This is a genomic window from Raoultibacter phocaeensis (assembly GCF_901411515.1).
In the GTDB taxonomy this organism is placed as follows: Bacteria; Actinomycetota; Coriobacteriia; order Coriobacteriales; family Eggerthellaceae; genus Raoultibacter; species Raoultibacter phocaeensis.
The window spans coordinates 576714-634384 of the sequence record NZ_CABDUX010000001.1 but is presented as its reverse complement, the minus strand read 5'-3'; the positions used below and the strand labels follow the sequence as shown (position 1 = coordinate 634384).

General features: G+C 59.0%; 46 protein-coding genes (2 of these 46 cut by a window edge). 24 read left to right on the top strand and 22 right to left on the bottom strand.

The genetic code is table 11. The annotated features are described in order from the left end of the window. From FJE54_RS02525 to FJE54_RS02515, 3 genes are all read left to right on the top strand, one after another. Positions 1-213 carry the 3' portion of an amino acid permease gene (locus FJE54_RS02525; RefSeq protein ID WP_255467181.1) on the top strand. It extends 1476 nt beyond the left edge of the window, so the window shows 213 of its 1689 coding nt (coding positions 1477-1689); the start codon falls outside the window, past its left edge; it ends in the stop codon at positions 211-213. Positions 214-285: 72 nt separating this feature from the next. After that, complete coding sequence (gene gad / locus FJE54_RS02520) at positions 286-1767, top strand: glutamate decarboxylase (RefSeq protein WP_139651187.1); 1482 nt, start codon at positions 286-288, stop codon at positions 1765-1767. Positions 1768-2378: 611 nt separating this feature from the next. Further along, on the top strand, positions 2379-3587 hold the full coding sequence (locus tag FJE54_RS02515; protein WP_139651186.1) for an ATP-binding protein: 1209 nt from the start codon (positions 2379-2381) through the stop codon (positions 3585-3587). Between the two features lie 66 nt (positions 3588-3653). On the opposite strand, the gene FJE54_RS02510 is transcribed toward FJE54_RS02515, so the two are convergent. Further along, positions 3654-5096: a helix-turn-helix transcriptional regulator gene (locus FJE54_RS02510; RefSeq protein WP_139651185.1), complete on the bottom strand. Its 1443-nt coding sequence runs from the start codon at positions 5094-5096 to the stop codon at positions 3654-3656. A 301-nt stretch (positions 5097-5397) separates the two neighbouring features. Between FJE54_RS02510 and FJE54_RS02505 the strand changes: the two genes are divergently transcribed. After that, the gene (locus FJE54_RS02505; RefSeq protein WP_139651184.1) at positions 5398-7290 is read left to right on the top strand and encodes an FAD-binding protein; all 1893 of its coding nucleotides are present in this window, start codon (positions 5398-5400) and stop codon (positions 7288-7290) included. A gap of 83 nt (positions 7291-7373) precedes the next feature. Here FJE54_RS02505 and FJE54_RS02500 read toward each other — a convergent pair whose 3' ends face one another. From FJE54_RS02500 to FJE54_RS02485, 4 genes are all read right to left on the bottom strand, one after another. Next, positions 7374-9035 (bottom strand): BCCT family transporter, encoded by a 1662-nt coding sequence (locus FJE54_RS02500; protein WP_139651183.1) that lies wholly within the window; start codon positions 9033-9035, stop codon positions 7374-7376. Beyond that, complete coding sequence (locus FJE54_RS02495) at positions 9022-9798, bottom strand: creatininase (protein WP_139651182.1); 777 nt, start codon at positions 9796-9798, stop codon at positions 9022-9024. Before FJE54_RS02495 ends, FJE54_RS02500 begins: the two co-directional genes overlap by 14 nt. Before the next feature lie 3 nt (positions 9799-9801). Continuing rightward, positions 9802-11058, bottom strand: coding sequence for a DMT family transporter (locus FJE54_RS02490; protein ID WP_139651181.1), 1257 nt, complete (start codon positions 11056-11058; stop codon positions 9802-9804). Positions 11059-11261: 203 nt separating this feature from the next. Further along, the gene (locus FJE54_RS02485) at positions 11262-12410 is read right to left on the bottom strand and encodes a serine/threonine protein kinase (RefSeq protein ID WP_139651180.1); all 1149 of its coding nucleotides are present in this window, start codon (positions 12408-12410) and stop codon (positions 11262-11264) included. A gap of 355 nt (positions 12411-12765) precedes the next feature. On the opposite strand from FJE54_RS02485, the gene FJE54_RS02480 reads away from it, so the two are divergent. Next, positions 12766-13377 carry a TetR/AcrR family transcriptional regulator gene (locus FJE54_RS02480; protein ID WP_255467180.1) on the top strand — a complete coding sequence of 204 codons (612 nt, stop codon included), beginning with the start codon at positions 12766-12768 and terminating at the stop codon, positions 13375-13377. A 141-nt stretch (positions 13378-13518) separates the two neighbouring features. On the opposite strand, the gene FJE54_RS15945 is transcribed toward FJE54_RS02480, so the two are convergent. The 3 genes from FJE54_RS15945 to FJE54_RS02465 form a co-directional block, all read right to left on the bottom strand. Further along, positions 13519-14085 carry a helix-turn-helix transcriptional regulator gene (locus FJE54_RS15945; protein WP_180326513.1) on the bottom strand — a complete coding sequence of 189 codons (567 nt, stop codon included), beginning with the start codon at positions 14083-14085 and terminating at the stop codon, positions 13519-13521. 227 nt (positions 14086-14312) lie between these two features. After that, on the bottom strand, positions 14313-14513 hold the full coding sequence (locus FJE54_RS02470; protein ID WP_139651178.1) for a DUF6440 family protein: 201 nt from the start codon (positions 14511-14513) through the stop codon (positions 14313-14315). 242 nt (positions 14514-14755) lie between these two features. Then, positions 14756-16006, bottom strand: coding sequence for an Nramp family divalent metal transporter (locus FJE54_RS02465; protein WP_139651177.1), 1251 nt, complete (start codon positions 16004-16006; stop codon positions 14756-14758). 366 nt (positions 16007-16372) lie between these two features. On the opposite strand from FJE54_RS02465, the gene recQ reads away from it, so the two are divergent. Together recQ and FJE54_RS02455 are read left to right on the top strand one after the other, a co-directional pair. Beyond that, on the top strand, positions 16373-18244 hold the full coding sequence (gene recQ / locus FJE54_RS02460) for a DNA helicase RecQ (RefSeq protein ID WP_139651176.1): 1872 nt from the start codon (positions 16373-16375) through the stop codon (positions 18242-18244). Positions 18245-18342: 98 nt separating this feature from the next. Further along, complete coding sequence (locus FJE54_RS02455; protein WP_139651175.1) at positions 18343-19686, top strand: helix-turn-helix domain-containing protein; 1344 nt, start codon at positions 18343-18345, stop codon at positions 19684-19686. 28 nt (positions 19687-19714) lie between these two features. Here FJE54_RS02455 and FJE54_RS02450 read toward each other — a convergent pair whose 3' ends face one another. The 6 genes from FJE54_RS02450 to pxpB form a co-directional block, all read right to left on the bottom strand. Continuing rightward, on the bottom strand, positions 19715-20479 hold the full coding sequence (locus tag FJE54_RS02450; protein WP_139651174.1) for a LamB/YcsF family protein: 765 nt from the start codon (positions 20477-20479) through the stop codon (positions 19715-19717). Positions 20480-20588: 109 nt separating this feature from the next. Then, positions 20589-21422: a putative hydro-lyase gene (locus FJE54_RS02445; RefSeq protein ID WP_139651173.1), complete on the bottom strand. Its 834-nt coding sequence runs from the start codon at positions 21420-21422 to the stop codon at positions 20589-20591. A gap of 92 nt (positions 21423-21514) precedes the next feature. Further along, entirely contained in the window at positions 21515-22864 is a 1350-nt protein-coding gene (gene accC, locus FJE54_RS02440) for an acetyl-CoA carboxylase biotin carboxylase subunit (protein ID WP_139651172.1), read from the bottom strand. Positions 22865-22882: 18 nt separating this feature from the next. Continuing rightward, positions 22883-23356, bottom strand: coding sequence for an acetyl-CoA carboxylase biotin carboxyl carrier protein (gene accB / locus FJE54_RS02435; RefSeq protein WP_139651171.1), 474 nt, complete (start codon positions 23354-23356; stop codon positions 22883-22885). Between the two features lie 67 nt (positions 23357-23423). Continuing rightward, complete coding sequence (locus FJE54_RS02430) at positions 23424-24497, bottom strand: 5-oxoprolinase subunit C family protein (protein ID WP_139651170.1); 1074 nt, start codon at positions 24495-24497, stop codon at positions 23424-23426. Next, positions 24498-25226, bottom strand: coding sequence for a 5-oxoprolinase subunit PxpB (gene pxpB, locus FJE54_RS02425; protein ID WP_139651169.1), 729 nt, complete (start codon positions 25224-25226; stop codon positions 24498-24500). It lies immediately after the preceding gene. A 173-nt stretch (positions 25227-25399) separates the two neighbouring features. Between pxpB and FJE54_RS02420 the strand changes: the two genes are divergently transcribed. Beyond that, a complete protein-coding gene (locus FJE54_RS02420) occupies positions 25400-26113 on the top strand; it encodes a sulfite exporter TauE/SafE family protein (RefSeq protein ID WP_139651168.1) in 714 nt (237 codons plus the stop codon). Positions 26114-26196: 83 nt separating this feature from the next. On the opposite strand, the gene FJE54_RS02415 is transcribed toward FJE54_RS02420, so the two are convergent. After that, positions 26197-27648, bottom strand: a complete 1452-nt coding sequence (locus FJE54_RS02415; protein ID WP_180326512.1) for a response regulator transcription factor — start codon at positions 27646-27648, stop codon at positions 26197-26199. Positions 27649-27862: 214 nt separating this feature from the next. Between FJE54_RS02415 and FJE54_RS02410 the strand changes: the two genes are divergently transcribed. From FJE54_RS02410 to FJE54_RS02395, 4 genes are all read left to right on the top strand, one after another. After that, the gene (locus FJE54_RS02410) at positions 27863-29623 is read left to right on the top strand and encodes an FAD-dependent oxidoreductase (RefSeq protein ID WP_139651165.1); all 1761 of its coding nucleotides are present in this window, start codon (positions 27863-27865) and stop codon (positions 29621-29623) included. A 30-nt stretch (positions 29624-29653) separates the two neighbouring features. Next, on the top strand, positions 29654-30163 hold the full coding sequence (locus FJE54_RS02405; RefSeq protein WP_139651163.1) for a cytochrome c3 family protein: 510 nt from the start codon (positions 29654-29656) through the stop codon (positions 30161-30163). Between the two features lie 190 nt (positions 30164-30353). After that, complete coding sequence (gene relB, locus FJE54_RS02400; protein WP_139651161.1) at positions 30354-30584, top strand: type II toxin-antitoxin system RelB family antitoxin; 231 nt, start codon at positions 30354-30356, stop codon at positions 30582-30584. Next, a complete protein-coding gene (locus tag FJE54_RS02395) occupies positions 30585-30860 on the top strand; it encodes a type II toxin-antitoxin system RelE family toxin (RefSeq protein ID WP_255467178.1) in 276 nt (91 codons plus the stop codon). Positions 30861-31022: 162 nt separating this feature from the next. Here the strand turns inward: FJE54_RS02395 and FJE54_RS02390 are convergent, their stop codons facing one another. Then, positions 31023-32801, bottom strand: a complete 1779-nt coding sequence (locus FJE54_RS02390) for an FAD-dependent oxidoreductase (protein ID WP_139651159.1) — start codon at positions 32799-32801, stop codon at positions 31023-31025. 226 nt (positions 32802-33027) lie between these two features. On the opposite strand from FJE54_RS02390, the gene FJE54_RS02385 reads away from it, so the two are divergent. After that, positions 33028-34608 (top strand): response regulator transcription factor, encoded by a 1581-nt coding sequence (locus FJE54_RS02385; protein ID WP_255467177.1) that lies wholly within the window; start codon positions 33028-33030, stop codon positions 34606-34608. 574 nt (positions 34609-35182) lie between these two features. On the opposite strand, the gene FJE54_RS02380 is transcribed toward FJE54_RS02385, so the two are convergent. From FJE54_RS02380 to FJE54_RS02370, 3 genes are all read right to left on the bottom strand, one after another. Continuing rightward, complete coding sequence (locus FJE54_RS02380) at positions 35183-35626, bottom strand: universal stress protein (protein ID WP_139651157.1); 444 nt, start codon at positions 35624-35626, stop codon at positions 35183-35185. Between the two features lie 126 nt (positions 35627-35752). Next, positions 35753-37285, bottom strand: coding sequence for a LuxR C-terminal-related transcriptional regulator (locus FJE54_RS02375; protein ID WP_139651155.1), 1533 nt, complete (start codon positions 37283-37285; stop codon positions 35753-35755). Continuing rightward, complete coding sequence (locus tag FJE54_RS02370; protein ID WP_180326511.1) at positions 37282-38919, bottom strand: helix-turn-helix transcriptional regulator; 1638 nt, start codon at positions 38917-38919, stop codon at positions 37282-37284. The genes FJE54_RS02375 and FJE54_RS02370 overlap by 4 nt, the downstream gene beginning before the upstream one ends. A 305-nt stretch (positions 38920-39224) precedes the next feature. Here FJE54_RS02370 and FJE54_RS02365 point away from each other — a divergent pair, with 305 nt between their 5' ends. From FJE54_RS02365 to FJE54_RS02345, 5 genes are all read left to right on the top strand, one after another. Continuing rightward, positions 39225-40979 carry an FAD-dependent oxidoreductase gene (locus FJE54_RS02365; RefSeq protein WP_139651151.1) on the top strand — a complete coding sequence of 585 codons (1755 nt, stop codon included), beginning with the start codon at positions 39225-39227 and terminating at the stop codon, positions 40977-40979. 296 nt (positions 40980-41275) lie between these two features. Continuing rightward, the gene (tnpA, locus tag FJE54_RS02360) at positions 41276-41734 is read left to right on the top strand and encodes an IS200/IS605 family transposase (RefSeq protein WP_139650811.1); all 459 of its coding nucleotides are present in this window, start codon (positions 41276-41278) and stop codon (positions 41732-41734) included. A 341-nt stretch (positions 41735-42075) separates the two neighbouring features. Then, positions 42076-42978, top strand: coding sequence for an acetamidase/formamidase family protein (locus FJE54_RS02355; RefSeq protein ID WP_139651149.1), 903 nt, complete (start codon positions 42076-42078; stop codon positions 42976-42978). A 22-nt stretch (positions 42979-43000) separates the two neighbouring features. Next, positions 43001-44398, top strand: a complete 1398-nt coding sequence (locus tag FJE54_RS02350) for an APC family permease (protein WP_139651147.1) — start codon at positions 43001-43003, stop codon at positions 44396-44398. A gap of 371 nt (positions 44399-44769) precedes the next feature. Beyond that, a complete protein-coding gene (locus FJE54_RS02345) occupies positions 44770-45954 on the top strand; it encodes a pyridoxal phosphate-dependent aminotransferase (RefSeq protein WP_139651145.1) in 1185 nt (394 codons plus the stop codon). 35 nt (positions 45955-45989) lie between these two features. On the opposite strand, the gene FJE54_RS02340 is transcribed toward FJE54_RS02345, so the two are convergent. Together FJE54_RS02340 and FJE54_RS02335 are read right to left on the bottom strand one after the other, a co-directional pair. Next, the gene (locus FJE54_RS02340) at positions 45990-47015 is read right to left on the bottom strand and encodes a threonine aldolase family protein (RefSeq protein ID WP_139651143.1); all 1026 of its coding nucleotides are present in this window, start codon (positions 47013-47015) and stop codon (positions 45990-45992) included. Positions 47016-47119: 104 nt separating this feature from the next. Beyond that, positions 47120-48664, bottom strand: coding sequence for a helix-turn-helix transcriptional regulator (locus FJE54_RS02335; RefSeq protein ID WP_255467176.1), 1545 nt, complete (start codon positions 48662-48664; stop codon positions 47120-47122). Positions 48665-48924: 260 nt separating this feature from the next. Here FJE54_RS02335 and FJE54_RS02330 point away from each other — a divergent pair, with 260 nt between their 5' ends. The 3 genes from FJE54_RS02330 to FJE54_RS02320 all read left to right on the top strand — a co-directional run bounded on the left by FJE54_RS02330 (position 48925) and on the right by FJE54_RS02320 (position 51972). Beyond that, positions 48925-49503, top strand: a complete 579-nt coding sequence (locus tag FJE54_RS02330; RefSeq protein WP_255467175.1) for an iron-sulfur cluster assembly scaffold protein — start codon at positions 48925-48927, stop codon at positions 49501-49503. A gap of 7 nt (positions 49504-49510) precedes the next feature. Continuing rightward, complete coding sequence (locus tag FJE54_RS02325; RefSeq protein ID WP_139651138.1) at positions 49511-50596, top strand: YdhW C-terminal domain-containing protein; 1086 nt, start codon at positions 49511-49513, stop codon at positions 50594-50596. Positions 50597-51141: 545 nt separating this feature from the next. Beyond that, positions 51142-51972, top strand: a complete 831-nt coding sequence (locus tag FJE54_RS02320; protein WP_139651136.1) for an ADP-ribosylglycohydrolase family protein — start codon at positions 51142-51144, stop codon at positions 51970-51972. Between the two features lie 170 nt (positions 51973-52142). Here FJE54_RS02320 and FJE54_RS02315 read toward each other — a convergent pair whose 3' ends face one another. Next, positions 52143-54272, bottom strand: a complete 2130-nt coding sequence (locus tag FJE54_RS02315; RefSeq protein WP_139651134.1) for an aldehyde ferredoxin oxidoreductase — start codon at positions 54270-54272, stop codon at positions 52143-52145. Positions 54273-54581: 309 nt separating this feature from the next. Here FJE54_RS02315 and FJE54_RS02310 point away from each other — a divergent pair, with 309 nt between their 5' ends. The 3 genes in view from FJE54_RS02310 to FJE54_RS02300 are tightly spaced (at most 44 nt apart) and all read left to right on the top strand, a layout consistent with a single transcriptional unit that may run on beyond the window. Next, positions 54582-55310, top strand: coding sequence for a ferredoxin-like protein (locus tag FJE54_RS02310; protein WP_139651132.1), 729 nt, complete (start codon positions 54582-54584; stop codon positions 55308-55310). 44 nt (positions 55311-55354) lie between these two features. Beyond that, on the top strand, positions 55355-56086 hold the full coding sequence (locus tag FJE54_RS02305; RefSeq protein WP_255467174.1) for a molecular chaperone TorD family protein: 732 nt from the start codon (positions 55355-55357) through the stop codon (positions 56084-56086). Then, positions 56068-57671, top strand: the 5' portion of a protein-coding gene (locus FJE54_RS02300; protein WP_139651130.1) for a molybdopterin-containing oxidoreductase family protein. 598 nt of this gene lie beyond the right edge of the window; the window shows 1604 of its 2202 coding nt (coding positions 1-1604); it begins with the start codon at positions 56068-56070; its stop codon lies off the right edge, out of view. Before FJE54_RS02305 ends, FJE54_RS02300 begins: the two co-directional genes overlap by 19 nt.

The window sequence follows — 57671 nt, the reverse complement described above, 5'->3', positions numbered from 1 at the left end:
CATCGTTGGGCTCAGCCGCCCACGCCGCCGATGGGCGGAGGTGCGGCGCCCGTGGGCACGGTTACCGATGGGGGCACAGCAGCTGCGGTACCCCTTGAACCGAGCGCGCAGTCACCCGCGACTAGAGCTGCTGCGCCTGTCGGCGAGGCGTCTTTTACACCATCGGCGTCCGATCCAGGAGCAGGGCAGGCACCGCCTGCATCCGTCAAGTAATCCCGCTCGTTAAGCGAGCACCCAATATTCAGGTAACAACAGAAGTGTTACAGATACAGGAGGTAAAGAGCAATGGAAACCGAGAGCAAGATTTTGAAGGACATGGACGAGAAGACGAAGTACCTCACCCCGATCTTCGGCTCCGAGGCGAGCGATACCCAGATGCCGCTCGACAAGATGAACGATGAACCGGTCGAGCCGCGTCTGGCCTACGAGATGATCAAGGAGTATCTCTCGATCGAGGGCAACGCCACGCAGAACCTCACGACGTTCTGCCAGACCTACATGGAGCCCATGGCCACCAAGATCATGGCCGAAACCATGGAGAAGAACGCCATCGACAAGGACGAGTATCCGATGACGGCCGATCTCGAGAACCGCTGCGTCGCCATGATCGGCGATCTGTGGAACGCCGATCCGTCAGAGGAGCCTATGGGTACCTCGACCGTCGGTTCGTCCGAGGCGTGCATGCTCGGCGGTTTGGGCATGCTGTTCCGCTGGAAGAAGCTCGCGAAGGCCGCCGGCGTGGACATCTATTCCGAGACGCGTCCGAACCTCGTGATCTCCTCGGGCTATCAGGTGTGCTGGGAGAAGTTCTGCCGCTATTGGGACATCGAAATGCGCCTCGTGCCGCTTGAGAAAGATCATCTGTCGCTCAACATGGATACCGTCATGGATTACGTCGACGAGTACACCATCGGTATCACGGCTATCCTCGGCATCACCTACACAGGCAAGTTCGACGACGTCGAGAAGCTCGACGAACTCGTTGAGGCGTACAACCAGGAGCACAAGGACCTGCCGATCCGCATCCACGTTGACGGTGCTTCGGGCGCTATGGTGGCTCCGTTCGTCGACCCCGATCTCAAGTGGGACTTCCGCTTGAAGAACGTCTGGTCCATCAATACGTCGGGCCACAAATACGGCCTCGTGTACCCCGGCATTGGCTGGGTCATCTGGCGCAGCAAGGAAGCGCTGCCCGAGGATCTGATCTTCTGGGTAAGCTACCTCGGCGGCGAAGAGGCCACCATGGCCATCAACTTCTCCCGCTCCGCGTCGCAAATCGTCGGCCAGTACTACGTGCTCATGCGCAACGGCTTCAACGGCTACAAAGAGATTCAGCAGCGTACGCTCGACGTGGCGCGCTATCTCGCCGCTGAGATCAAGGATATGGGCATCTTCGAGATCTACGAGGACGCATCGAACATTCCGATCGTCTGCTGGGGCCTCAAAGACGATGCCGACGTGTCCTGGTCGCTGTACGATCTGTCAGACCGCCTGCGTATGAGCGGTTGGCTCGTGCCGGCATACCCGATGCCGAAGGACATGGAGAACACCACGGTGCAGCGCGTCGTCGCCCGCCAGGATTTCTCCATGCAGCTTGCCATCAAGCTCGTCGAGGACATGAAGAAGGAAATCAACACTCTGAAGAATGCCAAGTTCGTTACCGGCAACACCCAGGGCGTCATCAACACCGGCTTCAACCACGGCGGACGTGCTGCGGTCGATAAGGCTGCCGACGTCCAGTCGAGCCAGGTGAAGGACGCGAAGTAGCCGATACCCTTCGGAAGCACGCGTCGCTAAGGAAAGCCGATAGTACAGACGGCGAAGATAGGAGGCCGCGCCCGCATGCGAGCGCGGCCTTTTCTATGGGTCATGCGCTTTGTCGAACTCTTGAACACCCGCTGTTAGACCAATGTTGACACGGCTCCCATGGAGCACCTGGTGGCGATCTGATGCATCAGCTGCGCGGCCGCCGCAGCCGTGCGGCCGCGCAGCTCCGGGCGGGCGCATGCTGGTCCTGGCTTAACAGCGAATTGAGCACCCGCTGTCCGCCAACCTTCGTTAAACGACATTTCTTATATTTATACTATGAATAAAGTCTGGTCGGATATTTTTTCAAGAGAAAAAAGCCTGGAAAAATGTCGTTTAGCGAAGGTTGGCGGACAAAAGGTCGACCAAGAGCCGCAAGAATCGGCTTGCACCTTTGAGATTGGACATCCGTTTCTTTGGCGAGGCTCTATTCTCGCGGGTTATGCCATCTACTGAATCAGAGAGTGTGGCACAACTCATACTTTTACTACCATACTATAAAAAATTTAAAACGATGTATACTTTTAGTAGTATGATAGTAAAAGTATCATCACGACAAAGGAGGATGATGGATGAAGCTCAAAGAGCGCCCCATCTACATCGACAAGCTTATTGCGGCTCGAGACAATGGTCTCGTCAAAGTGGTTGTCGGTATGCGTCGATGCGGAAAATCCTCCTTGCTCGAATTGTTTGCGCAGCATTTGCGCAAAAGCGGCATGCCTGAAGCCAACATCGTTTTTCTTAAGCTCGAATCATCTGCTTGCTTTGACATACTCGATCATCGTGATCTCGTCGATGCGGTGAAGATGCGCGTAGAAGGAAGAGGACGGTGCTGCGTTTTGTTGGACGAGGTGCAGCTTGTCGAAGCATGGGAGCGAGCAGTGAATGCGCTCTGCGTTGATTTCGATGTCGATGTGTATCTTACGGGTTCGAACGCATATCTCCTGTCGAGTCAGTTGGCTACCTTGCTATCCGGACGATATATCGAGATTCAGATGTATCCGTTGTCATTCAGAGAATTCGTTGATTTCACGGGAGAGCAGAACCACGAACGAGCGCTTGAGCGTTATCTCAAGCACGGTGGGCTTCCGCCAGTTGTCGAGCAGGGGGAGGACGGGGCGCTCGCCCAAACGGTTTTGTCCGGAATATACAACACGGTGTTCGTGAAAGACATCGCGCAGCATGTTCAGATTCGCAACCCCCTTGTGTTCAACGACGTAGCCTGCTTTTTGGCGGATACGGCGGGTTCGAGCGTTTCGATCACTAATATCGGAAATAGGTTGAAGAGCGCTCGCAGGCAGACCGCTACCGATACGATCGAGCGGTACCTCCAGGCGCTTGTCGATGCGTTTTTGTTTTATCGGACGAAGCGCTTCGACATGAGAGGCGGTACCATCTTGCAAGGGCTCGACAAGTACTATCCTTCCGATTTGGGAATTAAGAACATGTTGCTAGGATTTCCGAAACGGGATTATGGGTTTTCGTTCGAGACCATCGTGCACAACGAGCTTAAGGTGCGCGGGTATGAAGTGCGCATCGGAAAAGCGGATGCGTGCGAAATCGACTTTATCGCAACGCGATTCGACGAAGTGCTGTACGTGCAGGTGAGTGCAAGTATTCTGGACGAGGGTACGCGACGGCGCGAGTTCGAAGCATTCAGGGCGGTCCCGTGGGGAGCGGGGCACATGCTGCTCATCACAGCCGACAAGATCGGGCTTGGACGGACTGATGGCGTCGAAGTGGTGAACCTTGTCGATTGGCTGCTTAAGCCTGGACGCTAGTTCTGCAATATTCGGTAGCATGAATGTACAGCGTTGCCCGTGGGCAAACCGCAGCTGCGCGAGCGATTACGCAACGGTGCTGTCGATGAGAGCGAGCAGCTCTTCGCGCGACGAGACTTCGACTTTGCGGTAGATGTTGCGGATGTGGGTGCGCACGGTGCTCACCGAGAGCACGAGCGTTTTGGCGATGAACACGGGGTTGTGGCCTCGCCCCATGTAGAGCAGAATTTCCGCCTCGCGAGGCGACAGGGCGCTTTCGCGGGCGATTTCCTCGCAGCGCAGCTTCAAGAACTCCTCGACGGGAACGGCGGCGACGGTCGAGGCTTGCTGCTCGTCGCGCGAGCGGGAAAGCGAGACGAGCGCTGCAAGAATGAGCCCCACGAAATACAGGGTGCTGATAACGAGGAGCGCAGGCCCCAGAATATCCTCTGCGACGGCTTGGCCGACCTGGATGCCTATAAGTGATACGGCCGAGAACGCCGCAAGCGTGCCGCCGAATACGAGCGTAGGGGGAAACTCGCGGGCGTGGGCGACGGCGCACAGCGCTGCGAGCGCAAGCAGCCCCAGCATGGCGAAGAACACGTAGACTGTCGCCGCGCCGATCCACTGCGGCACCGTGTCGAGCGGAAAGCTGTTGAACACGATGAGCGCAAGCGCGCATACGGGAAGAAGCATCTGGTAGATGAACGAGAAGAAGGGGCGTTTGATGCGTGCGAAGCAGAAGGGGATGACGATCAAGGGGGCGATCATTCCTGCAAAGACCTCGATATCGTAGACGCCGAACAGGTTGAATTTCCGGGCTGACATCGTGAAGGCGAACACGATGAACCCGATAAACGGCGCGGCGGCCACCGAGGCGAGCCGTCTGAACGTCTGCACGACGGTTTCGCTTCCCTGTTTGGCGGGGAGCTCCTCTTCTTCTGCTTCGGTATCCGGGTCGGAGCCTATTGATTTCGCGCACGTTTTGACGATCGGAACCGCTACTCCGATGACGAGCATGAGGCCATACGAAACGAGCAGCGCGAAGCCGCTCAACGACGACAGCATGAACGCGACGATCGATCCGATGCCGCAGAACACGGCGAGGTGGAAAAGCGCTCGGCGTATGTCCATCGAGGCGAACAAAGCGCCCCACGCGATGCAGAGAGGAATAAGGCCGATGCCGCATGCAACGCCGGCGGCAATTTCGAGCGAAGCGAGTAAGGGAGGCGAGCCAAGCGCATCAAATGCCATGAGCGCAAACCCGCAAAGATACAGTGCTGTCGAGCCGACGATCGACGGGAGTGAGAAGAGGCGCTTTTCCAGGGGGCGATTCAGCGAGAGCAGCGCGAGAGCGGCTCCCGTAACAAGGGCGCTAAAGAGTAGGGGGTTTACGAACCATCCGATCGACTCCGAAGGAACGTCGAGCGAGCTTGTGAACGTGACGACGTTGGGGGAGTAGATCGGAATGGTTGCGAAGAATGCGGCAAAAGCAGCAAGCTTTGCTTTGAATCGGATTTTGAATCGCATGTGCCTCCCTCGCTCCTTGCACCATGATACCGCCAAAGTCGTGTTCGCGTGCCGCGAAACGGTTTGCGAACCGCTCCGTTGCCTGTTTACCTCAAAAGCGTGATGCCGAAACGACGCTTTCCTACCATTTTACCGAAATAGTGCGATTTTTCATCTGCCTGCGGTTTTCAACAATAAGCCTGTGCAATGAGGGGGTGTCCGCCTGAAAGCCGGTTCGCTTCCCATCCTCCCTCATCCCTTATATCGGCTTTCAGGCGGATGCCTCCTCAGAAACCGTTGATACCCATAGGAGGGAATCGCCATGAGTGAAAAAACCATGCACAACGAAACGTTCGAAACGAGGAAATCCGGGTTATCCCGCCGCGCCTTCCTTGGGCTCGGGGCCGCCGCGGTCGTTGCGGGGGCGGGGCTTGCCGGGTGCAGCCCGTCTACGCCGGCCGATGCCGAGGCCGCATCGTCGAAAGGCGGATCGGGATCGTCCGCAAGCGGATCGTCGTCTGCCGCAGCGTGGCGCACGGCACCCGCTGCGCCAAGCGAGGTTGCCGAAGAGGCCGAGTGCGACGTGCTTGTTATAGGGCTGGGCCATGCGGGAAGCTGCGCTGCCCGTGCGGCTGCAGAGGGCGGTGCAACCGTGTGTGCTTTCGAGAAGCAGGAGCTCGACGCGCGTTCGTACATGTCGGGCGGCCAGGTCGGCCACATCAACTCCGAGCTTTTGGCAAGCCAAGGGGTGCCCGAGGTCGACGAGCTCGTGTTCATGAACGATTGGATGCTGCGCCACAACAACCGTCCGAACCCCGGCCTCATCCGTCGCTACGCCGCTAACTCGGGCGCATGTTTCGACTGGCTGTTCGGCGAGTACATCGACGATCCTGCGAGTGTGGTCATTCGGCAGTGGCCCGCAAACGACGCGTATCAGGAGCAGATAGGCGGCCTGCGCGGGTTCATCGGATGCGCCCATACCGGTGATTTCATGACCGCAGCGCTCGATCATTGCGCCGAAGTCGTCGAGCAGAGTGGCGGTACGGTGTACTACGGCACGAGCGGATATTTGCTCATCACCGATGATGCGGGGGCGGTTACGGGTGCGTACGGAGAAAAATCCGACGGCACGTACGTCAAGGTTACGGCGATGAAGGGTGTTATCTTGGCGGGGGGCGGTTTCGGCGGCAATGCCGACATGCTCACCGATCTGTATGCCGAAAGCCTCGGGCTCAAGGCGGAGGGCGAAACGCTTTCCCCAGGCATGGATCAAGATGGATCGGGCGTGGCGCTCGGCTATTGGGCGGGCGGCAAGCTCGACCCGTGCATGAGCGGCATGGGCGGCAACTACTTCTATCCGTGCGACTCGCCGAGCGACCCTGCGGGTACCGCTCCGGTGCTCTGGCTCAACAGCTTGGGCGAGCGGTACTGCAACGAGGGCTTCGGCTCGATCGAGCTTGCCGCCATCCCCGGTGCGAAAGAACCTTCGGGCATCATCGCTACCGTGTTCGGAAGCAACGTCGACGACTACGTGTACGCGCAGGTTCCTTCCCATATGGCGATCGACTATGCTCATGAGGCGAGCCAGCCGAGCATGTCGGGACTGCACGAAGCGATGGAAAAGGCCCTTGCGGGTGGAGCTGCGGGCTCGGCCGGTGCCGACGATGCTTCGGGTGACGCTGCCGCGGCGGGTCCCACTGCCGATGCAGGCGGAGAAGGCGAGGCTCCTGCAGGCGGCGGGGAAAGTGGCGGCGCACCTGCAGGCGGCGGCGCTCCCGGAGGACCTGGCGGCAGCACGACCGTGTACTGCTCGGACGATCTTGCGACCCTTGCAGGCTATCTCGGCTACACCGGCGAAGCGGTCGATACGTTCGTCGCATCGGTCGAGCGCTACAACGAGCTGTGCGATCAGGGGCGCGACGAGGACTTCGGAAAAGACGCCCATCTCATGATCAAAATGGAAGCACCTTATTACGCGTACTGCGCGGAAAAAGAAATCGGTGCACCCATGGTAACTACGTCGGGCCTGCTCGTAAACCAGGACAGCCAGGTGCTCGACCAGAACTGCAATCCTCTCCCCGGCTTGTACGCCGCCGGCAACAACTCCGGCAGCCGCTTTGGATACCAGTACACGACATCCATTTCGGGCGTGAGCCTCGGTATCGCCCAGACGCAAGGGTACATGGTCGGCAAGCTCGTAGCCGATGCTCAGTAGGTTTCAGCGGTTTCTGATCGGTAGAACCAAGCGGGTCGAAAGAGTGCCTTTCGACCCGCTTTCAAGCGAAATTACTTTGTGTATCACTGATCGTGCAGTGTGGTGCTGCATTGGCCTTCGGGTAGCGCATAGTTTTCTTCTGCCTGCGGTTCACCGCCTTCCAAAACAGAAACGCATGTGCTGATTTGCGGATCCTTTCGTACAGCCCGTATAAAGTTAGCGACCATGATAACGACGATGAGCGTGAAGGGAAGCGCACCGACGATGGTGCCCGTTTGGATGGTGTCGAGCACCCCGTCGCCGCCAAGGAGCAAGAGCACGAGCGTGACGACTGCGATCAGGGCGACGAGAACGGCCTTAAACGGAGGACTCGGTTTGGCGACGGTCGAGACGAAGCCCGAAAGCGCATGAACGCCCGAATCGATCGATGTTATGAAGTACGTGCCGACAAGTACGGTGGATATCGCTACGACGAGCAGCCCGACATAAGGTATCGCTTGGCCCATCGCAAACAAGCCCGACGAGGTATCCTGCATGACTGCAGCAGTGATGGCTCCGCCGAGGGCATCATCGTAATTCAGCGCCGTTCCGCCTATGATGCCGATCCACACGACTACGACGATCGATGGGATGCCGATGATGCCCAAGACGAACTCGCGCAGCGTTCGGCCCCGAGAAATCGAGGCGATGAACGAAGCGACGAACGGGGAGAAGGCAAAGCACCAACAGAATATGAATACCGACCATGCCCCGTTCCAGCTATCGGACCAGGTTCCCAATCCTCCTGCTGTCGACGTTTCCATAAATGTGCTCATGGGCACGAACGTCTGAATATAGGTCCCGATGCTTTCAGGTATGAGATGCAGAAGAAACAACGTGGGCCCGAACACGAAGACGAGCACGAGTAAGACGATCGAAAGAACGGAATTCGCCTTGCTGATGCGCTGCATTCCCTTCTGCACGCCGACGAACACCGATAGGGCGGTGATAAGTCCGATGACCACGATAACGCCGACCTTGAGCACGAGATTCGAGTCGATGCCGAAAAGAGAACTCAGTCCTGAACCGAATTGCATCGAGGCGAATCCGAACGAGGTAGCAAGGCCAAGGATGGTCGTGATGACGGCAAGCCACTCGATGACGAGTCCGCCGCCGCGGCGTATCGGCTTCGGCAGGATGTCTTCGCATGCACCGCGAAACGACCCGCTTTTTCCGCGGTTGAACCGTGCGTATGCCATGCAGATCGCTACGATGCAATAGATGGCCCATGCGGTGATGGCCCAATGAAAGTACGACCAGGCCATGGCACCGTTATCTACGCCGACGGGGAACGTGTCGAGCAGGGGGTTATCGGTACGCACGAGAATGGGCTCTGCTACCGACCAGAAGATGAGGCCGATACCCTGCCCGCAGGCGAACAGCATCGAATACCAGGCGAATCGGCTGTATTCGGGCTTCGCATCCGGACCGCCCAATCGGATCGAACGGTATTTTCCGAACGCTATCCACAGGCACAGTACCAGTGCAAGCAAGGCTGCGAAGACGATCCACCATCCGAAGTATTCCGTGATGAACGTACGGAGGTTTTGGATGGTGTCGTACGCAGCCGACGGGTTTGCTACCGCCGCGCCTACGATGATCGCAACGATTGCCGCCGTTGCGATCCGTATGGCGATATCGTCTTTGCGGGCTTTCGTCGTCGCTGAGGATGCGGCTCGCCCAGGATCACCTTTATTCGAATTCATCGAGAACAGCTCCCACCATGTGCTCGGTTGCGGCGTCACGCAGAATCCGACCTTTTTCGGCCGATGCGGCTGCGGCGCACGACAGACATCCCGATGCCGGCGTGTAGTCGGGATTAATTGGTAAGATATCATATTTTGGCATGTCGGCAGGCGGCTCGATTACCACCTTGTCCATATCCACCAAATCGGGGTAGAACAGCAGCATGAGCGAAGTCTCCATGACGCCGGCATGCTCGAGATCCCAGCCGGTGAACCCTTCGGGGTACAAGCGCTCGATCGTTTCGTCATCGACGAAATCCCAGTACGACATAAGCATTACCTTGACGTCGCCAATACCGGCTAACTTCAGCTCGCGTGTGGCAAGATCGACCCCCTCGAAGACGAACTGGTAGTTTTCGTAGTGGCCGTTCATAAACACGATGCGCCTCACCCCGTCTTCGGCGAGGTTGATCACGATTTCCTTCACCATGCCGATAAGGGTCGATGCGCTGAGGCTCGTCGTACCCGAAAGATGAAACCCACCCCCCGAACGCTGCTGGGATTTGTAGCCGTAGACGATGGGAGCAGCCACGATGCCGCCAACGCGTACGGCAACGGATGCGGCCATTTGCTTGGTGAGCGCAGCATCGACGCACATAGCCATATGCGGTCCGTGTTGTTCGAATGCGCCGACCGGCACGAAAACGATCGGATTGTCTTGCTCGAGGATGCCGCGATAGGTAAACGCGTCCATCTCTTCCATGAAAACGGTGTTCGCAGGCATGGCTTAGTCCTCCTTTGCGCTGGCGGTCGGCGGTGTGCTGGCGATTGGCGGCACGGCGGAAGTCGGCGATGCGCTGGCAGTCGGCGGTACGCTGGCGGTCTGAGGTGTGCTCGCGATTCGAGCAGGTATCTGGTCGTGATCGAGCGGCAACGCCTTGTCGTTGCAGGTGATGGATGGAGAACCGTTTTCGGCTTCCGCTAGCAATGAATCTCCGTCGACAGGACCCGCTCCGATCGCGCCCGCAGCTTGAACCTCGAGCTGAGCTGGCTGCTTGTTGGCGGCATTCGTCGAAAAGAATATCTGCGATACGCCTCCTAAGATGATGAGTCCACCGCCGATGAGCTGAAACGTGGTGAGCACTTCACCGAACAAAAGCAGCCCGAGCAACGAGGCCATGATCGTTTCCTGATAGGAGATCGCGGCGAGTTCGCCGGCTTTCAGCATTTTAGTGGCGTAGGCAAGCAGGTGAAACGCGATGAATCCGGTGACCAGCGCGGCGATGACCCATACGATCCACGACGTGGCATCCATAGTGAAGATGCTCCAATCCGCCGTCATGATCTGGCCTGAGGCATCGACCTGCTGTACGCCGTCGACTTTCACCGTGTACTTCAAACCGCCCGAAAGCAGACTGTCAACCGCCATGAGGCCAAGTATGGTGATGAACGCGAACAGAAAGTTCCACCATGAGCGTACGTTCGAGTTGCAGTCTTCCCGGTATCTTCCGACGAACAGGTATAAGCCATATGCAACGCCAGAGAGCAGGCCGATCATGTTGCCGAACATCCACTTTGGATCAAGATCGAGCGTCAAGCCATCGGGAGTAATGATGCCGACGATGAACAGCATGCCGATGACCACGGCGACAATGCAGAGAATGCCCTTGATGTCGAGCTTCTCTTTGAGGAAAATCGCCGCGAGGATGGTCGAGTATATGGGGCCAGTGTAAATGAGAAAGGAAGCGTTCGCGAGCGTTGTGTACTGCGTCGAGATGACGTAGAGGCCCGAGAGCAAGCCGAGGAACACGCCTGAAAGCAACATCGAGGGCGAAAAGCGCGTCTCTTTGATCTTCTTGAAGCTTCCGCTTATGAAGAAGAACGCGATGGTAAGCGTGATGAAGCCGATGAAGTTACGGCCGAACGATATGAAATCGCCCGGCGCGTTGATGAAGCGGCCGAATGCACCTATGCCGCCCATGGCGGACGACGATAGGAACATGAAGATAAAGCCTTTGAGCTTGTATTTAGCTTGCGGGTTCATGTATCCCCCTTAGAGGTTGCGGTCGGTTCCTTTCGCGCGCATGCCGAGGCGAGTGCAGATAGTCGGCTGCACGTGCGAAAGGATCGATCTATGCTGAGGTGGTGGTTGCGTTGAGCCCGTGTCGGGTTGGCCCGGAGTCGGATCGCGGATAAGGAGTGCCGTGAGGCAACCCGGATCCGACTCCGGAAATCGAATGGTCCGCCCTAGTCGTTCCACATCTCCGGGCGCACGAGCGTCGGGTCCTTGACCCTGTTGGGGAAGTAGTCGAGGCAGTCGCCCTCGCGGTAGACGTCGGCGGTGGAGCAGTGCAGGCCGCCGCCGAACGGGTAGGCGTCGCGCAGGTCGCAGGGGATGACGTTCATGCCGAGCTTGTCCATCTGCTCCTGCTGGTAGACCTCGGAGGCCTCCACGATGACGGTCTTGGGGTCGAGCACGAGGCAGTTCATGGACAGCCACACCGAGCTGTAGCACAGCGCCGGCGGCTCGTCGTGGGCGGGCTGGGCGGCCTCGACGATCTGCCAGTCGTTGGCCTCGAAGATCGCGCGCTGCTCCTCGGGGAGCTTGCGGTGCGGGTTGTTGATGATCAGGCCCGGGCGCAGCGGCACGAAGGTCGCGTCGATGTGGATCGGGTAGGGGTCGCCCGGGAAGTTCACGGCGTGCACGCGCAGCTCGGGGTAGTAGCGCTGGAACCAGTCCATGGCGGCGCGGTTGGTGGTCAGGCCGTGCTGGATGAAGAGGTCCTTGCCCATCCTCATCACGTCGGCGGCGTCCCACATGGGCTCGACCTCGGTGGTGACGAAGTCCTTGTTGGCGGTGCGGACGAGGCGCTCCTCGAGGGTGATCTTCTCGTCGTAGTAGTTGTGCTTGTAGGACGCGTCGGTGAGGCGCGGGCGGGGGGCCTGGGTCCACTTGAACTCCGGGTCCTCGTCGAAGTACTGCTTCATGAGCGGCCAGTAGGCCAGGTACTCGAAGTAGCGGCAGCGGAAGGAGTTCGCGGAGGCCATGATCTCGTTGCCGACGGTGAGCAGGATGTCGCGGGGCGGCATGCAGGTCATCATGGAGTCGTTGCGGAAGTCCGGCGTGCCGATGGCCTGGTTCCACTGCAGGGGCGTCGGGCGGTCGACCTTCACGCCGCGGTCCTCGAGGATCTTAACGAGGTTCTCGAGGCACTCGTTGCCGCGCTCGACGGTGGCCAGCGGGCGCAGGCCCCACATGCCGCGCATCTCGGAGTCGACGGGCACCTTCTCGGAGGTCGCGGGCTCCTCGGGCGGGATCATCGAGTTGTCGCACCTGCCCACGATGACGTGCTTCAGCGGGTCCCAGTCGTTCCAAGAGCTGACTATCTTCGCCATGACAGTCTCCTTTCCGGAAGGCGGCGCCTTCCAAGATTTGGGTTTCCGTGCTTCGGTGCGTTCATTTTCAGAATTTTCGAGGCGTATGCCAAGAGGCGGGCGGCGGTGTTTGTTCCGCTCTGCCATCCAGCAGAATCATGGCTTGTCGCCAAATCATGACAGCGAGACAACGTCGTACGAAGCGCGTGACAAATCGCATGGATTTGTCACGCGAAGGGGGAATGAAAGACGGTAATGTAGTACGCTTAAGACAAAGCGAAAACGTTGTCTGTTCGTCGCTTCGAATCTCAACAAAACGTATGTGGTAAGGTTTCTCTGTCGCAGTGGCTCACGTGCCGCAAAGCGAGCAGGAACGGTGGGTGATTGCATGCTGATGGATCTTGCTCATGGAAACGATATATTCGAATCCCCCGACATCAAAACGAAGATGAAGATACTCCATGGCGTGAACAAGTCGCTCGATCAGATCACGATATCGGAAATCTGCGCCAACGCCGGCGTGTCGCGGCAGACCTTCTATCGGCATTTCGAAAGCAAGTACGATATACCTTGGTGGCATTCGATCTTCTGTCGTCAGTTCTATCTCAACGAGATAGGCCGCACCATCGATTGGGTGACGGGGTACTACCATCATTTGCGCCTCATTGCCCAAGAACGTGATTTTTACCGTAAGTCGATCCAGTACAGCATCAACACCCCGTTCGGCCAGACCGTTATGCCCGAAAACCGAAAGACCGTACTGCTTGAAACGCTCGAGAAATACCGCCACATGTCGGTCGATCACAACATGATGTTTCTGGTGGAGATATTCTCAAAGCTCGAATGCGAAGTGCTCAACGACTGGTTTCGGTCCGATCAACCGACGAACCTTGCTCAATGGACCGATGACCTGGTCAGCCTCGTTCCCGACCGTCTGTTCCGTGCTTTGCAGATCGAAGCGCCCAGCAAGATGCATCGTGGTGTGTAGGCTAGTTTGGCGGTGTCAGATCGAACAGAGAGCGCCCGCCGTTTATGGCGGGCGCTTTGGGTCCTGTGCATTGCTGTGTGACGATCGGTCGGTGGCTTTGCTTCCTACACGGCTCACACGCTGCGTGCCGGGTGCCGCGTGCTACCCGAACAGCGCAAGGCTCGCGAATGCGATGAGACCGGCAGCCACTCCGATGCCGATAACGAGGAGCGTTTTCGTGAGCAGGTGGTGTTTGCGCTCCCGCTCGGCCTTTTCGCGGTCCACGGGCTCGCCTTCCATGAACGCGAGGATTTCAGAAAACGTTTTTATATCGTGCTGTTTCTTCATCCGGTCGACGATGATCGAACTTACTAGCGCGACCGCCCAAATTGCAAGAGGAATGAGAAGCCCCATCCACCCCCACAGCTTGAAGCATGGCCCGATCAGCGCGACGCTCAATACCATGCCCGCCAACATCACGTAGCTGAGCTTTTTCATCTTGTTCGCATCAACGGCTTCTTTCATGGCTTTGACATCTCCTTTGACTAATTCGTCTATCGTTACGTCGAAAAGCGCGCTCAGCAGAAGCAGGCTTTGCACATCCGGATACGTACGATCTGTTTCCCAGTTCGAGATCGTCTGCCGCGAAACGTAAATCTTCGCTGCGAGGTCTTCCTGGGACAGTCCACCTGCCGTGCGATAGTTCCGAATCTGATTGCCGAGTTCCACTGCGTTCCTTTCGCCTATAAGAGAGTGCCATGATGAAAGACACCATACCACCAAATGGCTTTGACACTTGTATTTTAGCGGTGTCGAAAGTGTTTGACATGCGTTTGATCTGGTGCATCGAGCCGTGTGGCAAAAAGCGCGCGAAGGATTCGCCTGTCGGTTGTCGTGCCAACTTGGAAAAAAGAAGCAGCCGGATGTATGCCCGGCTGCTTTCGGCGATGGTGCGGCTATTCGTAAATGGATACGATGGCGTCGGCAGGGGTGATGACTGGCTTTCCGCTCTCGTCTACCAAAACCGACAATCCGCAACCGCTCGTCATGTTCGATGACATCAGAAGGTAATTGACGCCCGTTTCGCTGTCGACGATTATTTTTCGCACATTGGTTACCCCTTGCGAATAGATTTCTACAAAACGATCCTTTGCCATGATTTCGTACTCCTTTGCTCGACTACGGGACAGGTGCACGAGCGGCTCGCGTTCACAGCCGATATGCAACTCATGCGAATACGGTATACGATAGTGTGGCATATCCCTTCGGCAGAGGCGTTTTCCTGGTGCCAAAAGTGTTTGACATACGCTTGATCTGGTACGATACGGAATAGAAAAGCGCATCCAGGTGGATGCGCTTTCTGAGTGTGCCTTCGGTGATGCGTGATGTGCAGCTAAGCTTACCCGCCGATGAGCGCTTGGAGCGAGGTGAGGAAGCTCGACATGTTGCGGTAGCACATGAACAGCGTGATCACGATGATCACGACGCCCGCTATGTTCGCGAAGAGATGGTTCTTCCACTTGCCGAGATCCTTGCCGTTCGCACAGTACAGTACGAAGAACGCGATGAACGGAAGCAGGATGGCGTTTGCGGCCTGTGCGACCAAGATGAGCTGCGTGGGGCTGCTGCCGAGCACGATGGCCATGATGCAACCGGCCAGAAGCACGATCATCCAGATGGACTTAAACTTGATGTCCTTCAGGGATTTCTTCCAGCCGAGTACGCCGTTGACGGCGAACGCTGCAGACAGCGAGGCGGTGATGGCGGAAGAGAAGCCTGCAGCCAGAAGACCGAGACCGATCATCCACGTCGCCCACGATCCGAGCAGCGGCTGCAACGCGAGCGCCATATCCTTGCCGTTGGCAACCGTGACGCCGGTGCCGTAGATGTTTGCGGCGGCGCAGATCAGGATGGCCATGGAGATGAGGCCGCCGAGGCCGATCGAGATGACGGCATCGAGGCGCGCATCGGGAACCTGGTCGGGATCCTTCCAGCGCTCACCGGCACCGGAGGCATGGAGGAACAGGTTGTACGGCACGATGGTGGTTCCGATAAGGCCCACGGCGGTCAGGATGCCCGCGGATCCCTCAGCAGGAAGCGAGGGAACGAACAGCCCGTGTACGACAGCACCCCAATCGGGACCCGAGGCGAACGCGGTTACGGCGAATACGACGCCCATGAATACGACGATTCCGGTGAGAATGGCTTCCACGAGCTTGTAGCTGCCGATCCACATGGCAATGAACGCAAGAACGCCGAGAATGACGACGATAATGCCGACGGGTACATCGGGCAGAAACGCCTGGATGCCCAAAATGCCGCCGGTGATGTTGCCCGTTTCGTAGGCGATGTTGCCGACGAAAATGGCGATGAGAACAACTACAATAGCAATCCACATCAGTGCTTTGTTGGGAATGCGATCGCGGATGTTTTCACCAAGGCCTTTTTGGCTGACGATGCCGACACGGGCGGCCATCTCCTGGAAGATGATGGTTGCGACCGTTGCGAACAGCAACGCCCACAGCATCGTGTAGCCGTAGTTTGCGCCGGAAACCGTACAGGTGGTAACCGTACCGGGGCCGATGAAGCCAGCAGCCACGAGCGCACCCGGGCCGATGTTCTTCAGGCGCTGAACTAATGATGAGCTCATGCAACCTCCTTTTCGAGTTTTCTGGTAGAGCATTCGATGAATCCCCTATGCATTGTCGCAGTGCGAGGGGTCCCTTGCGTGCTCCTCTGCAAGAATTAACGAAGCCGAAACGCCTGCTCGAATGCAATGGAATGATTTTACCTGAAAACGCAAGGAATTATGCGCACGTTACGGATTAAGGGAGACTTTAGGAATGATGTTCGCGTTCGGCGGTTGAGCGTTCGGGTGCTCCATCAGTCGTGATGACCGACGGAGTTGAACCTCTTAGGCAAAAAGCGTTCGCACTGCTTTTCGCGCCATGAGGTGCTCGGGGCGGCGGTTGCCTCTATAATGGGGCAATCGGTTTTGCGAAAGGGAGTTCGTACCATGCTCGAACAGGCACAAAAGGTATTGAAGGAGCATTTCGGCCACGACGGGTTCAGGCCGAACCAGGGCGAGCTCATCGAGCGGTTGCTCGATCGGGGCGATGCGCTCGCCGTCATGCCGACGGGGGCGGGCAAATCGCTCGTGTACCAGATACCCGCACTCGTGCTCGATGGGCTCGCTATCGTTATCTCGCCACTCATCTCGCTTATGAAAGACCAGGTTAACGCCCTCAACGAGGCGGGCGTTAAAGCGGCGTTTCTCAACAGCTCGCTTGAACCCCGCGAGCAGGCAGAGGTGCTCGAGTATGCGGCAACCGGCGCGTGCAAGCTGCTCTACGTTGCTCCCGAGCGTCTCGATGCGCCGCGTTTCGTTGCACTGTGCAAAGCGGCGAAGATATCGCTTGTGGCTGTTGACGAGGCTCATTGCGTATCGCAGTGGGGGCAGGATTTTCGACCGAGCTATCTCGGCATCGCCAGCTTCATCGAAAGTCTGCCCGAGCGTCCTGCGGTATGCGCGCTCACTGCGACGGCTACGCCCGAGGTGCAACGCGATATTCTGGGTGCGCTTCGCCTTGTCGATCCTCTTGTGCTCGTTTCGGGGTTCGATCGCCCGAACCTGTACTTCGGCGTCGAACGTCCCGAACCCAAGGCGAAACGCACCTGCCTCTTGCGCCTTGTGCGCGAACGGAAGGACCAAGTGGGCATCGTGTATTGCTCGACCCGGGCCGCCGTAGAGGAGGTATGCGAGCTGTTATGCGAGAACGGGGTGGCGGCCACGCGCTACCATGCGGGGCTTTCCGCTTCCGAGCGCCATGCTAACCAGGAGGATTTCCTGTACGACCGCAGGTCGGTGATGGTTGCCACGAATGCGTTCGGCATGGGTATCGACAAGTCGAACGTGAGTTTCGTTATCCACTACACTATGCCTTCCGACATCGAAAGCTACTATCAGGAAGCGGGCCGCGCCGGGCGCGATGGGAGTCCTGCCGATTGCCTGCTCATCTACAACAAGAAAGACGTGCAAACGTGCCAGTTCCTCATCGACAAGAGCTTCGAAGAGCGCAGCGCCGACGAACCCGTAGAGGCCTCCCGCATTCTGTACGAGCGTGATTGCGAACGGCTGCGGCAGATGGTCTTTTACTGTACGACCACCGATTGTTTGCGCTCGTTCATTTTGCAGTACTTCGGACAGGTCGAGACGGCGTTTCGATGCGAGCATTGCTCGAACTGTTCGACCGATTTCGAGGTTGAGGATGTGACCCTCGAAGCACAGAAGATCATCTCGTGTGTGCTGCGCCTGGCGCAGCGTAACCGTCAAGCGGGCAAAGCGCTCATTGTGGACATCTTACGCGGCTCGAAAGCCGAACGGGTGCTCGCGCAGGGCTACGATAGCCTTTCGACGTACGGCATCATGGACACAGTGCCCGCCAAACGCGTACGCTATGTGCTTGATGCGCTTGTGTCTGAAGGAATGCTCGTGCAGACGGGCGGAAGCTATCCTGTCGTCGAAGCGACCGAGCAGGGCGCGGCATTTCTCAGAGATCGGCAAACATTCGAGATCAAAGTGCCCAAGCGCCTGCCGAAGGAAGAAGAACTTGCCAAATCGGCCGCGTTGCGCGGCTTGAAGCCTTCGGGTGCGAACTCGTCCGACCCCGAGCTGTTTGAGAAGCTCAAGGCGGTTCGTTTCAGGCTGGCTTCCGAGGCGGGCGTTCCCGCCTACATCGTGTTCGCGAATGCCACGCTTGCCGACATGTGCGAGAAACAGCCCGCAACCGAAGAAGAGCTGCTTGCGGTTTCAGGTGTCGGACAAGTAAAAGCTGAGCGCTATGGAGCAGCGTTTATCGAGGCGATTCGGGAGCACAAAGCGGGGTAGAAACCAAGTTTGCTTGAGATCGTCGTGGAAGAAAAGCATTCCGAATAAGGTATACTTAGTTTCGACTGAAATAAATAAAGTATACCGAATGGGGACGTATGATAACGACGAAAGAAGCGGCTGAACGGCTCGGCATTTCGACGCGACGCGTTGTCGCGCTCATACAGGCGGGTGATCTCGAAGCGCAAAAGCTCGGGCGCTCATGGATCGTCGATGAGAGTTCCGTTGCCCTGCGTGCATCCGAACCCAAGCTCAAGGGCAGGCCGAAGCTGGGTCAGAAAAACCTTATGAGTCTGAAACGGTATACGCTTATGAACCGCAACCACGAAGTTCTCGATTTCGTCTACGACAACGAAAGCAAGCGGGTGAGCATCGGTTCGTTGCACGACGGCATTGCATGGGTGCCGCTTGGTTTGGGACGGGAGGGGTGCAAGCCGAATGCCTTTGATTTTGCCGTATGGCTTACACGCAGGTACATGCCTCCGCTCCGGCAGGGAACGGCTGTGCTTATGCAGGCTGCAGGGGTTTCGGCTCCCGATGAGCTCATGTTCGGATCGCTCGGGCTCAACCTTTCAGACCAGTATTGGTTCAGACCCGAAAACGCATCCATCGATTGGCATGAGGTGAACTTCTTCGAAAACGAGTACTGCTACGATCCCGAAACGCCTTTGCGAACGCCGGACAGCTCGACGCCAGGGGCTCTTCCAAAACGGTGGAAACGCATTGAAGGAGTCGACTATCTGGTCAAGGGGTCGTCGGGGAACGATCAGCGCGAGCCGTACAACGAACTGCTGGCAACAGAGCTTATGCACCGTTTGCTCGATCCGAGCGAGTATGTGCCCTATCGTATGGAAGAGCTGGATGGCAGAGTTTTCTCCCTCTGCCCGACTATGGCGACTTCGGAAACAGAATTCGTGCCAGCGCATGACGTCGCAGTGTTCGCTGGTATCACCAAGGGCCGAAACTTCTATACAGGATATATCGAAGCATGCGAGCGGTTCGGCATACGTGATGCGAGAACGAGTATGGCGAAGATGATCGTATGCGATCATGTTATGGCGAACTTCGATCGCCATCGAGGGAATTTCGGACTCATGAGAACCGTAGAGACGCTTGATGGGTGGCGCATAGCGCCGCTGTTCGATAACGGTGCAGGGTTTTTCTCCCGAGCGACACGTGCCGAGATTGCCGGTAAGCGGTTTACGTGGACGTCACATCCGTTTTCGGAGTATCCCTCGCAGCAGTTGGCGTTCGTTGAGGATATCTCATGGTACGACCCTGCGATGCTCGAAGGGTTTTCGGATACGGTTGCAACGGTACTCGGCATGAACGCGGCGCTGTCCGAAGAGTTTGCGCATCACGCCGCCCGTCATGTGCAGAGAAACATCGACGCTATCGACGATCTTGCTGCTGAGCGGGCAGCTGTGTACCGAGGGATGTAGAAGACGGCACTGCGCCGAGCGAAGGCATCTATGCCCCTGCAACCGGCTCGATGGCGATTCCCTCGGCTGCAAGTGCGCTGCGGATGCGCTTAACGAATTCGAGTGCGTGCGCATTGTCGCCGTGAACGCAGATCGTATCGGCTTGGATTTCAATGGTCTTGCCCGAGGCGCTTTCGATCGTGCCTTCCTTCACCACGCGCACCACGCGCTCGACAGCGAACTTCTCGTCGGTGATGAGCGCATTCGGAAGCGAGCGCGACACGAGCACGCCTTCGTCGGTATAGTTTCGGTCGGTGAAAAACTCCTGGGCAACGGTGAGGCCGACGGCGCGCCCGGCATCGATGAGCTCGCCGTTTGCAAGACCGACAAGCACGAGGCTCGGATTGATGTCGAAGACGGCCTGTGCGATGGCTTCGGCAAGACGGGCATCGATTGCAGCGCGGTTGTAGAGCTGCCCATGCGGCTTCACGTGGTTGAGCTGCACGCCCCGCGCCGCGCAGAAGCCCGCAAGCGCGCCGATCTGGTAGACGGTGTAGGCGTAGGCTTCCTCAGGCGATAGATTCATGTCGCGACGACCGAACCCTTGCAGGTCGGGATAGCCCGGATGCGCACCGAGTGCGATGCCCGCGTCGGCGGCAAGGGCCACCGTCTTCTGCATGACCACGGGATCGCCTGCATGCATGCCGCATGCGATGTTGCAGCTTGAGACGAGGGGAATGACTTCGGCATCAAGGCCGAGCGTGTAACGGCCGAAGCTTTCCCCGAGATCGCAGTTAAGGTCAACGCTGTGCATGGTTTCACGCCCTATCCGGTTCGGGTTCGATCGATGATTCGCATGAAGCGTATTGTATCGCACCTCATACGGGAAGAAAGTTTTCCGATCAGACGGATCGGCAGTGCATTCATTCCTTCAAGTCGATGTTCTTCGTATCGGTGATGAGCATGCAGCCAGGCGCGTGGGTGATCGCGAACGCAGGCTTCGAGCTCATGACAATCGATTGGGGCGTTACGCCGCACGCCCAGAACACCGGCACTTCGCCTTCGCGAATGTCCACTGGGTCGCCGAACTCGGGATGCGCAAGATCGTGCACGCCGATGGCTTCAGGATTGCCGATGTGCATAGGCGCTCCGTGGACCTTGGGGATCGCACCCGAAATCTGCACGGCTTGTACCACCTGATCGTAAGGAATCGGGCGCATCGACATGACCATTTTGCCGCTCATGGAGCCAGCGGGAAGGCAATCCACGCCCGTCAGGTACATGGAAACGTTGCGGCCCATGGTGTTGTGACGCATCTCGATGCCCGCTTCGACAAGCTCGGATTCGAACGAGAACGAGCAACCGATCACGAACGACACGAGGTCATCGCGCCAGTAGTCGGCCACATCGGTCACCTCGGCAACGAGTTCGCCGTGCTCGTAGATGCGGTACTTCGGAAAATCGGTTGCTATGTCGCAGTCGGATGCGCAGATAGTCGCTTCGCGGGCACCTGTTTCGGTGACTTCCAAAAGCGGGCAGGGTTTGGGGTTGCGCTGCGCGAACAGCAAGAAATCGTAGGCCTGCTCTTTAGGTAGGACGATAAGATTCGCCTGCGCGTATCCGGGGCACAACCCGCTTGTCGGCGCAGCGAACGTGCCTGTTCGTATGAGACGGCGTGCCTCGACGGGCGTTGCGGTAAGCATGGCCTGCCATACCTCGGTGCTGACGCCTTCGGGTTTTACTGGTTGGATGCTCATTGCTGCCTCCTTCGTATCGGTGCCGCCCTGTTTCGCACGTATGCGCAGCCGAATCACGCCTTGCGAGCGTGCGCCCTTTCGGGAATTCGACGCTACACTTCGCCCTTTAAGAACCGTTCGATGAAGCTCGTATCGGCATTTCCGGCGGCGAACGTTTCGTTTTCCATGATGGCGTACTGGAAATCGAGGTTGGTTTTCACGCCTACCACGACCATCTCCTCCAAGGCGGTACGCATCTTGGCGATGGCCTCGGTGCGGTTACGGCCGTGCACGATGATCTTCGCAATCATGGAGTCGTAGTACGGGGTGATCTGGAATCCGTCGTAAGCGGCAGTGTCCACGCGTACTCCGTTTCCACCGGGCAAATGCATCTGCGATATGGTGCCGGGGGAGGGCAAAAACCCGCGCTCGGGCTCTTCGGCGTTCACGCGGCACTCGATGGCGTGGCCGCGCGGATCGATGTCTTCCTGAGTGAAGGTGAGCGGCTCCCCTGCAGCAACGGTGATCATCTCTTCAATGAGATCGGTGCGGGTGACCATCTCGGTTACGGGATGCTCAACCTGGATGCGCGTGTTCATTTCCATGAAGTAGAAGTCGCGGTTCTCGTCGAGCAGAAACTCGACGGTTCCGGCCGAGGTGTAGCCGACGGCTTGGGCTGCGCGTACGGCGGCCTCGCTCATGGCACGGCGAACCTCGTCGCTCACGAACGGCGAGGGGCTCTCTTCCACCATCTTCTGATGGTTACGCTGTACCGAGCAGTCGCGTTCGCCGAGCGATACGACGTTGCCGAACGTGTCGCCGATGATCTGCACCTCGACATGGCGCGGATTCATGATGCACCGTTCGAGGTACATGCTATTATCGCCGAACGCGTTCATGCTTTCGCGCTGGGCGATGCTGAACGCCTCGATGAAATCGTCCTCGCATGTGCTCACGCGCATGCCCTTGCCGCCGCCGCCCGCGCTTGCCTTGATCATGATGGGCCAGCCGATGTCGTAGGCGAGCGCGAGCGCGTCTTCGGCATTGTGGACGGGGTCTTTCGTGCCCGGCACGACGGGAATGCCGGCCTCCATCATGGTTTTTCGCGCCTGACTCTTGTTGCCCATGCGGTCGATGACATCGGGTGCGGGGCCGATGAAGGCGATGCCGTTATCGCGGCAAAGTTTGGCGAACGTGGAGTTTTCGGAAAGAAACCCGTAGCCGGGATGGATGGCTTCGGCACGGGTGCCCTTCGCCGCCGTGATGATGGCAGCGATGTTGAGGTAGCTGTCGCGGGCGAGAGGCGGCCCGATGCAGATGCTCTCGTCGGCAAGGTAGGTGTGCAGGGCGCGGGAATCGGCCGTTGAGTAAACGGCGACGGTTTTGATGCCCATCGCGCGGCAGGCGCGGATGATGCGTACGGCGATCTCGCCGCGGTTCGCTATAAGTATCTTCTCAAACATAGGCCCACATCCCGTCGTTTATTGGGCCATGTCGCTTGTGGCGATGCGGAAGAGGGGCTGATCGTATTCGACCTGGGTTCCGTTCCCGGCAAGTACCTCGGTGACGATGCCGGGCACCGGCGCGGTTATCTCATTCATCATCTTCATGGCTTCGACGACGGCAAGCGTTTGTCCCGAAAGCACTTCCTGACCCGCTTTGACGAACGGATCCTCGTCGGGGCTCGGTGCAACGTAGAACATACCCACCGTGGGGCTGCGCACGAGAACCGACGTGTCGGTGTCTGCCTGATCGGCTGCAGCGGCGTCGTTGCTCTCGTCCTTGCCGGCAAGCAGCGCGCTTACGCGCTCCGCCATGAGGGGCAGAGCGGTCGGGGAGAACGTGCCGCGGCTGCGCTCGAGCTCGATCTTGGTTTCGCCGTCGTCGACGCGCAGAGCCGTGAGCTCCGCCTTGTCCATGATGGCGATCAGTTCTTCGATTGCCTTGGTATCCACGTTGTTCTCCTTCGTGCTCATCTGCTTCGTATCGGGCTTTCGCCGGTACGTTGCCTTATTCGTGCGCTTATCGTTCCGACCGGTTGATCCAGAGCGTTTCGGCTTGGTTCTTGCGCGCCTGCTCTTCGAGAATCGGTCTGAGCTTGCGGGCCGTGCGTCTCGGCGAGATGCCGTCGGCGCAGGGCCTGCGTACGATCTTGGCGAGTCCCTTGAAGTACTTGTATTCCTTGCGGTACAGAGTTTGCGCTTCCTGCACCGTTATCGGCGTAAATCTGATCTTGCTGCCCGGGCGGCACTGCACGAGTTTGGGGATATCCACCGAGGCGATGGTTCCTATCTTGGCGTAGCCGCCCGTGGTTTGGCGGTCGGCCAGCATGATGATGGGCCGCCCGTGCGAGGGCACTTGCACGGCACCGAACGCGATGCCGTCGGATATGATATCCGAACCGTGTTTCGTCTCGATTTCAGGGCCGTCGAGGCGGTATCCCATGCGGTCGCATTTCGCCGTTGCCTCGTACACCTGGCTGTAGAACGTCTCGATGCCGCGTTCGGTGAACAGGGTGTCTTGGGGTCCCGGCACTACGCGCACTGTGGTTTCGTCGGACCCGAAGCCGTAGCTCGTATCGTATTCGATGCGGTGCGAGCCGAGATTCGGGAGAAACTCGAGGTTCTTTGACATGAAAGGCAAGTAATCGCCGAGCTGGAGGCTGCGGCCCTGCCATCCGCCGATGCCGAGTTTGAGGCTTGTCGAACGGCTGCCCATGACTTCGGGAACCCTTACCGATCCGCCGGCGATAGCGAGGTAGCCGTACGCGCCCGTACGCGGCGCTCCGAAATGCAGGATCGATCCGCGCTTTACCATAAGGGCCGCATACATGGGCACGGGCTCGCCGTCGAGGGTGGGGGAGAAATCGCCCCCGGTGATGGCGATGAACGTGCTTGTGGTGAAGCGCAGCGTGGGTCCTGCGAGCGCGAACTCGATGACGCAGGTGTTCGGGTCGTTTTCCACGAGCAGGTTCGCGATGATGAACGCACGGCGATCCATGACGCCGCTCGGTGCAAATCCGCTTCCCACGTATCCGATGCGGCCCGCGTCCTGGATGGTGGTGAGCACGCCGGGTTTTTTGACGACAACGCCCATCTACATCCCCTCCCAGACGATCTGGTATTCGTACGCGTTCGACGCGAGCTGCGTTTCGATGGCGCTGTACTCGTCGGGCGCGATCGGCACGAAACGCAGGTACTCGCCGGCAGCGTACAGGATCGGCTCTTCCCGATCGGGATCGTAGGGGCGAAGAGGCGTGCGGCCGATGATCTGCCAACCTCCGGGCGAAGGCAGGGGATAGATGCCCGTTTGCGATCCGCCGATGCCGACGGATCCCGGTTCGATGAGCGTGCGCGGAACGGCGAGGCGCGGTGTGCAGATGCGCTCATCGAGGCCGCCTAAATAGGCGAAGCCCGGCAGGAAGCCAAGCATGTCGATGAGGTAGTCTTTCGAGGAATGGATCTCGATGACTTCGTCGATGGAGAGCTTTGCATGATCGGCGACGGTTTGGATGTCGGGGCCGTATTCACCGCCGTAGCACACGGGAATCTGCACGATCTTCTTCACGTTCACATCGGCCGAATCGAGTCCGCGCAGCTTCCCGCGCAGCCGATACGACAGTTCGTCGAACGTGATTTCGAGGGGATTGTAGTACACCATGAGCGAGCAGAACGTCGGTACGAGCTCGACGATGCCGTCGATAGGATCTTCGGTGAGGTTCTGTGCGGCGATGCGGATCATGGTGCTGGTTTCGGGCGTGATAACGTCGGCGAACTCCAGATTGAGCGCCGAATCGCCTGCTATCGTTATGTCGAATCCCGCCATACCGGTACTTCCTAAAGTTTCGTACGATCTCGTGAAGGGATTTTAGCATACCTGGGAATCGTCCTTGTACGGAGGCTTGCCGTGTGGCGGGCGACCTCCTGCCGAGGAAAAGCCCTCGAGTCGCTGTTCGGTGGTACACTAAGCTGAATTGTTCGATTGGAGTTTGAATCGGTATGGCAAAAGCCCTCTTCGTAGCCGCGTTCTTTTTCGCATACACCGTACAGGCGATCACCGGGTTCGCCGGCAACATCTTCGCCATGCCCGTAGGCACGCAGCTTCTGGGCTTGTCGAGTTCGGTCGCTATTCTGAACGCCATGGGCTTTTTCGCGTGCGGCCTTTTGACGATCATGAACATCAAAAACGTCAATTGGCGCGAACTTGCAAAGATCGTGCTGACCATGCTCCCGTTTGTGATCGTGGGCATCTGGCTCGATACGGTGCTGCCGCTCCATGTGCTTTTGCGCATCTACGGTGCGATCATCGTGATCATTGGCATCAAGAATCTCGTGCAGAAAAAGCAGAAGTTCCTACCCGAATGGGCACTGTGGATCATCCTTGCGCTCGCCGGCCTCATCCAGGGCATGTTCGTGTCGGGCGGAGCGCTCCTCGTGATCTATGCGGTGCAGAAGCTTCAGGACAAGCAGCAGTTCCGCACGACGCTTTCGGCCACGTGGGCCATCTTGAACCTCATCTACGCCCTTATCGCGTTTCAGCAGGGAAGCTTCACCGGCGATGTCATCCAGGTCGTGCTCATGTGCATTCCCGTTGCCGTGGTGGCAACCTGGCTCGGCAACCGCCTGCAAAAGAGGATCAGCCAAGAGAAGTTTTTGAAGCTCACGTACGTGCTTTTGCTGTTCGTAGGCGTCATGCTGCTCGTCACGGCGTGATGGTGTCGGGCGCGGAGCGCTCCGAGGGGTTTCGTGTTGTTAGTGAGTGCGTAGGGCTCTGAGAGCGTGCGGGCTTCCGATGGTTACGCGCTGCGCTCCACCTCGAACTGCGGGTCGACGTCGCGCATGAGGCCGAAAAGCTCCTCGCGGTCGTGGACGTCGAGCTTTCGGTAGATGTGGCGGATGTGCGCCTTGGCGGTGCCTCGGGCTATAAACATGCATTCGGCCACTTCGCTCGCTGTCTTCCCCTCAAGCAGCAGCGCAAGCGCCTCCTGCTCCCGTGCCCCGAGACCCTGCTCGATGGCGAAGGCTGCGATGAACGACGAGGTTTCGACGGAAGCGTCGCCCGTTTTCCCTTGTTCTTTGAACCGGTATTTCGAATACAGCTGGATCGTGCGGTTGCTTAAACTGAAGAGCGTGCAGGCGATGATGGCGATAACGAGGCATATCGAAACGAGCGTCTTAAGCGTTCCGCTCGCGTCGAGCGCATCCATGGCAAGTGCGGCAGGGCGTCCGAGCAAGCATCCGCTGAACACCGAAATCAGCAGGAGCGAGGCAAGCCGGTACGAATTGATCGAGAAACGTCCCCCGATGTTGCAGAATAAGATGACGAGGTACGAAATGTTGACGGCGCATCCCATTGTGGCAAGCGAGAATATGAACGATTCGTCGATATGGAGAAACGACGCAAACAGCATGCCCGCAACCACGAGCGTGAGCGCGAGGTAGAGAAGCGAAGCGACGTTCACTTTCTTGGAGAACAAAGCCACGATGCCGAGTACGATCGCAGCGGGCCACAGCATACTCCATCCGGCATCCGAGTGCCATGATTCGAGGCCGACGAACGATACGGAAAGCATGAACGCGAAACTGAACAAGAATGCGGTCAGCAGCGGCCCGGCAAGAAACGTGAACGAAGGCCGTTCGGTGCTTTCGGTGCGTGGGATTCGCTTGGGCCGTGTATCGAGCGCATGCGAAATCGTCCACCCAGCGCACAGCACCACGGCGATGTAGCCGACCAAAACGCGATCCCACAGCATGCCGAGCAGAAACCAGGAAATCACGCATCCAAGGATTATTGAGCCGAGCAGCGAAAACGCGACGGTCTCGACCGCTTGGCCGACGAAGAAGTCGAACCAGTACACCGCTATGATCCCGATAAACACTCCGACTGAAACGGCCGAGACGATGAACGCGACTCCGTAGATATGAGGAGCGAACGCCGTAGCCGCCCTCATGAGCAGAAACGAGAAGGAAGGAAAAAAGGCGGCAACGGCGATGATCGGCCTCCGTAAGCGCTTGAATACCCCATGGGTGCCGAGGGCGGTGATGCAGAGCGCAACAGCGATGCTCGTGATGCAGATCGTATCGGCGTATGAAAGCCCGATCATGGTTGTCTTGTACCCATGCACGTAATGGGTAAGCGTGATGACTGCAACAAGGAACGACGAACCGTAGTAGTACCATCGCGTGTCGGCTGCGCACGTTTTGATGGCGTCTTGAGTGGTTGACCACGCTTGGCCGATTCTTCCCATATCTCTCCAATGCATCGCATTGCTCCCTGGCGACATTGTCCCACAGGTGACGAAACCGCAACAGGATCGATTGAGTAACCCAGGGGGTTAACGGAAGGGGTTAACCGTTTTTGAGAATCGATCGCAGTTGGGTCTTCGCTAACCTACCGGGGTATTCCCATGATGATTCCGAGGAAGCACGAGGGGTGCTTCCCGCCAAAGGAGGGAGAACATCATGTTGAGCGATTACGAGGCAAAGGCAACGTTGTCGAGGCGCGGTTTCATAACGGGCGCTGCGGTACTCGGGGCGGGTGCGGCGATGGCGGGGCTTGCGGGTTGCGCTTCGGGAGGCGATACGGCAAAGCCCGCATCGGATGGTGCGGCGGCAAAAGAACCTGCCCCCGAATCTCCGGAAGGCGGTAGTGCGCAAGCGGCATCCGGGCAGCAGCCGTGGGAGGTTGCTCCCGAGCCCATTACCGACGATATGATCGTCGAAACCATTGACTGCGACATCGCGGTGTGCGGCGCAGGCATTGCGGGGCTTCCGGGTGTGGCGCTTGCTGCCGAGCAGGGTGCGAATGTGCACGTGCTCGAGAAGGCCGGTACGTACAGCACCGCGCGTCTGTGCACCTGCGGGTTCAACGCGAAGTGCCAAACCGACAACGGCATCACGTACGATCGCGACAAGTTCATCACCGACGTATGGAAGATCACGAACGGCAGCCAGGGCCGCATGTCCTCGTACGGCAAGTGGTTCGACAACAGCGCACCGTACATCGATTGGCTGCAGGGGGTTTGCCAGTCGGTCGGGTGCGATATCGTGCCGCAGCAGGTGACGGGCTTCAAGGTCACCAACGACGGTGTCGGCCAGGTGGGCGCGAACGAATTCTGGGCAACGTATGCAGCCATGATCTACTTCGTCGACAAGGACGGCAAGACGCTTGCCGACGGCGTGAACGTCGATTGGACGGGCATTCTCGCCGATTACGCAACCGACAAGGGTGCGACCATCCACTACAACACCCCCGCCGTGCAACTCGTGCGCGACGACAGCGGTCGGGTTACCTCGGTCATCGGCGAGAACGAGGTGGGCGAATACATCAAGATCAACGCTTCGAAGGGCATTTTGCTCGCCTGCGGCGATATGGGCGGCAACCGCGAGATGATGGGTTATTACAACACCTCGCTTTTGAAGACCCGCAGCGTTGCCGAAACCAAGAACACGGGCGATGGGCAGATGATGGGTATGTGGATCGGCGCCGACATGGATGACTTCGCGGCGGGAGACCTGTTCCCGTTCGTGGCTGTCGATGCGAGCGGCGAGCGTCCCACCTCGCCCGACAGCAAGTCCTATGCAGCGGTGGCGAACCTGCCGGTGTTCATGGTGGATACCACGGGCCGTCGTCTCATGCCCGAGGATCTGCCGTTCCAGGCGTGCTCGGTCCCTAAGATCACCGCGACGTCGGACGGCTCGGCGTGGAGCGTATGGGACAGCGCGTGGCAGGAGAAGTTCCCCGAGGGCTATCCCAAGGGCGACTACCTTTCCGAGAACTCGCCCGAGCAGATCGAAATCGATGTGAAAAACGGCGTGACCATCCAGGCGGACACTATCGAAGAGCTTGCTGAGAAGATGGGCGTCAATCCCGAGATATTCTCCGAGCAGCTCGATCGATACCATGGGTTCTGCGAAGCGGGCAAAGATCTCGACTTCTACAAGAATCCGCTGTGGCTCACCACCATCGATACGCCGCCGTTCTACGCGTCGCGCCACGTTGTGAGCATCACGAGCACGCGCGGCGGTCTGCGCAACGACGAGCGGTGCCGTGTGCTCGACAAAGAGGGCATGCCGATCCCCGGTTTGTATGTGGCGGGCAACACGGCCGGATCGTTCTATGGCAACGTCTATCCGCCCAACGTCATGGGCTCGGGCATCGGTCACGGTCAGTGCTTCGCATGGCTAGCGGTCAAAGACATGCTCGGCATGGAATACATCTAGCGGCATCGAGCGAACGGCGAGGAACGTATCATGGAAAAGAAAAGACGCGTATCGTGTGCGATACAGCTCGGTTTGGCCGCTGTGCTCATGTGCGCCCTGCTTGCGCTGTGCGCGTGCGGCGGGGGAGGCGGCGGATCCTCTGAAGGAGGAACGTCGGGCGGCGAGCCTGCAACGGCGAGCACCGAAGCGCAGCCTGGCAGCATGATGGCAGTGCATACGCCCGATCAGCTCAAGCTCATCGACGGCGACTGGTCGAAAAAGAACTGCCTCGGCTGTCATCCGCGCGACACTATTACGGCGTTGACCGAGGATTACGGCGGGGCGGAGGGCTACAATCCCCACGCTGCCCACACCGAGGCGTACGATTGCGGCATGTGCCATTCGATCGAGGGTACGTCGGTGCTCGTGTGCAACACGGCGTGTCACGGCGGCTACCACGGCGGCGGCAACGGATGGCCGCTTCCGGAAGCAGGTTGGCAGGATCCGACCGCCGAGGTGCCGAGCGCCGACGGTACGCCGGTGGATACCTCGAAGGCATAGGACGGGAAACACATACGAGCCAAAGGGGCCCTGCAGCTGCGCGGGGCCTTTTTGGCGTGCTGCTCGACTGTGGGATAAAGACGGTGTGCATAGTGTCGAAGGGTGAAATGCTCTCAGCTGAGATGAGTTGACAACGTAAACTCATATCACTATAATGAGTTGACAACGTAAACTCACAAAGGAGGCAACTATGGCTATGACGGCATCTGCCATACGGTTTGCGCCGGAGGAAAAGGAATGGATTACCTCGTTTGCCGAGATGAACGGCACAACGTTTTCTGCGCAGGTTAGGCAGTGGGCGCTGGAGCGGCTCGAGGATGAACTGGACGCGCGGGATTTGAAAGAGGCCGTCGAAGAAAACGACGGTGAGCCGGGCGTGTCTTGGGAGGAAGCCAAGCGCAATCTAGGGCTGGCTCGTTAGATGGGCTACCGTGTCGAATTGACGAGGCGAGCAGAAAAGCAGCTCGCCTCGCTCGATCAAAAGACGTTGTTGCTCGTAGCTGCTTTCATTGACAGCCAACTTGACGGCTGCGACAACCCCTGCGCGCTTCCCAATGCCAAGAAACTGCAAGGTATCGATAACGGCTGGCGATGGCGTGTGGGGACCTATCGCGTGCTCGGCACGGTTGATGACGGACTCGTGGTTATCGAATTGTTCAAGATCGGCCATCGGCGCGACGTGTACCGCAATCTCTAGCACGAAAACCACGCGCATTTCTTAGAACATGCGGCCCCGACTCAAAAAAGTCGGGGCCGCTTTAGCCATGTCGGCATACGCAGCCCAGAGAAGGGAGGAGTGAGCTGCGCGGGGTTGGTTGTGTGCGGTCCGCACTGCGAAGGCCGCATGTTCTGATCTAACTTACAGGTTTGCGAGCACGCGTCCAACAAGCATGCCGTGAGTGATGGCCATGCCATGGCTGATGCCGGGGGCAGGCAGCGGGTAATCCACGAGGAAGCGACCGCCCTGCGTGTTGCCGACGGCGTACAGGCCCTCGATCGGCTCGTCTTCGGTATCGAGCACGTTGAAGTCCACATCGGTCTCGAGGCCGCCCATGTTCACGAGGATCACCGTATCGGTGAGCGGGAAGGCGTAGAACGGTCCCTCTTCAATGGGGAACAAACGGTCGGCGCGCTTGCCGAAATCGTCATCATGCCCCTTGGCTGCCAACTCGTTGTAACGGTCGATGGTCGCCTGGAGCGTCGTTGCGTCAACACCCATTTGCTCAGCCAGCTCGGCGATGCTGTCGGCGGTTTTGCCGAGGGCGTTCGGGCCTTCGAAGTAGCTTGTGAAACCGGGCGTGTTGCCGTCTTCGTTGTCCTCGAGCGAGATGTAGGCGTTCTTGCCGTACGATCCGTTCGGCACATCCGATCCGCTCTCAACGTACCAGTTCACGTTGCCATGGCCGGTATCCATGAAGCCAAGCTGCTCGGTCCACTTCGCATCGAAGATCTGCCATACTTGCTTTTTGGGTGCACGCGAGATCTGGTTTTGCAGCGGTTGGCCGCCTACATCTTCGTTCATGATGCGGTTGCCGTAGATATCGGTGAGCAGAAACGCATCCACGCCGAGTGGGCCGCCCAGGTGGTGGGTCATCGGCGCATGCGGACCGTCTTCCATCTTGGCGCCGATCCACATGCCCATCTGCTGGCCGTCGCCGGTGTTGGTCTTCTCGCCCTTGGCATCGGTGTTCGGGAAGATGCTCATGAAGCGCGCCGACCACGGTACGTAGTGCTCCATCATCTCGGCGTTCGAAGCGTAGTCGCCTGTGGCAAGCAGCACAGCTTTCGACGCGTTGATCTTCTTGTACGTCCCATCCATGTCTTCGACGATGACGCCTTCGACGCGACCCGAGTTGTCCGGGCGCACGAGCTGGCGCGCAAAGGTGGAGTACATAAACGTGACGCCGGCATCCTCGCAGATCTTCACCATGGCTTCGATGTAGGGGCCGTTATCGGGCAGGCAGATCTGGCAATCGTCGAAGATGGGGTAGTAGTCGTCGGCGGTGTTGGCGCCCTCGGGGTGCGGCCAGTGCATCTTGCGCACGCTCATGCTCTCGCCGTCGTACGGATCGGATTCGGCTTCGACGACGTATTTGCCCTCGCTGGGTGCGAGGAACCAGTCGAACGCCTCGCCGGAGTTTTCGGCCCACAGGTTCAAAATGCGCTGGTTCGGGCGGTAGCCGCACTCTTTCATAAGCTGGGCCACGACGGCGTTCTTGTCGATTTCGATGCCGAGGTCTTCCTGGATCTTGCCGCCGATGCAGCCAACTTGGTTCGAGCGGTACTGCCACGTCGTGCCTTTCTCGACCACGACGATATCCTTCGCGCCGTTCTCCACGGCAGATCGTACAGCGCTGATGCCCGAGATTCCCGCACCCACGACGACGATCTCCGCGTCGATGGTCTCGGCGATATCGCTGTCGGCTAGAGGCTCCGGGGCGGTAAGGAAGCTCGCGGTTCCGGTCGAAGCGGCAGCCGCGCCGCCCGATGCCGACGAGCCGCCCGATGCAGCGGTTGCCTCGCTTGCAGAAGGTGCGCATCCGGCAAGTCCCGCGCCAGCAATCACTGCTGCTGTGGCACCGAGGCCGAGAAATGAGCGGCGGCTGATGCCGTGCTTGCTTAAGGGGGTATCTTTCATGGTGTCCTCTTTCTCTTGATCATCCCTCGCAAAGACAAGCCGTACCCTACGCGGTCGCGCGTGCATCCGCACCGACTAAAAAGGTTGATTGGTGTGCGTACAGGCAACATCACCTGAAAGGGTTGATGCGCGACCTCGGCAAACGGGCCGATCCGTTTCGAAGCGGTTTTCGGAAAGCAGGAGGAAATCCAGTACAATAGGTCAATCGGCGCTGAAAGGGAGATGGGTGCACAGCTTCTTCGATACAAGCCGCACGTTTACGATGCGGTATGCGGGCTTGAGCTTTTACTGGGCGTGGGTGTTTCTGTCCTTCAACTCCTCCGACCTCACGGCGCAGGGCGGCTCGCACGAAATCCTGTCCATCGTGCATGTGGTATCTTCCGCCGCAGCCATGGTGACGTTCGTGCTGGCCATCGTGTTTCATCGCGCAATCATGGCGAAAGCTCCACGCGCTATCGGCGTCGGGCTTGGTGCGGCTTCGGTGGTGGCCTGTGCGGGAACGCTTATGTACACGTTTCCCGGGTTTGCCGGAAACGACGTGCTGTCGGTGACGGGTGCCGTTATCTCGGGCCTCACCTGTTCGGCGATCGTGCTGGCATGGGGCGTGGTCTATCGCGACCTTTCCGCCCGCAATGCCGTCTTGTTCACGTCGATGACGTTTTTCGGCGCTGCGGTGCTGTACTTCGCCGTGTCGCTTTTGGATAGCGTTGCCTCGTCGGTCGTTGTTTCGCTGTTCCCCGTGCTTGCGGCGGTGTTGGTCGCAGTCAGTTTGCACAAGCAGGAAGGAATACAAGAGCGACCGGTTCCTCAAGCCAATGCAGGTACGAAAACAGGGGAGCTCGCGCACCTCGTGCGCACGGGGCTTTCCTGGAGGATCATCGTCGGCCTGGTTGTCGCGCTGTTCGTATGCGGTGGTATGCGCGTGTATTTCGGCGACATCGCGCCGGTTGTGTACCGCGATCCGCTGCTTATGACGTTGCCGCTTGCTTTCGGCGCGATCGTCTTTTTCGTGTACGGCATGTTCGTGTCGCGCACGAGTCTGAACCTGGGCATCCTATACCGCGTGGCCCTGCCGCTGTTTGCGCTGGCGCTCGTGCTGATCGCGCTGTTCGGAGGCGACAACGCTGCACTCGCCTTCTTCATGATGTCTACGGCGTCGGTGCTGTTCGAAATTCTCACCTGGGCGCTCTTGGTAGAAATCACGCGCACGACGCACTATTCGCCGCTACTCATCTTCGCGGTGGGACGCCTTGCGGTGCATGGCGGCATTGTTGCGGGTGAGCTCGTGGCGTTTGCGATGATCGGCAACCTCGTCGTGTTCGCGGTGCTTGCCATCGGCCTTTTGTTCGTGTCGGTCGGGTTCACCTTCACCGATCGGGATACGACGTTTCTGTTCGAGCCGCCGACGCCCGAGGAGCTTGAGCGTCTCGCTCGTGCTGCCGATGGCGGTGTGGGAGTCTCGGAGATGCGCGAGGCGGACGGTCCGGCTTACCTTGCCGCGATGGCGTCAGGCGGCAAATCCGGCGCAGCGATTTCGGGTCAGCCTGAGAGCGTCGTTGACGACGATGTGCTGATTCGCAGCAATCTTACGAGTCGCATCGACGCGATGGCGAAGGAGTACGGGTTTTCGCCGCGCGAGAAAGAGGTGTTTGCGTTGTGGGTCACTGGCCGCGGCTCGAAATACATCCAGGAGACCTTCGTCATATCCGAGGCGACGGTGAAGACCCACGTGCGCCACATCTACGAGAAATGCGACGTGCACAACCGCGCCGAGCTCATGGGTAAACTCGAAGCCATTTGTTGCTGAGGGGAAAGTGTTCGCCTGCTTACGTTCAAGCGATCGATGGCGGGTGAGTGCCACTTCGAAGCTGCGGTGTCCGTTCGTTTCGCTTGAGCATCGAATGTATGTGCGATGTAAAGCATACCGAGGGAACGGCTTGAGCCTCGCACGCGCAGCTGGAGTAAAACATCGTTCGGTCGGCGAAACCGCCTTCGCGTAACGGATTTTTTCGACTTGTGCATGCTGGAGGTGTTTACTTGTCGCTTCGATTGTGTGCTGACAGCACCGCCTATTTCGTCATCAGGGCAAACGTCCGACATGTCATCTTTCATGCGTTGAATTATCTCGCAGGCATGCCGTTTTGCCCTGCCATGTGCGCACAAGTCGAAAAAATCCGTTACGCGAAGGCATATTTTCTGCCCGAGCGCCCGCGACTCATCTCGCTTGCGATTGGTGCAACGACAACGCCAGCGTGCGGCTTGATCGCCCTTCGGGGGAACCGGGGTTCATGCGGGATGCCGCAGCGTAACCGTCAATCAGGCAACCGGGCGTTAGCCAGCCCTTTCTTCCCGTTTCGCTGAGAATCTGTTGGCTGGGACGGCTAGTCCTGCTTCACTACAAGCACGTCGCAGCGCACGTTGCGAATGAGGAAGGTCGATACGCTTCCCACGAACGCGTATTTGATGTTCGAAAGGCCGCGCTCGCCGCAGACAACGAGATCAGGGTCCAAAGGCTCAATCATCTGCTCGGTGAGCGTGTCGGTGATGCGGCCTGCGCGGACGACGAGTTCGAACGAGGGAATGTCGGGGTTGTTGCGTGCCTCGGCAAGAACGTCGGCGATGTCGTGTTCGAGCCGATCGGTTACGTCGCTGCAGAGCGCCTTGAAGTCGGTCCCCGACGCCTCGTAGGGTACCGAGTCTATGACGTGGCCGAATACGAGGCTCGCATGGTTATCGGCCGCAAGCGCGATGGCGCGCGCCGTTACGGCTTCCTGGGTCGATCCGCCGTCGAGTGCTGCGAAGATGCGCTTGTAATGGAGTGCCATGGATCATCCTTCCTCGGGCGTTTCTTACCTGCGGCGCTGCCCGTTTTGCGCGATGGGAGGCATGCGAGAGCGATCCTCTTACCCGTGGTGCCAGCCTACGCTGAAACGGTTGGCGTTATTGTAGCGCTAGTGGGCTTTCGCCTCCAGCTCGCGGCACATTTCGATGATATCTTGTTTCGAGTGGACGCCGAGCTTGCGGTATACGTTCTTGATATGGGTCTTCGCCGTGTTCTCGGAAACGCCGAGCGCGGCAGCTATGTCGGCGACTGATTGCCCCCTCGAAAGCAGCATGAGCACGTCGTGCTCGCGATCGGTCAGATCGTGTTCGTCCGCGAGCGTTGCGCAGGTAGCGGCGCGAAGCGATGCGGGGTCGGCTGCCGATTCAGACGAGCGATTGCGTGCAGAAGAAGCGTTCGGCGAGGTTCCCGGAATTCGGGCAGGGATTCCGCCGGGATCGACGGGCGGGACTGCGCGATTCGTAGCTAGTTCGTCTGCGCGGTCCGCTTCGTTGGCAGGCGTACCGGTCTCCTGTTCTGGCTTCTTCCGAAACACGAACAGGGCGATCATCGAAAGCAGGTAGAGCGATACGAGCGAAATCGCCGTGATCGACAGATCGCCCTCGGTAAGGGTTCTGCCGCCGAAGTACCCGAACGCTTTGCCGAGCGCGCCGGCAAGCGATGTCGTGCCGAGCGCGAGGCCGAAGCTCGTTGTGGCGCTGAGGTTATGACGGCGCGAGCTGTCGGCGGCAAGACACCACAGCACGATGCCCGCTGCGTACGATCCCGCGCCCACGAACGCGTTCACCACGCCGCCGAATCCGTTCCAGATGATGGGGAGCAGAAGAAAGCCTGTGGCCACGATGGGCAAGATGAGTTTGTAAATGTTCTCGAGCCGCATGTTCTGCTTGAAAAACGCGACAGGAGCAGCTAAAAGCAGCAGCACGACGGCACTGCTTCCGATGGAAAGCAGGCGCATCGTTTCGATCGATCCGTCGTACTGACCGGAAATCCAGGGCATGAGCCCGGTGAGGAACGCGAACACCGAGGTGCCGAAAATCGGTCGCCACAGCTCGCTTGTCACCGAACGCAATCGCGGCCCATCGAACGCGACCGACGAATGGTCGGGCAGCTTGATGAGTATCGCGGCAACGACGACGATGGCGACGATGGCCGAAACGACAATGGCAAGATCGGGAAGGAAGAACGTCACCCCGTAGAGGACGAGTGCTGCAGTCTGGCTCCCGAGTACGAACAGGTACGCGGGCCTCAAGGGAAGCGCTGCGCAGAGCCTCCCCCACGATATGCTGATGAGCACGTCTCCTACGCCGAGCAGCGCACCTGCGATCACGAGTTCGATGAGCGATCCGAAGGAAAGGTCTGCAAAGCTCGAAACCGATCCGAGTCCCGGCATCGCGAGAATGCCGACAATGAACAAAAGAGCGCCCACTTTGCCGAACTGCCGCTGTTTCGAGGCGCTTACCAGCGAAAAGAAAAAGCATCCGAAGTAGCCGAACCCCTTGCTGAGCAAGCTGACCGTCATAACGGCGACGGCGATTTCCTGCGAAGTGCCGAGCAGGCCGGGGAAGAGGATGGTGCCGTGGAAGCAGATGAGCTCCGCGAACAGAAACAACGAGAAGCCAGCGAGCCTGAGCGCCATCATGCGTCTGTCTCTTCCCGCTTGCTTTCGGTGCTACCTGCCCCAGTTCGCTCGCGTTCGACCCCGCCCGTGCTTTTGCGCTCGCTTTCGGCACTGCCTGTCTCATCGCGCTCCCACCTAACGCTACCTGCACCTTTCCTCATAAGCTCCACGGTGCCTACGAGTTCGGATCGGGAGTGCACATCAAAGCGGCGATAAATCTTCTGGGTGTGGTATTTGACAGTGCTCGCTGAAAGATAGAGGTCTTGGGCGATGCGGGGAATGGTGCGTCCTTCGATGAGCTGCATGAAGATCTGCCGTTCCTGATCGGTGAAGCGATATCGTTCGCTCAGGTCGGCAAGCGAGAGCGGGGCGCCTACCGTCTGTGCGGAACAGCCCGTTTGTGTCGGCAAGATTTCGTCGGCGGAGACTATGGAAGGCGTTGAAGGCGCGCCATGCGCGGTGAATTCGCTTCTTGAAGGCTCTCTGTCAGCAGTCGAGCTCGCTTCGCGATGAGCCTGCTGGCGCCCGAGGAAAGACGAGGCGGCGATGGCGATGAGGTACAGGCTTCCGAGTCCGATGAGGGCAACGCCCGCACCCGCTTCAGCAAGACGCGTGGCGAATGCCGATCCGAGCGCCATGCCCGCCAAAAGGCTCGTGAGCGTAATCGTGTCGCTCCCTGCGAACAGCGAAGACGAAGGTACGTCGGCGGCTCGTGCGATTTCGGCGATCGTGCACGAGAGAACGATGCCCGTGAGCATGTAGCCAGATGTGGCCAGAACGCCGGCAACTGGGGTGGGGATGGCGGAGACGAGTCCAGGCAGGATGAGGAAGCCGAGCGCAGAAAGCGGGAGCGCCACCTTGTAGCTGTTTTCGAGCTTGAGCGGCTGATGAAACGCGAGGGCGGGAATGAGCATGATGACGATGACGGCAGCTGAAATGCCGAGTACGAAGAACTGCATGCCCACCGGATCGAGCGGATCGGATGCGTGGCTAGCCACGGCGGTTACGAATCCGCTCAAGAACGCGAACACGCCCACTGCGAGAACGCCCTTCCAGAGAAACGGCGCAATACCGGTGATGTGCGAGCGGACGGTATGGCGATGCGTCGTTGTCGGCGGAAGCAGCGCCGTGCATCCGTTGCCGAGGACCATGCATGCGACAAGCGCGGGCACGAGAACTACAGGGGGCAGCAACAGCACGATTGTGCACAGTGCCGTTGCCACGGCATGACTCGAAAGAAGGAACAGGTAGCTTGTGCGGTACGCAAACGAGGGCAGCACGGTGAGCCAGATGAGTCCCATGATGCCTTGGGCTCCACCGAACAGCGCGCCTCCGAAGACCGTCGCTGCAAGGGCGAACGCGTCGAAAGCGTTGCCGAAGAGGGTGAGCGCGAGACCTGTACAGGATGCAAGCGTTGCGATGGCGGGTGCTCTGCGGCGGGAAAGCGGGTTGCGCCGTTTGCCCGAAGCAATGAGGGCGACGATGAGAAACGCGGCGATGCGTGCTGCGATCGACGCGTAGGCGAACGTTTCGGCTGCAGGTTCGCCGAGCCCTGCGCCTCCGACGAAGGCCGTACTCGAGTGGAACGCCAGAATTTCGGCGAACAGGTAGAGCGAAAAACCCGCGTAGGGGATCGAGATGGCTTGCTTCGTCATGCTGCTTGGTTGCTGCCGTTTTCGATGCGGCGCATATTCCCTCCTGTGGATGATGTTTCCATGATACTCGTGAAGCGGTGATTTCGCCATAAAGCGATGCTCACCCGTGTGGCGCAAACGAAATTGAGCCGTTTCGGGTGAGGCCGATACGGCGGTGCATCACGTTCGGTCGCTTCGGGGGATGACGCGCAACACGCTGCCGCCGTAGGCTTGTGCAGGCATCGGAAAGCGAATGGGAGGATGCGCAAGCAGACGGTCTCGCTTGAATCCGGTGCAGTACACCATCTATCCGAAAGGGGATATTCATGGAAGAGAAGAATCTATCACGCCGAGCGTTTCTAGGTCTCGGCGCGACGGCAGCCGTGGTTGCGGGCGCGGGGATTGCGGGCTGCTCGCCTGCTCCGAAAGCCGATTCGAGCGCGTCGGCTGGTTCGGGCGATGCGGCAGCTCCTGCTGCAGGTAGCGGCAACCCTACCGAATTTGTCCCGTCGTTCATGAACCCGCCCGAGCCGATCGACGAGTCGAAGGTCACCGAGACCATCGACGTCGACGTGTGCGTCGTGGGTCTCGGTTTGGCGGGGGTATGCGCCCTGCGTGAAGCGGCTGACAGCGGCGCGAAGGTCATCGGCATCGACAAGGGCCCCGATGTGGGCTACCGCTCGGGCGAGTTCGGCACGTTCGGCAGTGAAATCCACAAGCAGCTCGGCATCGAACAGCCCGAGACGCAGGAAGTCGTGAACGAGCTTATGAAGGTCATGGGCAACCGTCCGAACGCCCAGCTTTTGAACTACTGGATCGGCAATTCAGGTGCCGACCTCGATTGGTACATCGGTACCGCCGAGCACGAGCTTTTGACGAGCGACAGCGATGTTCCGACCGACCCCGAAAAGCCCTACGTGTTCCCCGAGCGCTGCCCCGTGAACGAGAACTACAACTGGCGCGAGGAGAACTACCCGTGCTTCCCCGGCATGGTGCACCTGCTTCCCGATCACGGTTGGGCTATGCACGGTACGCTCGAAGCCGCTCAGGCGTCGGGTGCCGAAGCCCGCTTCGACACGAAGGGCGAGCAGCTCATAAAAGAGGGCGACAAGGTCACAGGCGTGTACGCATCCGACGAGGATGGCAACATCATCCGCATCAACGCTGCCAAGGGCGTCGTGCTTTCCACGGGCGACATCTCAAGCGATACCGAAATGCTCACCTACTACGCGCCGCAGGCCACCAAGTACGGCGTGTTCTTCAGCTCGATGGACAAGAGCGGCAAACCCGTCAACACCGGCGACGGCCATAAGATGGCCTTGTGGGCGGGTGCCGTCATGGAAGACGGTCCGTATGCACCCATGACCCACAGCCTCGGCACCAACTCCATCGGCATCGATCCGTACCTTATGGTGAACAAGCTGGGCCAGCGTTTCGCGAACGAAGATGTGGGAGCCCAGGAGCTGCAGAACCAGATCAAGCGCCAGAAGGACGGCGTGACCTACCAGATCTTCGATAGCAGGTGGCCCGAGCAGCTGCAGTACATGCCTCAGTGCTTCGGCGGTGTGACCCACTACGTGCCGCCTGAGGAAGAGGAGCAGTACGCGCACGCCATCAGCCACTTTGCGGCAGGCTACGCATCCGACAGTTACTTCCAAGGCGAGATCGAGGCCGGTTCGATCATCCCGGCCGATTCGATCGAAGAGCTCGCCGGCAAGATCGAGGTTCCGGCCGATGCGCTCAAGGCGACGGTCGAGCGCTACAACGAGCTCGCCCATAAGGGCGTCGACGAGGACTTCTCGAAGGTATCGAGCCGCCTGTTCCCCATCGAGGAAGGCCCGTTCTACGCGGTTCCCTTCGGAGATTCGGGTATGCTCGTACTCATCGGCGGCATCGATTGCGACCCCGATCTGCATGCGCTCGACGCCGAGAAGAACCCGGTACCTGGTCTCTACGTTGCAGGCAACACGATGGGCGGCCGTTTCCTCGTGGACTATCCCGTCACGGTAGCCGGCGCCAGCCATTCGATGGCCATGTCGTTCGGCCGCCTTGCCGGCCGTAATGCCGCAGCAGGCAAGTAACCAGCGAACGCTTGCCGGTTGCAGCGAAGCGGGCGGCTCGCGAGCCTTCACATGCTCGTCAACTGCAGTATCCTCGGTAGGCAGACAGACGGTAAAGAGCGGCGCCCCAGCCTTGTGGCTGAGGCGCCGCTTGGTTTCAGGCTCGTGAGCCTGCACTGGGCGCGAAGCGCGCAGGGCAATAAACCACCCGCTATGCGGGTGCGCGTCGAAGGTTTCACCCTTGCAAACCAAACGACCGCCGACCAGGGATAAGATGCAAGTGTTCAAGTCGCATCCGACCTGGAAGGGCGGTCATTATGGCAAACAAGGCGCAAAGCCTGTCGCACACGAAGTGGCTGTGCAAGTACCATATCGTGTTCACACCGAAGTATAGGCGCAAAATCATCTACAACCAATACCGGGATTCGCTGGGCGAGATATTCCGGCAGCTCTGCAGGTACAAGGGGGTCGAGATAATCGAGGGCCACCTGATGCCGGACCACGTGCATATGCTGGTCAGCATCCCGCCCAAGCTGGCAGTGTCGAGCTTCATGGGGTACCCCAAGGGCAAGAGCGCGCTCATGATGTTCGACAAGCACGCGAACCTGAAGTACAAGTTCGGCAACCGGCACTTCTGGGCCGAGGGCTACTACGTGTCGACGGTCGGGCTGAACGAGGCCACGATAGCCAAGTACATCAGGGAGCAGGAAGCCCACGACATCGCGCTGGACAAGCTCAGCGTCAAGGAGTACGAGGACCCCTTCAAGAAGGGGTAGCCTCCGAGAACCCCCTTCGGGGGTAGCCGGGTAGTACGAGCGCCGCTTCAAGCGGCTGCGACGAGTCAAAGGCGATGCGGCTTGAACGAAGTGAAAGGCGGCGCCTTTAGACGCTGCCGGCAGCCCTTGGCCTTATAGGCCCTGTGCAAACCACCCCTTGGAGGGGTGGTTCATGATTTTCCGAAAACATCCGCCCGTAGCTCGCGAAGGGGAATCCGTCATGTGAACATCAAAGACTTTCTCATGGCTCAAGAATGGCATTTCTAGATAATGCACCTGTTCAGCATGCGTTCACAAGAGTAGAATACGAGCACCCTATACAATCGAGGAGGTGAAATGCAATGAAAACGATCGAGAGCCAAGTGTATGCGTTCTCAAAGAACAACGAGCCATGCGCTACGGTGCAACCCGGCGAGGTACTGAAATTCAAGACGCTCGATTGCTTCTCCAACAAGATCACGGGGGAGGATGTGACTATGGCCGACTTGGATTATGGCTACGACGTTGCGAACCCTGCGGCCGGTCCTGTGTTCGTCGAAGGTGCCGAGGTCGGCGATGTGCTCGTGGTGGACATCTACGACATCGAGGTTGCCAGCGAGGGAACCATCTCGACGGACGATCACTGCGGCCCGCTGTTTGAAACGACGGGATACCGTACTAAAAAGATCACGATCTCGGATGGCATGGCGGATTTCAACGGAGTGAAATTCCCCATAGATCCGATGATCGGGGTTATCGGCACGGCACCCGACGGCGACGATGTCATCGACGGCTACGTGGGCAACCACGGCGGCAACATGGACAACAAGCTCATCACGAAGGGCGCGCGGCTGTATTTCCCCGTGCGGGTGCCCGGCGCGCTTCTGCAGATGGGCGATGTGCACGCCACCATGGGCGATGGAGAAGTGTGCGGAACCGGCATCGAGATTCCCGCGTGCATTACCGTGCGCGTGCAGCTCGTCAAGGACTTCGAGCTCAACTGGCCCGTGCTCGAAACGCATGATCGCTGGTACGTGAACGCGTGCGCACAGGAGTACAACGAAGCGCTCGTCAACGCGAGCAAAGAACTGCAGCGCCTGCTCATGCGCGTTACGGGCTGGGACGGTGTTGAAACGTACATGTACATGTCGGTACAAAGCGACGTTGAGGTCAGCCAAGGGTGCAAACCGTGCGAGGTTCCGCTGAGCCTGCGCTTCGGAACGCCCAAGCTGCCGCAGTTCCCGCCGCTCGTAGTGCAACCGTAATCCCCTCGAGAAAGATACGACAATGGAAGAAAAGCAACCGTCGAAGGCTCAGGGTTCTCAAGGCGAGAACATCGAGCAATTCGGCTATAAACAAGAGCTTCGTCGCGGTATGACCCTGCGCGATGTCGTTTTGTACGGCGTGCTGTTCATGGTCATCATCGCGCCGCAATCGATTTACGGCGAGATCCAAATCGCCTCGGGCGGCATGACGCCGCTCGTCTACATCGTGGGCTTCGTCGCCATCAGCTTCACGGCGCTCAGCTATCTGCGCATGTCAAACCGGTTTCCCATCGCGGGTTCCGTGTACTCCTACGTGCAGCGCGGCGTCAATCCGCATGTGGGATTTATCGCAGGGTGGCTCATCCTGCTCGACTACGTGTTCGTGCCTTCGCTCCTGCTGGTCATGGTGGCCAACTGGGGCGTTGCGCTTGTGCCGGGCAGTCCGTGGTATCTGTGGGTCGTCGTGTTCGTGGTGTTCAACACGTTTGTGAACATCCGCGGCATATCGATGACGAAGGGCGTCGACTGGGTCATCTTCATCGTCGAGATCCTCGCCGTCATCGCATTCATCGCCATTGGCACGAGCTTCGTGCTCGGAGGCGGTGGTGCGGGCCAGCTCACGCTTGACCCGATCTACCAACCGGGTAAGGTCGATGCACACTTCATCGCGACGGCGGTATCCATCGCCTGCCTTTCGTTCCTCGGATTCGACGGCATGTCGACGCTTGCCGAGGAAACGGTGAAGCCTGAGAAGACCATCGGCAAGGGCATCATCATCGCGCTGTGCATCATGGTGGTTGTGTTCGTTGCGCAAACGTATGTGGCGGCGCTCATTCAGCCCGACGTTTCGCAGGTCAGTGCCGAGATGGGCTTCTTCGATGCCGCCTTGCTCGCCGGTGGTCCGCTGCTTCAGAAAGTGCTTCTGGTGGTCAACATCGTCGCCGTGGGCATCGCGAACATCATGAACGCGCAGCTGGCCTCTTCGCGCCTTCTGTACTCCATGGGCCGCGACGGCGTGATTCCGCGCTTCTTCGGCAAGGTGCATCCTAAGTTCCGCACGCCGTGGATCGCCTCCATCGCGCTCGGCTGCATATCGCTCATCCTCCCGATCTTCCTCGATATGACCACGCTCGTGGCGTTCGTGAACTTCGGGGCGCTCTCGTCGTTCATCCTGTTGAATTTCGCGGTGTTCCTGTTCTTCTTCGTGAAGGAGAAGAAGCGAAGTTCGTTCGGCGATTACGTGAAGTACCTGATCTGCCCGTGGCTGGGCATCTTCATCCTCGTGTACGTGTTCACGGGCTTCGATCTGCAAACGTACGCCGTCGGCGTTTCGTGGCTGGTGGTCGGCCTCATCATCGGGGCAGTGAAGTCGAAGGGCTACAAAGAAGTGCCCGAGGCGTTCAAGCACCTCGAGGTGTAGGCGGCCAGAAGTCCGAAGCGGCGCATTGAGAGCTGCCGCTTGGACGGAAAGCTGTTCGTTCGTCCGAAGTTTCTTGGTAAAGCAGGGCCTTGCCGCGGTTGGCCGAATGCGATGCGTTTGCGTTCGGCGGCCGGGCTGGGCCCTTTGCACGTCCTGACTTGCCGCAGAGGGCGCTGTCGATAAACCGCCCGCTCGAGGACACCGGCATCCCGCCCAAACCGTCATAGGGGTGAGCAAAGCCTATCCCTAAACGCTTGCTGGCAAACCCTGCTTGGGCCGTTCTCGCGAGCCGATAGGCTGGTCCGTGCTTTCGCTGAGCGCGAAGTGAGGTATGCTATCCCGTGCACGATTCGAGCGGAAGTGAGGCGGACATGATCAACGAGACTATGTACGATTTGGGTAGCGAGCCGTCGGCGATACGCGAGCTGTTCGCGTACGGGCTGGCGCGCAAGGCCGAAATCGGCGCGGACAAGGTGTTCGATTTCAGCTTGGGCAACCCGAGCATTCCTGCGCCCCCCGTCGTCAAACAGGCGATCCTCGAGCTTTTGGGTGAGCCGCCCGTTGCGCTTCACGGCTACACGCCTGCACAGGGAACGCCCGGCGTGCGCACGGCCATCGCAGAGTCCATCAACCGACGCTTCGGCATGAAGGCGACGGCTGCCAACATCTACATGACTGCCGGTGCGGCGGCATCGCTCGACATTTCCCTTACCGCGATCGCCAACGAGGGCGACGAATTCATCGTGATCGCGCCGTACTTTCCCGAGTACCGCATCTGGATCGAGGCGGCGGGCTGCACGTGCGTCGAGGTCATGGCCCGCATATCCGATTTCCAGATAGACGTTGAGGCTGTCAAGGCGGCCATCGCGCCGAAGACCAAGGGCATTATCGTCAACTCGCCCAACAATCCGGTCGGCTCGGTGTATTCCGAAGAGAACCTGTGCGCCCTTGCCGACGTGCTGCGCGCTAAACAGGAAGAGCACGGCAGCAGCATATACGTGATTTGCGACGAGCCGTACCGCGAAATCGTGTACGAGGGCGTTGAGGTGCCCTACATCCCCGCGCTCTACGACAACACGATCGTGTGCTATTCGTACTCGAAATCGTTGAGCTTGCCCGGCGAGCGCATCGGCTACCTCTACATACCCGAACGCATGCCCGAATGGGAGCGTGTCTATGCGGCCGTGTGCGGAGCGGGCCGTGCGCTCGGCTTCGTGTGCGCGCCGTCGCTGTTCCAAGGTGTGATCGAGAAGTGCGTCGATGCTCCGACCGACGTTGCCGCCTACGCCGAGAACCGCGAGCTTCTATGCCGCGGTCTGACGGAGCTCGGCTACGAGTACGTCGAGCCCCAAGGCGCGTTCTACCTGTGGGTGAAGGCTCTCGAGGCCGATGAGCAGGCGTTCGCCGAGCGCGCGAAGGCTCTCGAGCTTTTGCTCGTGCCGTCGACGAGCTTCGGTAGCACGGGGTATGTGCGTATCGGCTACTGCGTCGATAAGGCCACCATCGAGAATTCTATGCCGGCGTTCAAGGCGCTAATGGAATCGTATCAGAAGTAGGTTGTCGGTACATCGAGGCGGGCTTCTCGGGCGTTCTATAAAAGCCCGATCAGCTCGTCAACGGATTCTTCCCTCGTCGCCCAGCTTGTGGCGAAGCGCACGACGGTGCGGCCGTCTTCGAGCGTCTCCCAAAAGCCGAACGATGCATGCGCTCCGATGCGCTGTTTCGTAGCTTCGTCGAGTACGACGAACTGCTGGTTGGTGGGGGAGTCGATATAGAGTTCGTAGCCCGCATCGACGAACGCTTGCTTGAGCTTCATGGCCAGGTCGATCGCGTGTTGCGAAATCTCGAGGTAGCGGTTCTCGGCAAGCAGCGTCTCGAACTGGATGCCGAGCATGCGTCCCTTCGCGAGCAGCGCGCCGTGCTGTTTCATGAGCGTGAAAAAGCCCTTCGCAAGCTCGGGCTTGGTGAACACAACCGCTTCGCCGAACAGTGCCCCCACTTTCGTGCCGCCGAGGTAGAACACATCGCTGAGCCGCGCGATATCCTCAAGCGTCGCGTCGGCGCCTTCCGCGGTAAGCCCGTAGCCAAGCCGTGCTCCGTCGAGGAACAGCGGCAGCCCGAACGCATGCGCGGTATCGGAGAGCGCTTCGAGCTCGGCAAGCGAGTAGATCGTACCGTATTCGGTGGGGTGCGAGATATACACGGCTCCCGGTGCCACCATGTGTTCGTGGTTCTCATCGCCGAAAAACGTTTCGCACCACGCGCGTACGGCGGCTGCGTCGATCTTGCCGAGCGTGTGGGGCAGGCAGAGCACCTTATGGCCGCCCGCTTCGATGGCCCCGGCCTCATGCGAAGCGATGTGTCCGGTATCGGCGGCGATGATGCCCTGCGTGCGTCCGAGCAGCGCATCGACGATGGTGGCGTTGGTCTGCGTGCCGCCCACAAGGAAGAAAACCTCGGCTTCGGGGCAATCGCATGCCTTTCGCACGAGTGCACGGGCTCGTTCGCAGTACGCATCGGTTCCGTAACCGGGTGTCTGGTCGAAGTTCGTTTCCATCAGGCGTTCGAGGATCGCGGGGTGTGCGCCCTCCATGTAATCGCTATCGAAATGCAGCATGGGATCAGTGGCCTTTCGTCGGTTCGCGTGTGTTGTATGCATTATAGGGCAAGGCGGCTCGTTTGCCTCAAGCTGCTTTGCGCGACCATTCGCTGAGCGGCTGTCTACGACGTATACTGCTTCATATAGTCAAGAATTTCCTGGCGCGAATGCAGCCCGGTTTTTGCGTAGATGCGTTTGATGTGGGCGTGCGCCGTGCCCTGGCTGATGTAGAGCTCTTCGGCCACGCGCTTCTGCGTGAACCCGAGCGCGTACAGCGTAAGCACCTCGATTTCGCGCTCGGACAGCAAAAACTGCTTGCCCATCTCTTCGGCATTGTGTTCCATGGTGGCCTGGCGCATGTCGGAGAGGCTCTCGTTGTTGTCGAGGCCCATGAACTTGACCAGCGCGCTGTGGCGCGAAGCAACCTTTTCCTGTTCGTCTTCGTTTTCCCGTTTGGCGATGTAGATGAATTGGACGAACACCGATTGGGCGGAAACGACGATCAACGCCCCCATAAGCGTTGCGATAAGCGAGTCGTTCATCGAGAGCGGGTACATCTCAATCAGAACGATACGGGCGATGGCTCTGCTGCCAAGCCAGACGAGCCAGCACGCGATGGCGTAGTAGTACGGATCGCGCCAACCGTAGCTCATGAACGCAACGACGGCATACCAGGTGAAGCCGACCATCATGGCGTTGAGCGTCGTGGTGAACAGGGCCCCGATATCGAGGCTTTCGGGAAACGCCGTGTAGGCGATCAGGGCCAAACAGGCGAGTGTTTGCATGATGATCCAAATTCCGATCGTCATGACCTGTCCTTTACCCCGTACGACAAGGACGATGATTGCGGCAGAAAGCGCCATGGTGAGCACCATATAGGCGATGCGCGTCGCTGGTTCAAACGCGATGGGCGCACCATCGGGATAGCCGCGTAGCAAGCCGATGACGATCGACAGCAGCCCGATGCCGATACCGGTAACGGCGAGAAACTGCTTGTTCGATATCAGGGTTTTTGCAAAGCCGAAGTAATCGTGTGCTTTGGTATCGGGGGGAGCAAGCAAAAGCTTGCTGCGGTTTCTCGAGACAACGATGCAGGGGTACTGGGCGACGACGAACAGCGCGCCGACGGTATATGCGACCGCATGAGGCAGCAGCGCGCAGAGGTATATGATAATCTCGCTGAGAAATAGCGCGGCGAACACGTATACGGCGGTGATGGTCGTTGTTGAGCCGCGCGCACGGCGAAGCCAGTAGTACAAGGCGAGCGATCCGAAAAGCGTGCAACCCGCACAGAGGGCGAGTTTGATCCCATCGTTATGGATGGCGAAGAACTCCATGCCCGTTAAGCCGACAAGCGCCACCGCTTCGAGGGCGACGCTTGCCGCCATGAGGGTGCCGACTTGCTTCTTGGTGTATTTGGTTTTGCGGACAGCGGAAACAGCCCATGAGATGCCCAGAAAGAAAAGCGCGATGAGCATGCCGCCGTCGGTGAACACGCCTTCATCGGTTTGCGTATAGCTGCCGTAGCTCGCCACGATGAGCCCCGAGCGGGCGAATGCGAGCCCAAGCACGAACGGCCACAGCGGAAGATATGTTTTGAAGAAGTCGGCGAGGCCGCTTTTTCTCGGAGTATCGCGAATGGTATCCTCGTGCATTCGTTCTGCCAAAATTCCTCCCATTTCATTTGGCTGAGCGGCCAGCGCTTGCATCCCCGCAAGGCTGGCAAGCATTCATTGTAGTGCGCCGTGCATGCGCAGCTTTGTGCGCACCTACATTGTGGCTGAACTGTTTATACAGGTAGTTACCGTGTTAGTAAACCAGAAAGGTTCAAAATATCCTCAAAGAGGGGATGGTGGTTTTGCTCGCTTGGACATCATGGAAGTATAGAAACGAATGAGAAAGCGAGGTGCGCGTGTCGGAGAGAAACGTGTATATCGAACCCGTCGAGCGGGCGGTCATTCGCACTGCCGACGTCTATCAAACCGAAAGCGAGATCGGGACGACTGGCTATTCAGACACGCTGCTTTCGGTAGTGGCTACGTTCAGCAACAGCGGTGCGCCCGACGGGTTCAACGCGCAATGCATGGTCGGCAAGTCGAAGCGCGGGGAAGTTGCCATGCGCTTGTTTGCCGTTGTCGATCCGGACGAAGAGGCGTTCGTGCGGGTAGGGTTCAAATCGCGCGGCTGCCTTGCCATGACGGCGTGCGCGAGTACGGTGTGCTCGATGCTCGAGGGCAAAACGCTCGATGAGGCGCTTGCCATCACGGGCGAGGACATCAAAGGCGCTCTCGACGGTGTGCCATGGGATCGCATCCATACGGTGTATTTCGCCATAGAGGGCATTCGAGCCCTGGTCGGAGACTATCTGATTCGTCAAGGCGCAGGGATTGATGACCTCGATCGGCGCGTTTTGTGCGATACGTGCAGTGTTGGATGCATCATGACCGAGCATTGTTCGCTGCGCGACGGGCGCATCGAGCTTCGGTTCGGGCGAGCGGCGGGATAGGATCGGTATGGAAGAAGAATTCACGGACGAGAACGCTTCGGCGAACAACGCTGGGTGCGAATTCGAGGATGCCGTCTGCAACGATGAGGACGCATTGCCTTTCGAGGAAACCGAATTCACTCCTGAAGAGATTGCGGCTTTCGAAGCCGCCGATGATCGGGAAGCGCTTGCCGCGGTGTTCGCGGATGTGCGAGAGGCTTCGGCAGACGGCCGGCTGGTTGCTCCCGAGGATTGGGTGCAGGCGGGGCTGGTGCCCGACCATAGGGAGCCTGATGAATTCGAGATGCTCGTGTACGAGTACCTCGAAGGGCATCGGGCCGAAGAACCTGTGAAGCCTACCGAGCCCGAGCCGGTGTACCGTACCGCAACGCGTGCCGTAGGGGTTCCCCGAATGTCTGGGCCGGTTGGTGGCGAAGACGAGTCCGCTTCGCCCGATGGTATGATTCCCCTTGTTGAAGAAGCTGAATCCGGATCGTCTGATTTCGCCATTTCCGATACGGATGGGGATGAGCCTACCCCGAGCGATGTTGTTGTTCCCTATTCGGATAACCCTGAATCCACCCAGACCGATGTTGCCGCCCCCAATTCAAGCGATCCCGAGCTCGCCCTGTCCGATTTCGCAATCCCCGAAGGCTTTGAACTGGTAGAGTTGGAGGGCGAGCTGACGCTTGTGCCGATCGACGAAGAAGACGCTGCCGATGCACTCGCCTGCGACGATATCGCCGTGCTCGTAGGCAAGCGAAGCTATTATCTCTATTCGAGAGACATTATGACCGACCGCTACGCTCACTGGGCGTTTCTCGCGCGTGAAGACGACCGCATTGTCACCTTTGTCGAATGCGTGCGCGAAGAGGCTCGCACCTATCCACGCCCCATGTCGATCGATGGTTTGAAGAACGAACCGTTCAGCATGAGCGACGAGGAAATCGAAGAAACGTGGAACGCCATCCGCGAATCGGGTGCGTACCCCGACATCGAAACCACGGTAGCCTCGAACGGCGATGTGTTCTTCTACTCGACCGAGTACCTGAGCTCCGCCTATGCCGCTTCGCTTGCCGAATGGCATGCCGTCGAGCGGGGGATGTACCTGTAGACTCCAGTCTCACCGCTCTTGCTGCTCCTGGGACCCCTGCGTGCCTGGCGGTAAACTGTAGGATGCGGGTGTAAATCTGCCGAGTCGGTCGGCAGCAGTTCCGCCGCTGTGCTCCTGGATTCCCTAAATCGGGCACAAAATTGGAGGTTTGACAAAACAGTATTACCTTACGCATACTGCATCTGATACTGACTAAAAATGACCAGGCATTATAATGCTTGGTGATCTGAAACTAAAATGCATGGTATTCCCTAATTGTCAAACCTCTAATTTTGTGCCGAAATTCGAGACGACGGGAACAGAGAAGGGTGAAATGCGTGCGATATGCCTCGTGCCCATGTCTAGGAAATGCGGCGATTGACGCGTGAACGGTGCGCTCGCCCGATGTCAAGGTGCCAAAGCGTAGGGATGCTTCCTCGGGCCCGCGTGTAATCTGGCCGCAGGAAGGGTTTGAAGCGGTGTGACGGATTGCAGATTTTGAACAGCATCGCAGGGTCGGTGTTGGTTTCCGTATACTGATGCCGTAACCTGACGAGGAGGTATACATGACACGGCTTAGGCGAACGGTTCGCGATGCGATATACGGTGTTGCGGTGGGCGATGCGCTCGGGGTGCCGGTTGAATTCAAGGCGCGCGACAGCTATCGCATCGAGGGCATGATCGGCGGCGGCACGTACGGAAAGCCCGCGGGAACGTTCTCCGACGATACGAGCCTCACGCTTGCGACGGCCAACAGCATCCGCATCTGCGGCGGCATCGATGTCGATGACATGCGCGAGCGGTACCGAGCGTGGTTGTTCGACGGAGCCTATGTGGTTGACGGCGACGTGTTCGATGTTGGCCGCACGACAGCAGAAGCGCTTCGCGAGGGGCGGGGGCTCGATGGCGAGCGCGACAACGGCAACGGCTCGCTCATGCGCGCAGTGCCGCTTGCCTTCGTCGATGGTATCACCGATGCGCAGATCGAGGCGGTTTCGGCGATCACCCATGCCCATGCGATTGCGAAACACGCCTGCGTCATTTACGTGCGGCTTGCGCAGCGCCTGCTCGCGGGTGCATCGGTTGGCGAAGCGATTGCCGAGCCTGTCGAAGGCAGGCCGTTCGAGCGCCTATCGGGTATCGCCTCCTTCTCGCGCGACGAAATCAGCTCGACCGGATACGTGGTCGATACGCTCGAAGCAGCGCTCTGGAGCCTCGCAACCACCGATAGCTTCGAGGATGCGGTGCTCGCCGCAGTAAATCTTGGCGACGACACCGATACGGTCGGTGCCGTCACGGGCGGGTTGGCAGGCATCGTCTACGGCTACGATGCCATACCACGCGCATGGATCGGCGCATTGCGCGGGCGCGGCATCATGGAGGCGTGCTTGTTCTAGGCACCCGAAGACCCCCGCACATGCGAGGGTCTTCGGGTGGCCGCAGAGGGATGCGGCTCGAATCGGTTTACGGCAGCGTTTCTGCCGTCGCATGAGCGCCGACGCGCGAAACGCCCTGGGGGTCGACGCCTGCCGCCTTGTATCCCTGCATGCGAAACGCCGAGAGCTTCTTACGGAAGCAGCCCGAGCGAATCGAGGTCTTCCTTCACATCGGTCATGCCGTAGCTTTCGAGGCATTCGGCTGTGGGGCATCCGAGCGTCTCATCCCAACCGAATTTTCCGTACACCATAGAAAGCGCGGTCTGGAAGTCGTCGCGGTCGATTTTGATCGTGCCTTCGGTGAAGGGCTCGAAATCGGGATCGTGATCGAACACCCAATCGGTAATGCGATCGTGGTCGTTGCGCAGATCGTTGTTGCCCATCGTGCCGTCCGCCTTCGTCATGCCGCGTACGGTGTTGGCGCGCTGGAGCGTCATGATGCGTGCACCCGCCTGGTACAAATCGTCGGTCGTGACGTCTTCGCCTGTGACAGCCTTGTAGAACTTCGCCTCCAAATCGAGGTCACCGCGGTAATCGCGCTGTTTGGTGGGGCTCATGGTCATCGGCCATACCCAGTTGCACAGCGTGAGCGAGTCGTGCAACACGTCGGTGACGATAGACCACCAGCAGAAATTCGCCTTGTGGTCGTTCATGGGGGTGTAATTCTTGTCGGGGTCGATTGCATCGGCACCGCCCCATACCTCTTCGGCAATCTGCTGTTTGAGTTCGAAGGGAAGCCCGCAGCCTTGGAAGTTCACGGCGGAGTGAATCATGTCGTCGCGGTTGAACATCATGTTGTACACGCCGCCTACCTGGCCAAAGCATTCGGTCGCATGATGTACGGGCCAGCCGCGGTAATTGATGAGCGCACTCGGCTTCTGATTGAACCAATCGGCATCGTCCCAGCGCTCGGCCCAAACGTAAGGACCGTACGCGAGGTACGCGATCTCCGAATCGTTCTGCGCGATCTTGTTGAGAACCTCGACCATGATGGTGGGATCGTCTTCGTAGATGCGGTTCCAGTCGAAGAGCGCCTTTTCCTCTTCGGGCAGTACGCGGTCGAAGACGCCTGCGCTGATGCAGTGGGCGAAGTCGCGCCAGAGCTGCGCGTAGTTGCACCACAGGCCCAGCTCGTCGATCGTCGTGCCGATGAGCGTGTTCCAGAGGATGCCCGATTCGGTGTCTTCCTTGATATCGGTTTTAAGGATGCCGTTCATGTACTTGAAGGGGAAGTTTGCGGCACAGGTGTTGCCGGCGGTCGCCTTGCCGCCGAGCTCGGCGGTGCGGTCGATGCGCAGATCCGAATAGCAGTGGATCGGGCAGCTGTGGCAGCCGTTCATCTTGACGGTGTACTTTTCGGCAACCTCGCCGAGGTCGTAGACCGATTTCATGCAGCGGTAGCCCACGGTGTTGAGCTCGCCCGGTTTCGGCTCGCCGACGTCGATGGCTCCTCCCTCTGCGATGCCCCAGGTGAGGCCCTTGCGCGCAGACCAACGAGAGCCCTTGTCGTAGTATTCGGCCCACTCCTGTTGGGTTTGCGGCACGACGTGGTTGTTGTTCGAGCCGATAACCTCGCGCAGCATGTAGTCGGACAAGTCGGCAACCGCTTGCGGATCGGCCACGTTCACCGAACCGTCTCCCTCGACGACGAGCGCCTTGCACATCTTCGAGCCCATGACGGCTCCCACGCCCGCGCCGCCCGAGTGGTTGCGCGAGTTGATGATGCACGAGTACGGTAGGAGGTTCTCGCCTGCGGGCCCAATGGTTGCAACGCAGGCTTTCGTGCTTTCTTTGCGGCTCAGCGCCTCGGTTGCCTCGCGCGTGCCCATGCCCCACACGTCGGAAGCGTCTTTGATCTCGACCTTCTCGTTTTTGATGTTGAGGTACACCGGGTGATCCGATGCTCCCTCGACCACGATCGCATCGTAGCCGGCGAGCTTGATCTTCGCACCGATCATGCCGCCGCAATGGGCGTCGACGATGAGGTGATCTTTCGTGAATGTGGACAACGAGCAGATGGTTGTGCGCCCTGCCAGCGGCACGCCCGATGCTGTCAGGGGCCCGACGGCGAATACGATCTTGTTCTCGGGCGACAAAGGATCGGTTCCAGCGGGCACTTCGTCGTACATGATCTTGTTGGCGAGGCCCATGCCCCCGATGTAGAGCTTATACGGATCGGTCGGCTCGGTGGAAATAGATCCTGTGCTCAAATTGACGCGCAGTATCTTTCCGGCCCATCCGTACGATTTCTGGTCAGCCATGGTGTTATCTCCAAATCTCTTGGGTCCTGTGTTGTGTGAAGGACATGCGAGATATTGGGCAGCATGGACGAAAAATCGTCGTCTGCGAGTATGCGATCCGGGCGAAAGCGCGTATCCCCTCTTTGAGGGTAATTCCCATGATCTGCGACTTTACTCTCAAAGAGGGTAATGGCATCCCGCGCGGGCGGGCAGAATGCTTGGTGTTGTGTGAGGGTGCTGTGCGAGTTTCAAGGGAGGAAAGGGCCCCGGATACGGGCCGTACCAACGAAGTAGAACTCACAGACGAGTACGTGAGGGGAGAAAGAAACTATGTCAGATACCAATCTGCACGATCAGGTTTCACCGCAGCAGACGCCCGATTCCGAGGCTCTGCCTGAAACCGATGGCTCGAATGCGAAGCCGCGCAAAACGGTGACCCGCCGACAAGTTCTTGCGATGGCGGGATGCGGCGTTGCCGGTCTCGTTGTCGGAGGCGTCCTGGCCACCTGGGGCGTGACATCCGAATCGATTGCGTCGGGACGCGTGACCATCCGCACCACTCCAACCAAGATGATCGTCACCGACCGCGCCCGCTGCTCGGGCTGCCAGCGTTGCGAGATGATGTGCACGCTCAAGAACGACGGGCGCGTATGCCAGAGCATCGCCCGCGTTCGCGTCTGGCCGAACTACAATTACGGCCACGGTGTCGACACGAAAGACGGCGCATTCGAAAACTGCCAGTTCACCATCGAGAGCTGCAAGCAGTGCGCCGATCCGCAATGCATGAACTACTGTCCCGTCCATGCGATTTACTGTGACGAAGAATCGGGCGCGCGCGTCGTTGATTCCGAGCGTTGCATCGGCTGCGGAATGTGCCATGCGGCATGTCCGTGGAACATGCCGGTCGTCGATTCCGAAACGGGTAAATCGACGAAGTGCATCTCGTGCGGCCGCTGCGCCGAGCAGTGTCCCAACGGCGCTATCAAGTTCATCGACTGGAAAGACATCGCCGACGAAGTTATCGCCCAGGGCGTGGTTTCGACGGCGACCATCGTATAGAGACGCAACGATACGCTGCAAGGTTTTGAAGAAAGGACGGACGAATGATTGAGGACGAGGACATCTTCTCGATCATGTCGAAATGCTTCGCTCCGATCGACGAGCGCGAATGGCAGGCGCTGACGAAGAGCACGACCTGGTCGGGCTTTCTCGACGGTGCGCGTCGCGCGATGCAGGATGAAAAGCTGCTCGGTTGCGCGCACGGTACGATTCAGCGCGTCGGCAGACGCTGCCCGCTGCAGGATTTCCTTTCGGCAGGCGAGGTGAAGGCGCTGTACGCGCCGCCGACGTTTGCCGAGAAGGAGCGCTTCGCTGCTCGCCATTTCACGGGCGGTTTGCCCGAGTCGGCCGTTCCGGTGGAATCGCTGTACGTCCGGTGGTCTCACGACGAAGCTGCCCGCACCCCGTTTTCCCGTACAACGGGTCTCTACCAAGGAGATTCGGCTCTGTACATGGGAGATTTGATCGGGCGGCTGGGCCTTGAGCTTCCGAAGCGGTTTTCCGCCTGCCCGGACCATTTGGCGCTCGAACTCGATCTCGTGGCGGTGCTTTTGCGGTCGGGCATGAGAGACGAAGCGCGCCAGTACTTGTCCGAGCGATTCGAATGGCTGACCGCCTACCGTATAAGGCTCTTGAGCCTTGAAGACGATACGAGTTTCTACGTGGGGCTTGTAGACGTGCTCTTGGGAATCAGGGCCCAGCAGGGAGCGGTTTCGCCGATTCCAAACCATATGCAGGGTATAGAAGGGAAACAGTTATGTCAGAAAACGCAGTGACCAGGCGAAGCTTCCTGGCCGGCAGTGCGGGTGCGGTGGCGCTCGTCGCAGGTGCCGGATACCTGAGCTTCGATGCCTGGGGACAGGCGCATGCTGAAGAGTCTGAAGCGCACGGTCAAACGACCACGGCGCACTCGCTCTGCAACGCCTGCTCCACAAAATGCGGGTTCACGGCTTATGTTACGGATGGGCGGTTGTCGAGGTTGATCGGCGATCAGGATCACCCTTATGCGCAGGGCAAGCTCTGCGCCCGCGGATACGGGTATTCGCAGATCGCCTATTCCGAGGACCGTCTGACCGACCCGCTCAAAAAAACGGAGGACGGCTCCTTCGAAGCCATTTCATGGGATCAGGCGTACAGTGAAATCGCCGATCGCGTGAAGTCCATCATCGATGCCGACGGCCCCGGCGCCCTCGCCATGGTGCAGGATCCGCGCCCGTCGGGCAAGTACTACACGAAACGGTTCATCAACGCGCTTGGCTCGCCGAATTTCTACACCCACGGAGCCGCGTGCAACCTGTCGAAAGAAAGCGGCTTCACCCAAGTCATCGGCAAGGGGAACTACGAATCGGATATCGAGAACACCGATATGGTCATGTTCATCGGGCGCAGTTACGCCGATGCCATCCGTCCGAGTTCTGTGATGGCGCTCCAGAAGGCGCATGAGCGCGGAGCCAAGGTCGTCATCGTCGATCCGCGCTGCAACAACACCCGCATTTTCGCTGACGAATGGGTGCCCATCAATCCGGGGACCGATCTCGCGCTCGTACTTGCGATGTCGCAGGTGCTCGTGCGTGAGGGGCGCTACGACAAGGAGTTCGTAGCGGCGAATGTCGACGGGTTCGATGAATGGGCTGCTCAGATCGTCGAGCATACGCCCGAGTGGGCCGAGGGTATCACGGGCATTCCGGCGAACACCATCACGCGGCTTGCATTCGAGTTCGCAAATGCCGCCCCGGCTGCTTCCATCGAGCCGAGCTGGCGCGGTGCCTTCGGATGCGCTTACGAGAATTCCGGCGAGACGGCACGCGCCATCTGCGTGTTCAACACGCTTCTGGGATGCTGGAACCAAAAGGGAGGTGCGCTGTTTACGCCGAGCGTTTCGGCAGGCGATCTCGACGAGGCGAAGTTCCCGGCAGTGCCCAAGCCCGAGGGCAAGCAGCTCGGCGCCGCAGAATATCCGCTTGCCCTTACGAGCATGGGTTCGAACCTCTATGCCGCCCAACAGGCGAAAGAAGGCACAGTCAAAGGCATGTTCTTCTACAACTCGAACATGGCTGCGGGATATTCGAACACCGCGTATCTGGCCGAAGCGCTTGAGAACCTCGAACTCTGCGTCGTCGTCGACGTGCAGATGTCGGAAACCGCTCTGCTCGCCGATTACGTGCTGCCCGAGTGCAGCTACCTCGAGCGTATGGAGCTGCCCGAATTCATCGGCGGCATCGTTCCTGCCGTTGCCTTGCGCGACCAGGTGATCGAAAAGGTGCATCCGAACACGAAGACGTCCGACGAGATATTCTCCGAACTCGCCGAGGCATGTGGCGTGGGACAGTACTTCGACTTCACGGTTGAAGAGCTCGCCGA

Bases quoted from the DNA above. Each gene is read 5' to 3' on its own strand.
- gad (WP_139651187.1), top strand. From the start codon at position 286: ATGGAAACCGAGAGCAAGATTTTGAAGGACATGGACGAGAAGACGAAG.
- FJE54_RS02515 (WP_139651186.1), top strand. From the start codon at position 2,379: ATGAAGCTCAAAGAGCGCCCCATCTACATCGACAAGCTTATTGCGGCT.
- FJE54_RS02510 (WP_139651185.1), bottom strand. From the start codon at position 5,096: ATGCGATTCAAAATCCGATTCAAAGCAAAGCTTGCTGCTTTTGCCGCA.
- FJE54_RS02505 (WP_139651184.1), top strand. From the start codon at position 5,398: ATGAGTGAAAAAACCATGCACAACGAAACGTTCGAAACGAGGAAATCC.
- FJE54_RS02500 (WP_139651183.1), bottom strand. From the start codon at position 9,035: ATGAATTCGAATAAAGGTGATCCTGGGCGAGCCGCATCCTCAGCGACG.
- FJE54_RS02495 (WP_139651182.1), bottom strand. From the start codon at position 9,798: ATGCCTGCGAACACCGTTTTCATGGAAGAGATGGACGCGTTTACCTAT.
- FJE54_RS02490 (WP_139651181.1), bottom strand. From the start codon at position 11,058: ATGAACCCGCAAGCTAAATACAAGCTCAAAGGCTTTATCTTCATGTTC.
- FJE54_RS02485 (WP_139651180.1), bottom strand. From the start codon at position 12,410: ATGGCGAAGATAGTCAGCTCTTGGAACGACTGGGACCCGCTGAAGCAC.
- FJE54_RS02470 (WP_139651178.1), bottom strand. From the start codon at position 14,513: ATGGCAAAGGATCGTTTTGTAGAAATCTATTCGCAAGGGGTAACCAAT.
- FJE54_RS02465 (WP_139651177.1), bottom strand. From the start codon at position 16,006: ATGAGCTCATCATTAGTTCAGCGCCTGAAGAACATCGGCCCGGGTGCG.
- recQ (WP_139651176.1), top strand. From the start codon at position 16,373: ATGCTCGAACAGGCACAAAAGGTATTGAAGGAGCATTTCGGCCACGAC.
- FJE54_RS02455 (WP_139651175.1), top strand. From the start codon at position 18,343: ATGATAACGACGAAAGAAGCGGCTGAACGGCTCGGCATTTCGACGCGA.
- FJE54_RS02450 (WP_139651174.1), bottom strand. From the start codon at position 20,479: ATGCACAGCGTTGACCTTAACTGCGATCTCGGGGAAAGCTTCGGCCGT.
- FJE54_RS02445 (WP_139651173.1), bottom strand. From the start codon at position 21,422: ATGAGCATCCAACCAGTAAAACCCGAAGGCGTCAGCACCGAGGTATGG.
- accC (WP_139651172.1), bottom strand. From the start codon at position 22,864: ATGTTTGAGAAGATACTTATAGCGAACCGCGGCGAGATCGCCGTACGC.
- FJE54_RS02430 (WP_139651170.1), bottom strand. From the start codon at position 24,497: ATGGGCGTTGTCGTCAAAAAACCCGGCGTGCTCACCACCATCCAGGAC.
- pxpB (WP_139651169.1), bottom strand. From the start codon at position 25,226: ATGGCGGGATTCGACATAACGATAGCAGGCGATTCGGCGCTCAATCTG.
- FJE54_RS02420 (WP_139651168.1), top strand. From the start codon at position 25,400: ATGGCAAAAGCCCTCTTCGTAGCCGCGTTCTTTTTCGCATACACCGTA.
- FJE54_RS02415 (WP_180326512.1), bottom strand. From the start codon at position 27,648: ATGGGAAGAATCGGCCAAGCGTGGTCAACCACTCAAGACGCCATCAAA.
- FJE54_RS02410 (WP_139651165.1), top strand. From the start codon at position 27,863: ATGTTGAGCGATTACGAGGCAAAGGCAACGTTGTCGAGGCGCGGTTTC.
- FJE54_RS02405 (WP_139651163.1), top strand. From the start codon at position 29,654: ATGGAAAAGAAAAGACGCGTATCGTGTGCGATACAGCTCGGTTTGGCC.
- relB (WP_139651161.1), top strand. From the start codon at position 30,354: ATGGCTATGACGGCATCTGCCATACGGTTTGCGCCGGAGGAAAAGGAA.
- FJE54_RS02395 (WP_255467178.1), top strand. From the start codon at position 30,585: ATGGGCTACCGTGTCGAATTGACGAGGCGAGCAGAAAAGCAGCTCGCC.
- FJE54_RS02390 (WP_139651159.1), bottom strand. From the start codon at position 32,801: ATGAAAGATACCCCCTTAAGCAAGCACGGCATCAGCCGCCGCTCATTT.
- FJE54_RS02380 (WP_139651157.1), bottom strand. From the start codon at position 35,626: ATGGCACTCCATTACAAGCGCATCTTCGCAGCACTCGACGGCGGATCG.
- FJE54_RS02375 (WP_139651155.1), bottom strand. From the start codon at position 37,285: ATGATGGCGCTCAGGCTCGCTGGCTTCTCGTTGTTTCTGTTCGCGGAG.
- FJE54_RS02370 (WP_180326511.1), bottom strand. From the start codon at position 38,919: ATGACGAAGCAAGCCATCTCGATCCCCTACGCGGGTTTTTCGCTCTAC.
- FJE54_RS02365 (WP_139651151.1), top strand. From the start codon at position 39,225: ATGGAAGAGAAGAATCTATCACGCCGAGCGTTTCTAGGTCTCGGCGCG.
- tnpA (WP_139650811.1), top strand. From the start codon at position 41,276: ATGGCAAACAAGGCGCAAAGCCTGTCGCACACGAAGTGGCTGTGCAAG.
- FJE54_RS02355 (WP_139651149.1), top strand. From the start codon at position 42,076: ATGAAAACGATCGAGAGCCAAGTGTATGCGTTCTCAAAGAACAACGAG.
- FJE54_RS02350 (WP_139651147.1), top strand. From the start codon at position 43,001: ATGGAAGAAAAGCAACCGTCGAAGGCTCAGGGTTCTCAAGGCGAGAAC.
- FJE54_RS02345 (WP_139651145.1), top strand. From the start codon at position 44,770: ATGATCAACGAGACTATGTACGATTTGGGTAGCGAGCCGTCGGCGATA.
- FJE54_RS02340 (WP_139651143.1), bottom strand. From the start codon at position 47,015: ATGCTGCATTTCGATAGCGATTACATGGAGGGCGCACACCCCGCGATC.
- FJE54_RS02325 (WP_139651138.1), top strand. From the start codon at position 49,511: ATGGAAGAAGAATTCACGGACGAGAACGCTTCGGCGAACAACGCTGGG.
- FJE54_RS02320 (WP_139651136.1), top strand. From the start codon at position 51,142: ATGACACGGCTTAGGCGAACGGTTCGCGATGCGATATACGGTGTTGCG.
- FJE54_RS02315 (WP_139651134.1), bottom strand. From the start codon at position 54,272: ATGGCTGACCAGAAATCGTACGGATGGGCCGGAAAGATACTGCGCGTC.
- FJE54_RS02310 (WP_139651132.1), top strand. From the start codon at position 54,582: ATGTCAGATACCAATCTGCACGATCAGGTTTCACCGCAGCAGACGCCC.
- FJE54_RS02305 (WP_255467174.1), top strand. From the start codon at position 55,355: ATGATTGAGGACGAGGACATCTTCTCGATCATGTCGAAATGCTTCGCT.